The organism is Streptomyces sp. 4F14, from assembly GCF_048159485.1.
Classification (GTDB): Bacteria; Actinomycetota; Actinomycetes; order Streptomycetales; family Streptomycetaceae; genus Streptomyces.
In genome coordinates this window covers 1-57671 of the sequence record NZ_JBLRVY010000003.1, presented here as the reverse complement: position 1 = coordinate 57671, position 57671 = coordinate 1, and the positions used below count along the sequence as shown (strand labels likewise).

Here is a 57671-nt window from a genome sequence, read left to right as displayed (position 1 = left end):
GAGACCGCCGAGGGCACGGAGGTGGAGACCGAACCGGCGCAGCTGAACGCCCTGCTGGCCGACGAGACGGCGAAGGGCAGCGTGCCCGTCGACCCGTCCGCGTTCCGGGTCGACAAGCTGCTCCCGGACGTCGACCTCTCCTGGTCGAAGACCGAGGACGTGCACATCGGCCCGAAGGGCGCGACCGTCCCGCTCGGCAGCCTGCGCCTCGACGTCAGCGCCGCGCTCCCGACGATCGGCGACGACTCCGCGTCGGCCTCCGCGTCCGTCTCGGGCTTCGTACAGGTCGCCCCGCAGGTCGACTTCACGTACGGCGGTGAGGGCGCCGCCGCCTCCCCGCTCTCCGCGTACCTCGGCGTCTCCGGCGACTGGTCCTCGGCCTGGTCCCTGAAGGGCCGCGCCGCCGCCTCCACGACCGCGCGGCGCATCCCCTTCGCCAAGCTGCACGCCGACCCGGTGCTCCAGGTCGGCCCGGTCCCCGTCGTCGTCAACCTGGACCTGACCTGCTACGTCCAGATCACCGGCGACGGCAAGGTCACGGTCGACGTCGAGCAGAGCGTCGAGGGCGACTTCAAGGCGGGCGGGACCTTCGGCCTCGCCCAGGGCTGGACGCCGGTCAACTCCTCGACGGTGACGAGCACTCCGGTCCGTACGTCCATGACGACCGCGGGCTCCGTCAAGGCCGCCCTGGGCGCGGAGGCCAGCGTCGGCCTCTACGGGACCGTGGGCGTCGTCGCCGACCTCGCGCCGTACGTCCGCGGCGAGGGCGAGGGTTCCGTCACCGGCGCGGACGGCGACTTCGAGGCGCGGGGCACCTGGGCGCTGTACGGCGGCATCGACCTGACCGGGACCCTGCGGCTCCAGCTGTCCGTCTTCGGCACCCCGGTGTTCCAGCGCGACATCCCGCTGGGGGCGTTGCACCGGGAGTGGAAGCTCGCCGGCTCACCGGCGTGACGCGACGCGGGCCCCGTGCGGGTGGGGGCCCGCCTACCGCGGCTCCCACCCCTGGCTCCGCAGCACGCCCGCCACGTCCGGCGCCTCGTAGTGCTCCCCCTTGAGCACCTTCCCGTCCGCCCGCCGGGCGACCTTCCCGTCGGGCCCGATCTTGGTCATGTTGGACCGGTGGATCTCGGCGAGCACGGCGTCCAGGTCGATGCCGTGCACGAGCGCCGTCCCGTACGCCACGTAGACGACGTCCGCCAGTTCGTGCGCCAGCCGGTCGAGCGGTCCTTCGACGGCCACCTCGGCGACTTCCGCGGCCTCCTCCGCGAGCAGTTCCCCGCGGTGCGCGGCGAGCGCGGGGGCCACTTCGGCGGGCGTACTGCGGGCGTCGAGCCCGAAGGCTCGGTGGAACTCTCGGACCAGTGCGGCGGGCGACGAACTCATGCACCGACTGTAACGGCGCCCACTGACAGTCCCCTCCCCCACGCTCACCGGCCTGGTCAGCGCCGGTCCCGCCTGGCAGGATCGCGCCATGCCCAAGCTGCTCGCCCGGATCGGCCGACGCCACGCGCTCGAAGGCGCGGCGGCCGGCGTCGTCGTACTCGGACTGCTGCTGTGGTGGCTGCTGCCCCTGGGGGACGACCCGCCGTCCGGGTCGGTCAAGTTCACCACCGGGAACCAGGTCGGCGTGTACTACCAGTACGCCGACCTGCTGAAGGGCGAGCTGTCCAGGGACATGCCGAACCTGAAGGTCCAGCTGCTCCAGAGCAACGGCTCGCAGGAGAACGTCCGGCTCGTGGCCGAGGGCGGCGCACAGTTCGCGATCGCCGCCGCCGACGCCGTGGCGCAGTACGACAACGACCACGCGGACGGGTCGGACAGGCTGCGCGCGGTGGCCCGCCTGTACGACGACTACCTCCAGCTGATCGTGCCGTCCGACTCGGACGTGAAGAGCGTCGCCGACCTCAAGGGCAAGCGGGTCGGCACAGGGCTCCCCAACTCCGGCGTACGGCTCATGGCCGAGCGGGTCCTCGCTGCCGCGGGCGTCGCCCCCGGGGACATCACGTCCATGAACGAAGGCATCGACACCGGACCGCAGGACCTCAAGGACGGCAAGATCGACGCGTTCTTCTGGTCCGGCGGCGTGCCGACCAAGGGGCTCCAGAGGCTGGCGGCCGAGCCGTCCAGGTTCCGCTTCGTGGCGATACCCGCGGCCCTCGTCGCCGAGATGCACAAGAAGGGCGGCCGCGCCGCCTACTACCGGTCGACCAACATGCCCGGGGACGCCTATCCGAAACTCCAGCGCAACGAACCGGTGCCGACGGTCGCCGTCGCCAACCTCCTGATCACCCGCGCGGACACGCCGGAGCGCCTTGTCGAGTGGTTCACCAGGACCGTCATCAAGAGCCGTGACGAGATCGGCCACGACGTCCACTCCGCGCAGCTCGTGGACCTGAGGACGGCCATCTTCACCGACCCGCTCGACCTGCACGACGGCGCCCGCCGCTACTACCGTTCGGTGAAGCCCTAGTTCAGGACGCCGGCGTCCTGGGTACGCGGACCGTCACCGTCAGCCCGTGCGGCTCATGGGGCCCGTACGAGATCGTCGCCCCGCCCGCCGCGAGCAGCGCGCGGGAGATCGACAGCCCGAGCCCCGAGCCCTTGATGTTCTGATGCCGTCCGCTGCGCCAGAAACGGTCCCCTACGCGCGCGAGTTCCTCGTCCGTGAGACCGGGCCCGTCGTCGGTGACGACGACGGTCGCGGCGGTGCCGTCGGCGGTGACGGACACCTCGACCTTCTCACCCAGGGGAGTGAACTTGACGGCGTTGTCGATGACGGCGTCCAGCGCGCTGGACAGGGCGACGGGGTCGGCCCACGCGGTGGTGGCCGGACAGTCCCCGCTCAGCGTCACCCCTTTGGCCTCGGCGGTCGGCGCCCACGCGGCGACGCGTTCGGCGGCGAGCGTGCCGATGTCCGTGATCCGCAGGTCGGCCTCGGAGTGCTCGGCGAGCGCGAGGTCGAGGAGATCGTCGAGGACCTGCGCGAGGCGCTTGCCCTCGTTCTGGACGGAGGCGATCTCCTCGTTGCCCTCGGGGAGTTCGTAGGACAGCAGCTCGATCCGCAGGAGGAGCGCGGCGAGCGGGTTGCGCAGCTGGTGCGAGGCGTCGGCGACGAAAGCCCTCTGCTGCTCCAGGACGTCCTCGACGGTGTCCGCCATCTCGTTGAACGACCGGGCCAGTCTGCGGAGCTCCGGAGGGCCTCCAGAGGCCGCCACGCGGGACTTGAGCCGACCGCTGGCGATCGCGTGGGTGGTCGTGTCGAGGATCCCGACCGGCTTGAGCACCCAGCCCGTCAGCCGCAGCGCGGCGCCGATCGCGAGCAGCAGCGCGGCGACCTCGCCCGCGCCGATGATGAGCCACCCGTGCAGGATCCGTGAGCGCAGCGCCCCGGTGGGCGAGTCGGTGACGACGACCGCGACGACGTCACCGTCCCGGATGACGGGCGACGCCACGACCAGGCGTCCCCGGTCCCAGGGCCACACCTGAGCGGGGTCGTGACTACGCCGGCTGAGGAGCGCCTCCTCGAACGCCTTGCGTACCTCGGAGTCAGCCTTCCCGAGTTTCCTGGTGACCGGCGCGCTGGCCATCGAGTCCTCCGTCCGGAGGAACACTCCGGCACGGATGTCGTAGACGCCGTAGTAGTTCTCAAGCTCCCGCTGCAGCGTCCTGCGCCGTTCGTCAGCGGTGGTCGACACGTCCTCCGTCACCGTCACGAACTGCGCGAGCGCGGCGAACCGCGCCGTGTCGTCGATCCGGTCGACGACCACCTTCTGCTGCTGCGCCCCCGCGAGGCTGACGGCCAGCGGGACGCCGAAGGCGAGCAGGACGGCCGCCATCAGGATGATCAGCAGCGGCAGCAGCCGTGTACGCACGCGCGCCCGCTAGGCGGCCGGCGCGACGAGCCGGTAGCCCACGCCGCGTACGGTCTCGATCAGCGCCGGCATGCGCAGCTTGGCGCGCAGGGAGGCGACGTGGACCTCCAGAGTGCGCCCCGTACCCTCCCAGCTCGTGCGCCACACCTCGCTGATGATCTGCTCGCGCCGGAACACCACACCGGGCCGCTGGGCCAGAAGGGCGAGCAGATCGAACTCCTTTCGGGTGAGCTGTACGACCGACCCGTCGACGGTGACGCGACGGGTCGGCAGCTCGATGTGGACGGGGCCGAGCACCAGGGCGCTGTCGGCGGCCGGGGCGCCCTCGTCGTGGACGGTGCGACGGCTGACGGCGTGGATACGGGCGAGCAGTTCGCCGGTGTCGTAGGGCTTCACGACGTAGTCGTCCGCGCCCAGGTTGAGGCCGTGGATGCGGGAGCGTACGTCGGAGCGGGCGGTGACCATGATGACGGGCGTGGCGGTGCGCTTGCGGATCTTGCCGCACACCTCGTAGCCGTCCTGGTCGGGCAGTCCCAGGTCAAGCAGGACAACGCCGAACCCGGGGCCCTCGGGGACGAGCGCCTGGAGGGCCTCCTCGCCGCTGCGCGCGTGGGTGACGTCGAAACCGTGCCTCCTGAGGACCGCGGACAGGGCCGCGGCGACGTGATTGTCGTCCTCGACGAGCAGCAGTCTCATTCCGGCCTCCCCCAGTTCATTCGGTCGTAGCGTCGAGCCCCTAGGAATGAACCGGAGCCCCGGGTGCCGAAACGCGCCACCACGCGCGCGTGCCCCCACGAAGTCACGCTGATGGACGATGACGCCGTCAAGCGGGTTCCGGTTGCGCACCCCTTCCGTTATCCGGCCGATACGCGCGCCCGCCACCGGGCCACTACACGTGTCCGATTGCTATCGGATCGTGATGCTCAGATTCACCTCAGATGTAATGACGCTGCTCGTCACTGGTTACTACTGTCCTCGAAACCCGAGGAGGACGGAGCCAGAGAACGATGACCGAACCATCGGTGGCCAAGCAGGACGCGGCCTCGACCGACGAGCTGGTCGTCCTGAAGAGCGTGAACAAGCACTTCGGTGCGTTGCACGTGCTCCAGGACATCGATCTGACGATCGCGCGCGGCGAGGTCGTCGTGGTCATCGGGCCCTCAGGGTCCGGGAAGTCCACCCTGTGCCGCACGATCAACCGCCTGGAGACGATCGACGAGGGCACGATCACGATCGACGGGAAGGCGCTGCCCCAGGAGGGCAAGGAGCTGGCCCGGCTGCGTGCCGACGTCGGCATGGTCTTCCAGTCGTTCAACCTGTTCGCGCACAAGACCGTGCTCGAGAACGTGACGCTGGGCCAGGTCAAGGTCCGCAAGGCCGACAAGAAGGCGGCCGAGGAGAAGGCCAGGGCGCTCCTGGACCGCGTCGGAGTGGGCACCCAGGCGGACAAGTACCCCGCGCAGCTCTCGGGCGGCCAGCAGCAGCGTGTGGCCATCGCGCGGGCGCTGGCGATGGACCCGAAGGTGATGCTCTTCGACGAGCCGACCTCCGCGCTGGACCCCGAGATGATCAACGAGGTCCTGGAGGTCATGCAGCAGCTCGCCCGGGACGGCATGACGATGATCGTCGTCACCCACGAGATGGGCTTCGCCCGTTCGGCCGCCAACCGCGTGGTGTTCATGGCGGACGGCCGCATCGTCGAGCAGGCGACCCCCGACCAGTTCTTCAGCAACCCGCGCAGCGACCGCGCGAAGGACTTCCTGTCCAAGATCCTGCACCACTGACGGCCGCATCAGCACCGCCGGACCAGCACTCCTTCCAGCTCACTCCTAAGGACGCCCCATGAAGCTCCGCAAGGTCACCGCCGCCTCGGCCGCCGTCCTCGCCCTCTCCCTCGCCGCGACCGCCTGCGGCAGCGACAAGAAGGACGACGACTCCAGCTCCTCCGCCGGCGGGGGCGGCGACAAGATCAAGATCGGCATCAAGTACGACCAGCCCGGCCTCGGCCTGAAGAAGCCCGACGGCTCCTTCGCGGGCTTCGACGTGGACGTCGCCACCTACGTGGCCAAGGAGCTGGGGTACCAGCCGAACCAGATCCAGTTCGTGGAGACCAAGAGCGCCGACCGCGAGAACGCGCTCGCGCGCGGGGACGTCAAGTTCATCGCGGCGACGTACTCGATCACGGACAAGCGCAAGGCGAAGGTCGACTTCGCCGGGCCGTACCTGCTGGCCCACCAGGACCTGCTGGTCAAGTCCGACTCGGACATCTCCAAGGGCACCGACCTCAACGGCAAGAACCTGTGTTCCGTGACCGGCTCGACCTCGGCGCAGAACGTGCAGAAGACGATCGCCCCGAAGGCCAACCTGAAGCAGCTCAGCAGCTACTCGGAATGCCTCTCCGGCCTCCAGAGCGGCTCCGTGGACGCGCTGACCACCGACGACTCGATCCTCGCCGGTTACGCCTCCCAGGAGCAGTACAAGGGCAAGTTCAAGCTCGCGGGCCTGAAGCTCAGCAACGAGAACTACGGCATCGGCGTCAAGAAGGGCGACACCGCGACCGTCGACAAGATCAACAAGGCGCTGGAGAAGATGGTCAGCGACGGCTCCTGGCAGAAGGCCGTCGACGCCAACTTCGGCCCGGCGGGCTACAAGAACGAGCCGGCCCCGAAGATCGGCACCATCGTCAAGTAGCCGCGGGGCAGTCCCCGAAAGGTTCCCGAGGCGTGCCGTCGTCCGTCGCGATCACGGCGGCGGCATGCCACGCCCTCCTCATCGGCCATCCACCCGGAAGCGCGGGAGATCGTGTTCGACTTTCTTGAAGGTTACGACGTCCTAGGGGCGTTCTGGATGACGGTGAAGCTCACCGCGCTCTCCGCCGTGGGCTCCCTGATCTGGGGCACCCTGCTGGCCGCGATGCGAGTCAGCCCGGTCCCGTTGATGCGCTGGTTCGGCACCGCGTACGTCAACATCGTCCGGAACATCCCCCTGACGGTCATCATCCTGTTCTGCTCACTCGGCCTAGCCGACGTCTTCGGGGTCACCATGGGCTCCGGCGACTTCAAGATCCAGGGCTTCCGGCTGGCCGTGCTCGGCCTGGTCGCGTACACCGCGGCGTTCGTCTGCGAGGCGCTGCGCTCCGGCATCAACACGGTCCCGATGGGCCAGGCGGAGGCCGCCCGCGCCATCGGCCTGAACTTCACGCAGACCCTGTGGCTGGTCGTGCTGCCGCAGGCGTTCCGCGCAGTCATCGGCCCGCTGGCCAACGTCCTGATCGCGCTGACCAAGAACACCACGGTGGCGGCGGCGATCGGCGTCGCCGAGGCCGCCTACCTGATGAAGACGATGATCGAGAACGAGGCGCAGACGCTGCTCATCGGCGTGGTCTTCGCGTTCGGCTTCGTGGTACTGACCCTGCCGACCGGCCTCTTCCTCGGCTGGCTCGGCAAGCGACTGGCGGTGAAGCGATGAGCTCGGTCCTCTACGACACACCCGGCCCCCGCGCGCGGGTGCGCAATACCGTCCTGTCGGTGGTCTTCGCCGCACTGCTCGTCCTGCTCGTGTGGTGGGTGTGGCAGAAGCTGGACGAGAAGGACCTGCTGACGTCCGCCCAGTGGAGTCCGTTCACGGAGTCGGAAGCCTGGACGACGTACCTCCTGCCCGGACTCGGCGACACGCTGAAGGCCGCCGCGCTCGCCATGCTGATCGCCCTCCCGCTGGGTGCGGTCCTCGGCATCGCACGCCTCTCCGACCACACCACTGTGCGCGCGGTGTCCGGGACGATCGTCGAGTTCTTCCGCGCCATCCCGGTGCTGCTGCTGATGCTGTTCGCCTTCCAGTTCTTCTCCGAGTCCACGGACATCACGAGCGAGGACCGGCCCCTGTACGCCGTCGTGACGGGCCTGGTGCTCTACAACGCGGCGGTGCTCGCCGAGATCGTCCGCGCAGGCATCCTGGCCCTTCCCAGGGGCCAGACGGAGGCCGCCTACGCCATCGGTCTGCGCAAGGGCCAGACGATGAGCAGCATCCTGCTCCCGCAGGCCGTCACGGCGATGCTGCCGGCGATCGTCAGCCAGCTCGTCGTCATCGTGAAGGACACCGCGCTGGGCGGTGTGATGATCGGCTTCACCGAGCTGCTCAACTCGCGCGGGACGCTGGCGGCCAACTACGCCAACCCGATCCCGAGCTTCATCGTGGTCGCGATCATGTTCATCGTCCTGAACTTCATCCTCACCAGCTTCGCGAGCTGGCTGGAGAAGCGCCTGCGGCGCAGCAAGCGCAGCACGGGCGCGGTACTGGGCACCAACGACGTCGCGGGTTCTGCCGCCGTCGGCGGTACGTACGGCACGGGCGCGGGCGGAGCCGCCTGACGCTCCCTCACATCCCTTGACCTGTACGGAGGCAGTGGCGTGCGCGCCGCTGCCTCCGTCACTTGACGCAAGCAGCGGCAATGGGTTGCATACGTTCTGTGATCGTGCACCCTGCTCCCACCTCGAATTCACTTACGTCCCTGAGGGCACCGTCGCGGGCAGGAGGCGGCCTTCAGTGGACCCGGTGATCATCGTCGGAGCGGGCCCTGTGGGGCTCACGCTCGCCCTGGCGCTGGCGCGTCAGGAGGTGCCGTCGGTCATCCTGGACGAGGGCCCGGGGAAGGACGAGCCGCGGCTCGCGCGCACGGTCGTCCTGCGCGAGGACACGGCCGCTCTGGTGGAGCGGCTGACCGGCGCCCCGCCGGACGGGCTGCGCTGGACGGGCTGGCGGTCGCTGCGGCGCAAACAGACGATGCGCGAGGTCACGTTCGACGACACGGAACCGGCCCCCCTGCACATCGCCCAGCACGTCCTCACGCGCGCGCTGCGGACGGCGCTCGCGCGCGAGCGGCTGGTGAAGCTCGCCGTGGACAGCAGGCTGGACACGGTCGAGCAGGAGTCCTCCGGCGTCACCGCGCACACGCGCGGGCCGAAGGGCACCTGGTGGCGCGGCAGTTATCTGATCGGCTGCGACGGCCCCCGCTCCACGGTCCGCAAACTCCAGGACATCCGCTTCCCCGGCCGTACGGCGGTCGAGCGACACGCCGTGGCGGCGCTGCGGGCGGAACTTCCCTGGGCGGGTCAGGCGTTGCTCCATCGGATGCCGCCGTGGCGGACGTCCGGACCGTCGGCCGGGGAGGTCACCGCCCGCCCCCTCCCGGACGGCGTCTGGCGCCTGGACTGGCTGCTTCCGCCCGGCAAGGACCTGGTGACGCCCGAGCTGCTGGTGGCACGCGTACGCGAGACACTCACCGGCTGGAACGACGGGGCGACGCCTCCGTACGAGCTGCTCGACACCGGCGTCCACACGGTGCACCACCGTCTCGCGCGGCGCTGGCGCGTGGGGCGTGTGTTCCTCGCCGGGGACGCGGCGCACCTGCTGGGCGCGTTCGGCACGCACGGCCTCGACGAGGGCCTCAGGGACGCCGACAACCTCGCCTGGAAGCTGGCGGCGGCCTGGCACCACGGCCCGCGCGAGGCGCTCCTCGACAGCTACCAGGCGGAGCGCCGGGCGGCCGTCTCCGCGCGCCTGCGCGCCGCCGACCAGACGCTGCCGCTGCTGCGCGGCGGCGGGGGCCTGCGCGCGTACGTCCCCGGCGCCGCCCGGGGCCACGACGCGCTGCTCTCCGACGGCCACCTCGGCCGTGGCCCGCTCGGCGCTCCGGGCGACCACGCGGACTCCCCGCTCGCGCCCCGGCACCTGGCCGCCGAGGTGCCGGTGGACACCGCGCCCGGCGCCCAGGTCGCCGACGTCCGGGTGACCGCCGAGGACGGCTCCTTCGTGCGCCTGCGCGACCGCCTCGGCCGGGGCGCCCTGCTCGCCGTGCTGATCGCGCCGGGCACGGGCGTGTGGGAGCGCAAGCACTGGGTGGGAGCCGGCATCATGCCCCGCCTGGCCGCGGCCGTCACCGCGCTGCCGTACCCGGCGGAGCTGCTGGTCGCCGAGAGCTATCCGGGGGCCGCGCCCCACACGGTGCTGCTGATCCGGCCGGACGGGCATCTGGTGGCCGCGCTGAACGGCGTACGGCCGGCGGATCTGTACGCGGCGGCGGAGACGGCGGTGGGCGGGGCGGCGCGGGAGGAGGCGGAGGCGGGGGTGCAGTGAGGGAGTTTTTGGGGGCTTCTCACGCGCGGGCGCGCTTCAAGACCGGTCCCCGTCCCCGCGCGCGGGAGCACGATTCACGGTCCGATCATCAGACGAAATCACTGCTCACCCCCTCTTTGTCCGCATGGTGACAGCCAGTTGACCGCCCTGCACGGCCATGGTCTACTCCGGATCGTGACCGACACCTGTGTGCACCTGTGGCGGAGGGTCCACATGGACCTCGTCCGCTACGCGGGCTGCGTGTGTCGCTCCTCCTGCTGATTCGCATCCCTTCACGCGCGTACGGCGCGCGCTCCCCGCGAACCTCACCAGGACGGTGTCCGTGTCTGTCGCCCCCTCCCTCCCCACGCCCGCCCGCATCCCCACCCAGGCCGACCTCCTGGACTTCGTACGGCGCACCGCCGCCGACACCGAGCTGATCGCGTCCCTCCCGCTCGACCCCGAGGGCCGTACCTGGATCCGTCTCGAAGGGCCCGCCGGCAGCGAGGCGTGGCTCATCGGCTGGCCGCCGGGCACCGGCACCGGCTGGCACGACCACGCCGACTCGGTGGGCGCCTTCCTCGCCGCCCGGGGCACGCTCAAGGAGAACTCCCTCGCGGCCCGCCTCCCGACCGACGGCTGGAAGACCCTGGAGCTGACGGAGGACGTCGACCGCGAACGCCGCCTGACCGCGGGACAGGGCCGCGCGTTCGGCCGCCACCACATCCACGAGGTCCTCAACGAGTCCTCCGAGCGGCACGCGATCTCCGTCCACGCGTACTACCCGCCACTCCCCCGCATCCGCCGCTACAGCCGCTCCGGACAGACGCTGCGGCTGGAGCAGGTGGAACGTCCCGAGGACTGGCAGTGAGCGCGCACGAGACGGACGACACGGCCGCCGCGAGCCGCACCGGCGCCGTCTCCCCCGGCGAGCAGCCCGTGGGGATAGACACCCTGCTGGAACAGACACGCGCCACATACGCGCGCGTGGAGGCCCAGGAGGCGTACGAGGCCGCCCGCGCGGGAGACGCGCTGCTCGTCGACATCCGGTACGCCGCCCTGCGGGAGCGGGACGGGCTGATCCCCGGCGCCTTGGTCGTCGAGCGCAACGAACTGGAGTGGCGCCTCGACCCGCAGGGCAGCCACCGCGCCCCCGAGGCGACCGGACACGACCTGCGCGTCATCGTGATCTGCAACGAGGGCTACGCCTCCAGCCTCGCCGCCGCCTCGCTGCACCGACTCGGGCTGCACCGGGCGACCGACCTGACCGGCGGGTTCCAGGCGTGGAGGGCGGCGGGGCTGCCGGTGACGGGGTAGGAGGGGGCGAAAGCCGAAGGGGTCGGAGGCCGAAAGGGCGGGACGTCGAGGAGGCGGGAGGCCGAAAAGGCCAGCGCGATTCACGCGACAATATGACCGCCCCCCTCCGCCCCGGTCCCGCTACCGCCCTCAGCCTCCCTACTCCCGGGCCGTGACCACCGTCACCGCCCGCACCCGCAGCGCCACTCGCCCCGGCACCGCGGTCGCCACGAGCGCGAGCAGTCCGGCCACGGCGACGACGGTGACGTACGCGAGCGGAGCGACGGCCGGCGCGGCCCGTCCCGTCATCCCGATGCTGAACGCGGTCAGGACGGCGAGGGCGATGCCGCTGCCGAGCGCGGTCGCGAGGAGCAGGGTCGCCAGGGCCTCGGTGCGCAGCATCCGCAGCACCTGACGGCGCGTCGCTCCGGCGAGCCGCAGCAGCGCGAACTCCCGGATCCGCTCGGAGACCGACATGCCGAGCGTGTTGACGACGGCGATGGCGGTGAAGGCCAGGACGAGCCCCATCGCGAGCAGGTTGACCTCGGCGTTCTCCTGCTGCCTGGCCGCCTGGAGCGAGTCCGCCGCGGCCGGGGAAAGAATCCGGAGACCCGGGAACTCACGGAGGGTAGTCGCGAGTTCTCTGTGTGTACGGCTGGTGCTGACGAGGAGGGAGGCGGACAGGGGATTGTCGACATGGCGGGCGACGAGGTCGTGCGCGAGGGTGAGGTCTCCGAAGCCGAGGCCCCTGGAGTAGACGGCGGCGACGGTGAGCGTGGCGGGCGTTCCGTCGCCGAGGGTCAGCTTCAGGGTGGAGCCGAGTGCCAGACCGAGCTGGTCCGCGGCCAGTTCACTGACGGCGACGGTGTCCGGGGCCAGCCGGTCGAGGGAGCCCGCGGTGACATCGGGATCCCAGGTGCGGGCGAGACCGGCCGGAGTGACGCCCTGCGCCGGGTACTTGTCGAGGCCGACCCGGACGGTGGTGCGGACGACCTCGGTCACGGCGTCACCGGGCCCCCGCAGCCGCTCGGCCACCGGGGCGGGGACGCCGGGTCCCGCCGAGTCGACGACCCAGTCGGCGCGCACCCCCGCACGGGCCTCGGCGCGGGCGGCGTCACCGAGGGTGGGCTGGACGAACAGGACGGTGCAGGTCATACCGACGAGCAGGGTGAGAGGGGTGACGACAGAGGCCGTACGGACGGCGTTGCCGCGCAGGTTGGCGGTGGCGAGCCGGCCGCCGTGACCGGTGAGCCGCAGGGGCCCGGCGAGAAGCAGGGTGGCCGCTCTGACGAGGAGCGGGCCGAGGAGGGCGACGGAGGTGGACAGGACGATGACGGCGAGGAAGGTCACGGGCGTCGCGGCGGGCTCGGTGCGCAGCACGCCGAGTACGGCGACGAGAGTGCCGCCACCCGCGAGCAGCAGCAGACCGGCGAGGAGCCGTCCCCACGCGGGCCGGGTGGGTTCGGCCTTCGCCTCGGTGAGCGCCTCGACGGGCCGGATCCGCACCACCCGCCGGGAGGCGATCCGCGCGGCGGCCCAGGCGCCCACCAGAGTCACGGCGGCGGCGACGAGGGGCGGGAAGACGCTGACGGAGTGCTCCAGCGTGGCGGGTACGGCCCCCAGGGCGACGAACCGTCCGTACAGCCATCCCCCCAGCGGCAGCCCGGCGACCGCGCCCACGGCCCCGGCGACCGCCCCGACGAGCAGCGCCTCCCGGCCGAGCAGCCGGCGGATCTGCCCCGAGGTGGCGGCGATCGCCCGCAGCAGGGCGAGTTCCCGGTGCCGCTGCTGCACCGACAGCCCGAAGGTCCCGACGACCACGAGCACGGCGACCAGCAGCGAGGTCCCGCCCATCGCCCCGCCCATGCTGATCAGCTTGACTCGCGCGGCAGCGGCGTCCAGGAACTCGACGGGACCGCGCGCGTCCCCGGCGGCGACCTGCGCGGTGGTGCCGTCCAGGGCCCGCACGACCGCCCGCTTCAGCTCGCCGGGGTCGGTCCCCTCGACGGGGACGACGCCGAACGCGGTGACCTGCCCGGGGTGCGCGGCCAGCCTGCGGGCCTCGCCGGCGGAGAAGAAGAGGGACGTCTGATGGCGTACGCCGGTCGCCGCCGCGATGCCGCTGATCCGGTAGGCGCGCGGAGCCTGCGTCGACTGCACGGTGAGCCGGTCGCCGACCGCCAGCCGCGCCCGCGCCGCGAGGTCGCTGTCGACGACGAGCTCGTCGGCACCCCGGGGCGCGGCCCCGCCGAGGAGGCGGTACGGCGTCAGCCCGGCGGAGGACCAGGCGTGGCCGTAGGAGGGCCGGCCGGGGTCGTTGCCAGGAGTCGACGGGACGGCGAGGAAGGTGAGTTCGGGGACGACGCGGGCCACGCCGGGGACGGCCTCGATCCGCTGCGCCAGTCCCTCGGGGAGCCAGGCTCGCTCGGCGATGGGTTTGGCCTTGTGCTTGACCTTGGTCTTGCCGTGCTTGTGCTGGACGGTGGTCCGGTGGACGTTCTGGTCACCGGAGACCAGGAGGGGGGTCGCCGTGTACCGCTCGGTGCGGATCGTGCCGCGCAGCCCCGTCTCCAGGAGTGTGCCGCAGGCGGTGACGAGCGCGGACGCGCACAGCAGGGCGAGGAAGGCCCCGAGGAAGCCGGCCCTGCGGGCGCGGACCGTCTTCAGGGCGTAACGCAGCATCATGAGGGAGGGCTCTCTCTTCTGTTGTGCGGGGAGTCGACGGCACCCGCCCACACTCGCCCCCGCACACCCGCCCGCGCACTGCGGCGATCCAGCGTCTTCGCGCGGGGGTTACCCCCACCCCGGGGGCAGGAAGGGCTCCGCCCCTTCACCAGCCCTGGCCGGAGACCGGCCGTTCCATGGGTACCGGCTGTTTCCGGGCAACACACCGGGCCCGGCCCGGACACGATCGGCGCCCCCGCGCGTCCACCCTGCCCGGAGCCGGTCACTCCGATGCCCCCACCTCGACGGTCACCGGCTCCGGGACCACCGTCCCGGCGCCACGTACCGACCGCCGCCCCCACGACTGCGCTCCCGCCCCAGCAGGACAACGCTCCACCGGTGCCCGGGGGCACGCACTCCCGCCGAGGACCTCGGGACCACAGCGTCCTGCCTCCCGTCGCACCTGCGCCATCCCGAAGCCTTCACCGCCGGACCGGCGGAACGAAAAGCCCCAGTCCCAGACCGACGCGTGCACCGGGCGCCGCGTCGCTCAAAGCTCCCCTGTCCTCAAAGCCCCCCGTCCTCAGAACTCCCCGTCCAGGAACTCGGTCTCCTCCCCCTCTTCCTCCAGCGCCTGCCGGACGACCCTGAGGGCCATGCCCTCGGAGTAGCCCTTGCGGGCGAGCATCCCCGCGAGCCGCCGGACCCGTTTGTCCCGGTCGAGCCCTCTGGTGGCGCGCAGCTTGCGGGCGACGAGTTCCCGGGCGGTCGTCTCCTCCTGCTCGGAGTCGAGCTGGGAGACCGCCTCGTCGATCAGTGTGGAGTCGACGCCCTTGGTGCGCAGTTCCCGGGCCAGAGCACGCCGGGCCAGGCCCCGGCCGTGGTGCCGGGACTCCACCCAGGCCCCCGCGAAGGCGCTGTCGTCGATCAGCCCGACCTCCTCGAACCGGGAGAGCACCTCCTCGGCCGCCTCGTCCGGGATCTCCCGCTTGCGCAGGGCGTCCGCGAGCTGTTTACGGGTGCGCGGGGTCCCGGTGAGCAGGCGCAGACAGATCGCCCGCGCCCGCTCGACCGGGTCCCCTGAAGGCTGCTCCTTCTCGGCCCTCGACGAGTCGGAAACGCCTTCCCCCTCGGCGGACCGCCCGGTGGACGGTTCCCCGAAGCCCTTGCGGCGACGGCCACGCGGACCGCCCCCACCGGTCCTGCCGCGCCCCGCGCGCCCGCCGTGTCCCCCGTCGCCGTCCTCGCCGTCACCCCGAAGAGAGCCGTCGAGCAGGTCGGCGTCGGCGTACGAAGCGCTGCTGCGCCGACCGCGGCCCGGGGAGGAGTCGTCCCCGAGCCCGTCGCCGTCGTACGGACCCCGCGCCGACCGGCCGGCACCGCCTCGCCGCCCCTGGCCGGGCTCGGCCTCCCGCGCTCCCGGGCCCCGGAAGGCGTCGGGGTCGAAGGGGTCGGCCCAGTCGGTTCGTCGTGTCACGGAGGATCAGCTCTTGGCGGCCGCGGCCTTGGTCTTGGCGGCCTTGGCGGCGGGAGCGGGGACCGTCTTGGCGGCGTCGTCCGCGCCGCCGGTCGCGGTGGCGGGCACCGCGGCGTCCGCCGCCGGCTCGGCCGCGCCCGCCTCCGGGCGGACTCCGACGCCCAGCTTGTCCTTGATCTTCTTCTCGATCTCGTCGGCGAGGTCGGGGTTGTCCTTCAGGAAGTTACGGGCGTTCTCCTTGCCCTGGCCGAGCTGGTCGCCCTCGTACGTGTACCAGGCGCCGGCCTTGCGGACGAAGCCGTGCTCCACGCCCATGTCGATCAGGCCGCCCTCGCGGCTGATGCCCTGACCGTAGAGGATGTCGAACTCGGCCTGCTTGAAGGGCGGCGCGACCTTGTTCTTGACGACCTTGACGCGGGTGCGGTTGCCGACCGCCTCGGTGCCGTCCTTCAGGGTCTCGATCCGGCGGATGTCCATCCGCACCGAGGCGTAGAACTTCAGCGCGCGGCCACCGGTCGTGGTCTCCGGGGAGCCGAACATCACGCCGATCTTCTCGCGGAGCTGGTTGATGAAGATGGCGGTGGTCTTGGACTGGTTGAGCGCGCTGGTGATCTTCCGCAGCGCCTGGCTCATCAGCCGGGCCTGGAGGCCGACGTGGCTGTCACCCATCTCGCCCTCGATCTCCGCACGCGGCACGAGCGCGGCGACGGAGTCGATGACGATCAGGTCGAGGGCACCGGAGCGGACCAGCATGTCCACGATCTCCAGGGCCTGTTCGCCGTTGTCGGGCTGGGAGAGGATCAGGTTGTCGACGTCGACGCCGAGCTTGCGCGCGTACTCGGGGTCGAGGGCGTGCTCCGCGTCCACGAAGGCCACCTGACCGCCGGCCCGCTGTGCGTTGGCCACGGCGTGCAGGGTCAGGGTCGTCTTGCCGGAGGACTCCGGCCCGTACACCTCCACCACACGACCACGCGGGATACCGCCGACGCCGAGCGCGACGTCCAGCGCGGTCGATCCCGTGGAGATGACCTCGATGGGTTCGTTCGGCCGCTCGCCCATGCGCATGACCGCGCCCTTGCCGAACTGCCGTTCAATCTGTGCGAGCGCGGCGTCCAACGCCTTCTCGCGGTCCGTGCCTGCCATGGGTTCCACCCGGTTTGCTTGAGTCGATCGCTTCACGTCAAAGACGCTAACGCCTGCCACTGACAACGCGCCTCGACGCCGGTCCAGCCTGTGGATAACTAGGCCACTTACACACCCAAACTCGGGCAAAACAACCCCAGAAATCCCCGCCGAAGGCTCCGCCGGAACCCCCATCAGAATGGATGTTCGATTTTCGTGTCAAGCGCACCACACGGCTCTCCGAGCGTACGACCCCGACCCTCCACACCGATGGCCCCACTCCGCACCGGCAGACACACAACCGCCACGACGCCCCCGGAAACAACAGAACCCCCTGCCGGGGGAAAGCCGCCGACGGCGGAAAGAGGGCGGGCCGGGGGGTGTCCGCCCGCAGCGGCCGGCGCCAACACCCTTCACCCCTCAAGAAACAGCACCGCCGGCCCGAAGACGGACACCCCCCGGCTCGGCACCGACCCACTCCCCCGCCAGGCATCCCCCACGGCGGGGCAGCCGAGAAGCCCTACCCCCGTCCACCCCGCACACGCGCCCACACGCCCTGCACCCGCCCCCGTTCCCGGGGCTCCTCCCGCCTAATCCGCCCCTGCACCCGAGGATCGTCGGTCACGTCGTACCGCTTCACGTACGCCCCCAGGAACGCCTGAAGCGTCGCGACCGCGGGAATGGAGATCAGCGCACCCACAGCCCCCAGCAGCGCCGTACCGGCGATGACGGACCCGAAGGCGACGGCGGGATGGATGTCCACGGTCCGGGACGTCAGCTTCGGCTGCAGCACATAGTTCTCGAACTGCTGGTAGACCACGACGAACACCAGCACCCACAGCGCGTACCAGGGATCGACGGTGAACGCGATCAGCATGGGCAGCGCCCCCGCGAGATACGTCCCGAGCGTCGGGATGAACTGCGAGACGACACCGACCCACAGCCCCAGCACGGGCGCGTAGGGGATGCCGAGGACCTGGAGCAGGATGTAGTGCGCGATCCCGGAGATCAGCGCCATCAGCCCGCGCGAGTACAGGTACCCCCCGGTCTTGTCGACGGCGATCTCCCACGCGCGCAGCACCTCGGCCTGCTTGGCGGGCGGCAGCACGGAGCACAGCCCCCGCCGCAGCCGCGGCCCGTCGGCGGCGAAGTAGAACGAGAACAGGGCGATGGTCAGCAGCTGGAAGAGCCCGCCGAGGACCTGCGCGGACACGTCGAGCACCCCGGCGGCACTGTTCTGCGCGTACTTCTTGAGCCACTCGGAGTGCAGCAGCCCTTCCTGGATGTCGACCCGTTTCAGCTCGGTGTGGAACGAGGTGTTGATCCAGTGGATGACGGAGTCCAGGTACTCGGGGAACCCGTCGACCATCTTGACGATCTGCCCGGCGAGCATCGACCCGAGGAGCGTGATGAACCCGGCGACGGCGATCAGCAGCCCGAAGAAGACCAGGAACGTCGCGAGGCCCCGCCGCATCCCGTAGGACGCCATCCAGCTCACCGCGGGTTCGACGGCGAGCGCCAGGAAGAACGCGATGAGGATGTTGATCAGCAGCCCGAGCAGTTCGTGGAACGCCCACGTGCCCAGCTGGAACACGCCGACGAGCGCCAGCGCGAGCACCATCGCGCGCGGCAGCCACCGCGGCATGCGCTCCCCGCGCGCGGGGCCGCTGTCGGCCGGCGGTGCTCCGGACGGCGGCGCCGCCGCGCCGGACGACGATGTCTGCGGGGCGAGCTGCCCGGTCTCCTCAGTCGGTGCCACGCCCCAAGTCTCGCCCACGCCACCGACATTCCGGCACCCGCCCGCGATCTCCGCCGCGGATCACCGCTTCTCGTGCGGAACGTTCATCACCGCGCACACCACCCGCCAGACGTCCTTCGCCTCCCAGCCGTCGGTCAGCGCCTCGTGCACCGTCCGCCCGCCCAGCTCCGTCATCACGTGATCGCGCGCGAAGGTCTCGGAGTACCCCGTACCGAAGTGCTCCGCCATCCGCTCCCAGAAGACCGTCAACCGCATGCCCCCAGTATCCCGCCCCTCGGGTACACCCTGGCCGTACGTCCCCCCGGACGCCGTTCTCCGCCCTACGGTCGGCGACATGCCCGAACCAGGAGCCTCCCCTCTGCCCCAGACGCCCTCGGCGCGCTCCCCGCTCGCGCGCGCGGAGCGCTTCGTCTGGCTCAACGCGCGCGTGCTGGAGCAGCGTCTCTTCGCCCACCACTTCCTGGCCGCCTCCGCCGACCTCGCGGAGACCGCGCTCGACGCCTACCGCACCGCGGACGGCGGGTACGGCCACGCCCTGGAGCCCGATCTGCGCGGGCCCGTGGGCCAGCCCGCGCACGCGGTGTACGCGCTGCGCGTCCTGGACGCGCTGGGGCGCTGCGGCGGACGGCGGGTGGAGCAGCTGTGCCGCCACCTGACGTCGGTCTCGACCGCCGACGGCGCCCTCCCGGCGGTCCTGCCCGCCCAGCGCGGCTACCCGGCCGCGCCGTCCGCGCCGATCGCGGACGCCCCGACCGGCGAGCTGCTGACCACCGGCCCCGTCACGGGCCTCCTGCACCGCAACGACGTGTGGCACGCCTGGCTGTTCCGGGCCACCGACTTCTGCTGGCACGCGCTGGAGTCCCTGCGGACCCCGCATCCGTACGAGGTGCGGGCCGCCGTCACCTTCCTGGACTCCGTCCCCGACCGCGCCCGCGCGCAGGCCGCCGCCGACCGGCTGGGCCGCCTGGTGCGCGACCAGCACCTGGCCGTCCTGTCCCCGGACCGCCCGGAGCACTCCCCCGCGGCCGACGGCCACGCGCCCGCCGAGCACCACTTCCCCCACGACTTCGCCCCCTCCCCGCACTCCCTCGCGCGCGCGTGGTTCACCGACGCCGAGATGGCCCGTTCCCTGGACCTCCTGGCGGCCGACCAGCGGCCCGACGGCGGCTGGCCGACCCGCCGGCCGCCCTGGACCCCCTCAGCGGCCCTGGAGGCCCGCTCGATGGCGACGATCGAGGCCCTGCGCACCCTGAGGTCGTACGGCCGCCCCCTCGCCTGAACCCCGCCTCGCAGCCTCGAATCCCCAGGTCAGCGCGTTTGTCAGTGGCGAGGTGCAGGATGGACGCATGGTCAGTTCCGCACACCGAGCCCTGGACGGCTTCTCCCCCGCGACCCGCGGCTGGTTCACGGGGGCGTTCTCGGCGCCCACCGCGGCCCAGGCGGGCGCGTGGCGGGCCATCCGGGAGGGTTCGGACGTGCTGGTGGTCGCCCCGACGGGCTCGGGCAAGACCCTGGCCGCGTTCCTGGCGGCGCTGGACGGCCTGGCGTCCACGCCCCCGCCGGCGGACCCGAGGAAGCGCTGCCGGGTGCTGTACGTCTCCCCGCTGAAGGCGCTCGCCGTGGACGTGGAGCGCAACCTCCGCAGCCCTCTGACCGGCATCCGCCAGGAATCCGTACGGCTCGGCCTGCCCGAGCCGGAGGTCAAGGTCGGCATCCGCTCGGGCGACACCCCGCCCGCGGAGCGCCGGGCCCTGGCGACCCGCCCCCCGGACATCCTGATCACGACCCCGGAGTCCCTGTTCCTGATGCTGACGTCGGCGGCGCGCGACGCGCTGACGGGCGTGGAGACGGTGATCGTGGACGAGGTCCACGCGGTGGCGGGCACGAAGCGCGGCGCGCATCTGGCGCTGACCCTGGAGCGGCTGGACGCCCTGCTCCCGAGGCCGGCCCGCAGGATCGGCCTGTCGGCGACGGTCCGCCCGGTGGACGAGATCGCCCGTTATCTCGCCCCGCGCGGGAAGGCCGAGATCGTCCAGCCGGGGTCGGCGAAGGAGTTCGACCTCTCGGTGGTCGTCCCGGTGGAGGACCTGGGCGAGCTGGGCAGCTCCCCGGTGGACGACGCCAAGGCAGAGCGCCCCTCCATCTGGCCGCATGTGGAGGAGCGGATCGCGGACCTCGTGCAGGCGCACCGCTCGACGATCGTGTTCGCGAACTCGCGGCGCCTCGCGGAGCGCCTGTGCAACCGGCTGAACGAGATCGCCTACGAGCGGGCGACGGGCGAGCCACTGACTGAGCATCACGCGCCGGCCGAGCTGATGGGCGGTTCGGGCGCGGCCCAGGGCGCCCCGCCGGTCATCGCGCGGGCGCACCACGGCTCGGTCTCCAAGGAGCAGCGCGCGCTGGTCGAGGAGGACCTGAAGGCGGGCCGGCTGCCCGCGGTGGTCGCGACGTCCAGCCTCGAACTGGGCATCGACATGGGTGCGGTGGACCTGGTGGTCCAGGTGGAGTCCCCGCCGTCGGTGGCTTCCGGCCTCCAGCGCGTGGGCCGCGCGGGGCACCAGGTGGGCGCGGTGTCGACGGGCGTGGTCTTCCCGAAGTACCGGGGCGACCTGGTGCAGGCGGCGGTGGTCACCGAGCGCATGCGCGAGGGCGCCATCGAGTCCCTGCGGGTGCCCGCCAACCCGCTGGACGTCCTGGCGCAGCAGGTGGTCGCGATGGTGTCGATGGACACCTGGCAGTTCGACGACCTGCTGGCGGCCGTCCGCCGCGCGGCCCCTTTCGCGTCGCTCCCGGAGTCGGCGTTCACGGCGACCCTGGACATGCTGGCCGGCCGCTACCCGTCGGACGCGTTCGCGGAGCTGCGCCCGCGCGTGGTGTGGGACCGCGTGGCGGGGACGATCACGGGCAGGCCGGGCGCCCAGCGCCTCGCCGTCACCTCGGGCGGCACGATCCCCGACCGCGGCCTGTTCGGCGTCTTCCTGGCGGGCTCCGACCCGAAGAAGGGCGGCGGCCGGGTCGGCGAGCTGGACGAGGAGATGGTCTACGAGTCGCGCGTGGGCGACGTCTTCACGCTCGGTACGAGCTCCTGGCGCATCGAGGACATCACCCGCGACCGCGTCCTGGTCTCCCCCGCCCCCGGCGTGCCGGGCCGGCTGCCGTTCTGGAAGGGCGACCAGCTGGGCCGCCCGCTCGAACTGGGGCGCGCGGTGGGCGCGTTCCTGCGCGAGGTCGGCGCGCTGTCGCGGGAGGACGCCCGGCTGCGCCTGCTCGCGGCGGGCCTGGACGCGTGGGCCGCCGACAACGTCCTGTCGTACCTCGCCGAACAGCGCGAGGCATGCGGCCATGTCCCGGACGACCGGACGATCGTCGTGGAGCGCTTCCGGGACGAGCTGGGCGACTGGCGCGTGGTCGTCCACTCCCCGTTCGGCGCCCAGGTGCACGCCCCGTGGGCGCTCGCCCTGGGGGCCCGGCTCGCCGAGCGGTACGGCATGGACGCGCAGGTGATGCACGCGGACGACGGCATCGTCCTGCGCCTGCCGGACGCCGATCTGATGGGCCTGGACCTCCTCGACCGGGAGCCGTCGAAGGCGGGCACCGAATACGACGCCGACCAGGCGCCCGTGGGCGCGCAGGACGTCGTCTTCGACAAGGGCGAGGTCGACCAGGTCGTCACCGACCAGGTCGGCGGGTCGGCGCTGTTCGCGTCCCGGTTCCGGGAGTGCGCGGCCCGCGCTCTGCTGCTGCCGCGCCGCAACCCCGGCCGGCGCACCCCGCTGTGGCAGCAGCGTCAGCGCGCGGCGCAACTGCTCCAGGTGGCGAGCGAGTTCGGGTCGTTCCCGATCGTCCTGGAAGCGGTCCGCGAGTGCCTCCAGGACGTGTTCGACGTCCCCGGGCTCGTCGAGCTGATGGGCGACCTGGAGTCCCGAAAGGTGCGCCTGGTCGAGGTCACCACCCCGGAGCCGTCCCCCTTCGCGCGCAGTCTGCTGTTCGGTTACGTCGCCCAGTTTCTGTACGAGGGGGACTCGCCCCTCGCCGAGCGTCGCGCGGCCGCGCTGTCCCTGGACTCGCGGCTGCTGGCGGAGCTGCTCGGCCAGGCGGAGCTGCGCGAGCTGCTGGACGCCGAGGTGCTGGCCGAGCTGGAGCGCGAGCTCCAGTGGCTGACCGAGGAGCGGCGCCTGAGGGACGCCGAGGGGGTCGCCGACGCGCTGCGTGTCCTCGGCCCGCTCACCGACGCGGATCTCGCGCGGCGTGGCGCCGACCCGCGCTGGGCGCAGGAGCTGGCCGCAGCGCGCCGCGCGATCCGGGTGCGCGTCGCGGGCGTCGGGCACTGGGCGGCGATCGAGGACGCGGGTCGCCTGCGCGACGCCCTGGGCACGGCCCTGCCGGTCGGTGTCCCGGAGGCGTTCACCGAGCCCGTCAAGGACCCCCTGGGCGACCTCCTGGCCCGCCACGCGCGCACGCACGGCCCGTTCACGTCCGCCGCGGCAGCGGCCCGCTTCGGCCTCGGCACGGCCGTCACGGACGGTGCGCTCCAGCGGCTGGCGGCGAGCGGACGCGTCGTCCAGGGGGAGTTCCATCCGGCGGGCATCGGCCAGGAGTGGTGCGACGCGACGGTCCTGCGCCGTCTGCGCCGCCGCTCCCTCGCGGCGCTGCGCCAGGAGCTGGAGCCGGTCCCGCCGGCCGCGCTCGCCCAGTTCCTGCCCCAGTGGCAGCACGTGGGCGCGAGCCACGCCCTGCGGGGCACCGACGGCCTGGTGCGCGCGGTCGAGCAGCTCCAGGGGGCCTCCGTACCCGCCTCGGCGCTGGAGAAGCTGGTCCTGCCCTCGCGCGTGCGGGACTACTCCCCGGCGATGCTCGACGAACTGACCGCCGCCGGGGAGATCGTCTGGGCGGGCGCGGGCTCGCTCCCCGGCAAGGACGGCTGGATCTCCCTCTACCTGGCGGACGCGGCCCCGCTGCTGCTGCCCCCGCCGCACCCCCTGGAGCCGACGGCCCTGCACGAATCGGTCCTCACGGTCCTGTCCGGCGGCTACGGCCTGTTCTTCCGCCAGATCGCCGACCAGGTCCGCGCGACCACCCACCCGGACGTCACCGACCCGCAGCTCGCGGACGCCCTCTGGGACCTCGCCTGGTCCGGCCGCCTCACCAACGACACGCTCACCCCGATGCGCGCGCTGCTCGGCTCGGGCCGTACGGCGGGCTCGACGGCCCATCGCGCGCGGCGTGCGGTCCCGCGCGGGCGCTACGGCTCCCTGACCGCCGCCGCCCGTCCCGCCTCGCGCGGAGGCCCGCCGACCGTGGCCGGCCGCTGGTCCCTCCTCCCGGCCGCCGAGGGCGATCCGACGGTCCGCGCGCACGCGCTGGCCCGCACCCTCCTCGACCGGCACGGCGTGGTGACGCGCGGCGCGGTCGCCGCCGAGGGCGTCGAGGGCGGCTTCTCCGCGACGTACCGCGTGCTGTCGGCCTTCGAGGACAGCGGCCAGGCCCGCCGGGGGTACGTCGTGGAGGGCCTCGGCGCCGCCCAGTTCGCCATGGACGGCGCCGTCGACCGCCTGCGCGCGGTGGCGAACGCCCGCGACCGCGACGAGTCCCTCCCTCCCCCGGCGACCCCGGCCGACTACGGCTTCCCGGCGAGCGCCACCCGCGGCATCAGGCCGACCCCGGACGACGCCCCGACGCCGGGCCACGAGACGCCGTACGGCCACCCCGCGGACCCGGACCACGCGACGCCGGACCACACCACCCCGTACGCCCCCGGCTTCCCCGACCTCGACTGGAGCACCCCCGCCCCCGCCGACGCCCTCGACTTCGCCTCCCCCGACGCCGGCGCCGGCGCTCCCCAGGGCCCCCGGCGCTCGGCCCCGCCGTACGCGCAAGGGCGCCCTCACCGTCGTACACCGCCCTCCCGAGCCGTCGTCCTGGCGGCGGCCGATCCGGCGAACGCGTACGGTGCCGCTCTGTCGTGGCCCGAGCCGCCCACCGGCGCGGGGCACAAGCCGGGGCGGAAGGCGGGGTCCTTGGTGGTGCTGGTCGGCGGGGAGCTGGCGCTGTACATGGAGCGCGGCGGGAAGACGCTGCTGGCGTGGCCGAGCGCACCGGACGACACGCCGACGGACGACCCCCGGCTGCGCGAGGCGGCGCAGGCGCTCGCCGAGGCCGCCCGCGCGGGCTCGCTGGGGACGGTCACCGTGGAGCGGATCAACGGCGCCCAGGCCCTGACGTCCCCTTTCGGCACCCTCCTGGAAGGAGCGGGTTTCATCGCGACCCCACGCGGCCTGCGCCTGCGCGCATGACGGCACGCCCACCCACCCGACGCGCCCCAGCACTCTCACCCCCGAAACCCGCGAAACCCCCGAAAGCGCCCCCATGCCCGAAGGCGACACCGTCTGGCAGACCGCACAACGCCTCCACACGGCCCTCTCCGGCACCCCTCTGACCCGCTCCGACCTCCGCGTCCCCAAGTACGCGACGGTCGATCTCACGGGCCGGACCGTCCTGGACGTCACCCCGCGCGGCAAGCACCTCCTCACGAGGATCGAGGGCGGCCTCACCCTCCACTCGCACCTGCGCATGGAGGGCGCCTGGAAGGTGTACACCGAGGGCGCGCGCTGGACGGGCGGCCCCGGACACCAGATCAGGGCGGTCCTGGGCACGGCGGACCGCACGGCCGTCGGCTACCGCCTGACCGTGCTGAACCTGATCCGCACCGAGCACGAGGACAGCCTCGTCGGCCACCTCGGCCCCGACCTCCTGGGCCCGGACTGGGACGCCGTCCGCGCCCTGGCGAACCTCCTCGCGGACCCGTCCCGCCCCCTCGGCGAGGCCCTGCTCGACCAGCGCAACCTCGCCGGGATCGGCAACATCTACAAGAGCGAGCTCTGCTTCCTGACCGGCGCCACCCCCTGGCTCCCCGTCGGCGCGCTCCCGCCCGACCGCGCCGCCAGACTCCCGACCCTCGCCCACCGCCTCCTGACGGCCAACCGCGCCCGCCCGGTCCGCACGACGACGGGCCGCCCCGGCCAGGACCTGTTCGTGTACGGCCGCGCGGGCCGCCCCTGCCTGCGCTGCGGCACACCCGTCCGCCTCGCCGACCAGGCCGACCGCCCCACGTACTGGTGCCCGAGCTGCCAGAAGGGCCCGCACAATTGACGGACCGTCAGATTTCCTCGTACGGTCGGCGAATGGCCGTGAAGGCGTACGACCTCACCGGGCGCACCGCGTTCGTCACCGGAGCCGCGAGCGGCATCGGCCGCGCCTGCGCGCTCCTCCTCGCGCAGGCGGGAGCGACCGTGCACGCGGCGGACCGGGACGCGCGCGGCCTGGAGGAGACGGCGACGCTCGCCAAGGACGTACGCACCCACCACCTCGACGTCACCGACCGCGCCCAGCTCCACGCGGCCATCGCCTCCTGCGAGCGCCTGGACGTGCTGGCGGCCGTCGCCGGGATCATGCACAGCAGTACGGTCCTGGAGACCCGCGACGAGGACCTGGACCGGGTGTGGGACGTCAACTTCAAGGGCGTGCTGTACGCCTGCCAGGAGGCCGCCGGCCGGATGATCGGACAGGGCTCGGGCGGCAGCATCGTCACGATGGCGTCCGGCGCCGTCGACACCGGGGGCGCCGGGCTGCTCTGCTACGGCGTCACCAAGGCCGCCGTCGTCCAGCTGACGAAGACGCTCGCGACCGAGGCCGGCCCGCACGGCATCCGCGTCAACGCGGTCGCTCCGGGCTGGATCCGCACGCCGATGACCGATCGCCCGGACGCCACGGCCCAGGCCCGTACGGAGGCGTCCATGGCCCGTCTCGCGCCGCTCAAGCGGGTGGGTGAGGCGGAGGACATCGCTCACGCCGTCCTGTACCTGGCCTCGGACGCGTCGGCGTTCATGACGGGGCAGATCCTCAGGCCCAACGGGGGCGTCGCGATGCCGTGGTGACGCCGGCCGCCCGGCCTGCGGCGTAAATCACCACATCCGATAATCACACCCCACCCTCCTGCCCAACGCCCTCGCCCTCACCCCCCGTCACCACCACGCACACCCCGCCAAGCCTCCCGCCACCGCCCCACAGCAACCGCCCCCACCGCCCCCGCCCGCGGCACACAGTGCACCGGCAGCAGACTCAGCCCCCACCCCCCGGCCACGACAGCCCCCTCCACCACCCCCGCCCCCGGCGCGACCGCGAGCCGCACCGCGCCCCACCACCACACCGCCCCGAGCACCACCCGGGCTATCCACCCCACCACACGGCCCCCTACACGTTCTCGGCCTGGAACATCCAGTGATGCTTCTCCAGATCCGCGGTGATCCCGATGAAAATGTCCTGGCTCACGGGATCCGCGTCACCCGTAACCTCCACACGTTCCCTCATACGAGTGATGACCGCCCCCAGCGCATCGACCAGCGCCCCCACCGCGTCGGTGTCCTTCACCCAGCCCTCGGCCACGCCCCCGATTCCGCTGCCGGCGGCGACCGTGGCCGCCCGCCCGTCCGGCGACACGCCGAGCGCGGAGGCCCGCTCGGCGACCGTGTCGGAGTGCAGCCGCGCGACGTCGACGACCTCGTCGAGCTGGAGGTGGACGGACCGGAAGCGCGGCCCCACGACGTTCCAGTGGACCTGTTTGGCGACCAGCGAGAGGTCGATCAGATCGACGAGGGCCCCTTGCAGGGCGCCTCCGACGGTCCGCAGATCGGCGTCGGACAGCGGGCTCTTCACGACGTACATCCGTCAACCTCCGGTACGGGGAGCGGGCTCTCTCAGGGTTCTCGCACGGGCTCTCTCACGATGCCCGCACCCCGGGTACCCGGCAAACGGAACCGCACACGGGCACGCGAAAGCCCCGGCCGGAACACTCCGGCCGGGGCTTCACACGATCACTTCTCCCGCGACAGCGCGGCGGCCACCACCCTCAGGCGGCGACCACGTCCACCGCCTCGGCGGGCGCCTTGATGGTCACCCGCTCCGGAGGCACACCGGCCACCGAAACGGAACCCAGCATCGGACGCACCGGTGCCGGCACGGGCTGACTGGGGGTGGCCGCAGCGGACTGGGCCAGCTCGGCGAGAGCGAGTTCGTCGCTCACTTCCCGCATGAGTTCGGACATCCGTACGTCCAGCGCGTCGCAGATGGCGGACAGCAGTTCGGAGGATGCCTCCTTCTGCCCCCGCTCCACCTCGGAGAGATAGCCGAGCGATACTCGGGCGGACGAGGAGACTTCGCGCAGAGTACGGCCCTGGCGCTGGCGCTGCCGACGCAGCACGTCACCCAGCAGGCGACGGAGCAGAATCATCGGTGGCTCCCTCCTCGGACCGCGTAGCCGCATCCTTCTCGCCCCACCGTACCGCCTAGCGCTGCGGCCGTGCGGGGAGCGATGTCGTGTTCACTCAGGGCTGCAAACATCAAAACCCCCCGTTCTGTTCCGTATCCTGTGCCCGCTCATTCCCGGTCTGTTCGCCCGTAAGCTCCTGGAGGAGCAGTGCGAGTACGCTCCGTACACTCTCTCTACGAATTTCCGCACGGCTGCCGTTCAACCGCAGGGCCTTCACTTTTCCGCCAGAGGCGGAACCGGAACCAGGGCCGAACGGCCCGTCCACCGCGACGAAGACGGTCCCCACGGGCTGTCCGTCCTGCGGGTCGGGGCCCGCGACGCCGGTCGTCGCGATGCCCCAGTCGGCGCCGAGCGCCTTGCGGACGCCGGCCGCCATCTGGGCCGCGACCTGCGGATCCACCGCACCCCGGGCGGCCAGCAGCTCCGCGTCGACCCCCAGCACCGCGCGCTTCACCTCGGTCGCGTACGCCGTCACCGACCCCCGGAACGCCTTCGACGCTCCCGGGACCGAGGTGAGCTCCGCCGCGACCAGGCCACCGGTCAGCGACTCGGCGACGGCCAGCACCTCACCCCTCACCGTCAGTAGTCGCACCACGTCAGTGGCCGTGGAACTCACGCTTCCGTCTCCTCCAGCGCGGCCTTGCGGGCGGCGATTCCCTCGCGCCGCAGCACAATGGCCTGTCTTACGTAGTCCAGCCCCGTCACGACGGTCAGGACGACCGCCCCAGCCATCACCCAGAACCTCAGAGTGGCCAGCCACCCCGTCAGCGCCAGGACGTACATACCGACGGCCACGCCCTGGGTGAGCGTCTTCATCTTCCCCCCGCGGCTCGCGGGGATCACTCCGTACCGGATGACCCAGAAACGAAGGAGCGTCACTCCGAGTTCCCGGCCGAGGATCACGATCGTCACCCACCACGGCAGATCGCCGAGGGCGGACAGACAGATCAGCGCCGCGCCCATGATCGCCTTGTCGGCGATGGGATCGGCGATCTTCCCGAAGTCGGTCACGAGGTCGTACGTGCGCGCGATGTGCCCGTCGAACAGGTCGGTGATCATCGCGACGGCGAACGCGGCCCACGCGAGCGAGCGCCACGCCGGGTCGTACCCACCGTCGGCGAGCATCAGCGCGACGAATCCGGGTACGAGGATCAGCCGCAGCATCGTCAGCAGATTGGCGACGTTCCAGACACTCGCCTGGTTGACAGCGGCGGCCACGATCTTCGCCCCGCGCGGGGCACGCGCGCCCTCGTGAGAACCGGCGCCCACGACTGGAGAGCCGACACCTACGACGCCCCCGGCACCGTCCGCGCCAGATGCCCCGCCGGCCTCCCGGCCCGCCCGCACGGCCGCGTCACCGGAGCCGCCCTCGCCCCCCGCGGCCCGCGAAGCAGCCCCTCCGGACGGCTCGCCCGAGGCGGCGACCGCGAAGGTCCCCCGCCCACCGGTGCTCCCCGCCGCCCCGGAAGCCACAGCCGGCCCACCGGCCCGCGGAGACACACCGGCCGCCCCGACCCCACCGGAGACCTCGGGCCCTCCGGCGACCCCGGAGGAAACCGGCAGCTCGCCGGAGACCGCGGCCCCCGAGGAGACCCCGCCCTCACCGGCGGCCGAAGACAACGAACCCCCCGTCGCCGCCGCGCCCGGAACCACGCCCCGCGAGGAGCCGCCCGCGGCCGACGCCGGAACACCCGTCATCTGCCTGTCTCCTCACTCCACCCGTTCGAGCGCTCCAGCGGCTCGGCCACGAGGTCGACGCCTTCCGTGCCGACCACCTTCGCCTCGACCATACGACCGACCTCCAGGCCCTCGCCGCTCGTGAGGAGCACCTGACCGTCCGTCTCTGGCGCCTGGTGCGCCGCACGGCCGTAGACACCCTCCACCTCGTCGACCGACTCCACAAGGACCCGGACGCTCTCCCCGACGCGCTCCTCCGCGCGCTGGGAGACGAGTTCCTCGGCGAGCCGGGACACGCGCGCGAGGCGCTCGGCGACGAGGTCCTCGGGGAGCTTGTTCTCGTACGTCGCGGCCTCGGTGCCGTCCTCGTCGGAGTACCCGAAGACGCCGATCGCATCCAGCCGCGCGCCCGTCAGGAACCGCTCCAGCTCGGCGAGGTCGTGCTCGGACTCGCCGGGGAAGCCGACGATGAAGTTGGAGCGCACGCCCGCCTGGGGCGCCTTGCTCCGGATGGTGTCGAGCAGTTCGAGGAACCGGTCGGTGTCCCCGAAGCGCCGCATCGCGCGCAGGACGTCCGGCGCGGAGTGCTGGAAGGAGAGGTCGAAGTACGGCACGACCTTGGGCGTCGAGGTCAGTACGTCGATGAGGCCGGGCCGCATCTCGGCGGGCTGGAGGTAGCTGACCCGCACCCGCTCCAGGCCCTCGACCTCGGCCAGCTCCGGCAGCAGCGACTCCAGCAGGCGGATGTCGCCCAGGTCCTTGCCGTACGACGTGTTGTTCTCGGAGACCAGCATGACCTCCTTGACGCCCTGCTCGGCCAGCCACCGCGTCTCATTGAGGACGTCGGAGGGCCGGCGCGAGATGAAGGAGCCCCGGAAGGACGGGATGGCACAGAAGGAGCACCGCCGGTCGCACCCGGACGCGAGCTTGACGGAGGCCACCGGCGCCCCGTCGAGCCGGCGCCGCAGAGGCGCGCGCGGGCCGGAGGCGGGCGCGAGGCCCTCGGGGAGGTCCACGGGCGCGTGCCCCGGCAGGGCCACTCCGGCGGCCGACTCCTGGCGCTCCGCGGGGCTGATCGGCAGCAGCTTGCGCCGGTCACGCGGGGTGTGCGAGGCGTGGATGCCGCCGTTCAGGATGGTCTGGAGGCGGTCGGAAATATCCGCGTAGTCATCGAACCCGAGCACCCCGTCGGCCTCGGGCAGCGCCTCGGCGAGCTCCTTGCCGTACCGCTCGGCCATGCAGCCCACCGCCACGACGGCCTGCGTTCTGCCATGCCCCTTGAGATCGTTGGCCTCCAGCAGGGCATCCACGGAGTCCTTCTTGGCGGCCTCCACGAACCCACAGGTGTTGACAACGGCAACATCCGCTTCATCAGCAGACTCCACGAGCTGCCAGCCGTCCGCCTCCAAACGGCCTGCGAGCTCCTCCGAGTCCACCTCGTTACGGGCGCAGCCAAGGGTGACGAGTGCGACGGTACGGCGTTCAGGCATGGGCTCAAGACTACTTTGTCCCACCGGCAACCTTGGCGCCCGCTCGGATGGGGGTGGGGGTGGCTGTGGCCTGGGGATGTGGTGCGCCGGCGGGTGTGGGGGTCTGCTGGGGGCTGGGGGCGTTGTCACGCAGTTGGTCACGCAAGGGTGGGGGCTTCTTGGCTGGTTGGGTGGGGCATTGACCTGGCGTGAAGGGGCAACTTGTTCGAGCCTGGCCAGACAGCCGACATCCCTTGAGCGCTCGACTGCGGCCTGTGTGCGCCTCAGCCAACGACAGCCAGCCACGATGTCGGGTGCGATGACTGATCAGGCGCGCGTGTGCCTCGCCGCACCCCCACCAGTCTTAGCCACGCCGTCTCACGATTTATCGAGCAGATTGAGTGCTGCGGCGTAGCCCGCTCGACACATGTTTACCTGCGGGCTTAGCTCAGTACAACCACAACTGATCATCGGCGGCTGCGATCTGCGGCCCACCTAAACGATCAATGCCCTGATCCGCTACCCAGCTGTCAGCAGTTGTCGATGTTGGTCATCCTTAGACGCCCCTCCAGGGCCCGAGGACGGCCCGGAAGAGCGCTCACGTGTTGAGAGGGGGGACAACAGCTCCGCAAGGAGGGGCAGTGGTGGCACAGACCCTTGCGCGGTCCCGGGTGCGGGCCGCAGTCCCCAGCGAGCAGGACGTCCCATCTGGCGAACCTCGTACGGGGCCGATCGGTTGCAAGTAAGATCCAGCAGCAGCCGAAAAGTAGACCGGGGGGAACTTGCGAAAATACGGCACTGAGATTGGGCTGACGCTGGTTGTGTCGCCAATGGTTCTCGGTAGACAGCGGGATCTGGAGAAGGCAGATATCCCCAGAGATCCCCCCTGTCACATCTATGTCGTCAGTCAGCTTCCCCGAATCTCGATTCCCCCGGATAGCGTCACCATCGAAGGTGGCACGATATCCGGAGTGGCCAGAAAGCAGAACGAGGGGACCTTCACCTCGATTGATTTCCGCATGGGGTATGAGCGGCCAGACGGATATGGCCCCATATCTTGGGTTAGCGAGTACCCATACGAGGATTTCTCTCTAGTAGATAAGGAAAGCGGGGAGAGGCTCATCTCAGGGAGCGCCTACGTCCTTCTGGCCCACTTGGGTACTGAGCCGCTGTGGCGCACTCACGAGGTTCTTTATGTTGGTCAGGCATTCGGCAAGGCTGGAGAGAGACAGGCATTCGATAGACTCCGAAAGCATGAAACTCTGCAGCGGATTTACTCTGAACAGCGCCCCGACCGTGAAATCTGGCTCTCGCTCTGCGCGATCACAGACGTTGCGACGATGTCAACCATGCACCCCACCGACAACGGAACTGTCAGCGCCGAAGAAGATAAAGATCACATGATCCGAGTCCACCGGCGAGTCATTGATAATCAGCATTTCAATGGTCACGAGGGGGTAGCCATTGCGGAAGCGGGGCTCATTCGCTACTTCCAGCCAAAATATAACAAGATTTTCAAGGACAACTTCCCCGATCCGGACCATGTGTCACTCTCGGAGTGTATGGATCTGGAGATTAATACACTGATCCTTGAGTTGCATGGAATGAATGTCCAAGCTCTTTATGGATCGCCGAGCGTTGAGGCCAACCACCTACACTTCCCTCAGTATCCCCTGTTCGAAGCGGACGGTCGCGCCTCTCTCCTTGATTTCATGAGTGCATTCAGCAAGGGAAAGGAAAACGACTGAGGTCGGTGGAGCGGCTTTGGGCTGGAGCTGCTTTGGGGCGAGTGATCATGGCCCCGTAAGCTTCCGGCGAGTCGGGCAGTCAGTGGACCTGCCCGTAAAGCACGACGTTGGGGCCATGATCTTAGAGGCTCGCCCCAAAGTGGCTGCCTAAAGCCGTAGAGCCGACCGCCCCAGCCACGACGTACCCCTTCTCTGACCTCATGCACGACGTCCCTGCCAATTGGGCGGGCGGGGGCCGTCGGCTGTGCCGAGCGGGGCGTAGACAGGAGCGCGGGCGCAGACGGCGGCCCGCGCCCGCCCGGAGGAGCGAAGCGACGACGGGTGCTTGATGAGGTAGAGAAACCTGTAACAGGTGATCCTCTGGGGGCGTCTGGGGTGGTTGGCCGTCGTTGGTGATCAGACCCTGCTTCGACTGACCCGTGGTGTAGAACCCTGAGTATGGGCAGTGAGCGACAACAACGGATGAAGGAACTCGGGGCACGCCTCCGGGGCCTTCGCATGGAGGCTGGTCTGACGGGTGCCGTGCTGGCGCAACGGGCCGGGGTAGGTCAGCCGACCGTGTCCAAGGTCGAGACCGGCCGGATGGTCCCCAGCCTCGGCGTTCTGAGCCGCCTGTCTCTCGCCCTCGACCTCGACGAGTCGACCACGCGTGAGGTGCGTGACCTCCTGGCCGTCGTGGAAGCCGCGTCGGACGCCCCCGACGTACCCACCTCCGAAGCCCTCACCGGGACCGTCCTCGACAACGCCGTACGGTCCGCCCGCCTGGTCCGCTCGTTCCAGTGCCTCGTCCTCCCCGCCCTCCTCCAAAGCGCCGGCTACTCCCGCCACGTCTTTGAGAGCGCCCCGAACGCCACCCCCGAAACCGTCGGCCGCGCCGTCGCCGACCGCGTGGAACGGCAAAGCCTCCTGTACGAACCGGGCCGCGATTCGGTGTTCGTGCTGACGGAAGGCGTCCTGCGCACCTGGCCCGGTGACCCCTCGCTGATGCTCGCCCAGTTCGACCGCCTCCTGACCGTCGACAGCCTGAGCACAGCTCGAATCGGCGTCATCCCGTGGCGTCGGGCGGTACCCGTGATGCCCCGCCACGGCTTCACCCTGTGCGACCAAAAGGCCGTGGTCGTCGAAACCTTCCGGGGCGAACAGCTCCTCGACGACCCCGCCGACGTCACCACGTACGAGGAAACCTTCACCCGCTTCGAAGCCGCTGCCGTCTTCGGCATCGAGGCGCGCGAGCTGCTGATCCGCATCATGGCGGAGTTTCGGGAACTGGAGTCCCACACCACTCGTTAGAGGAATAATTCCTCAAGATGCCTGGCCTATTGACCGCGCACGGGAATACTCTGCTCCTCGCGACGTCTAGCCCCCTAGACACGAAGGAGTGTTCCCATGCCCAAAATGTGGCACCGGGCCTTCCCCGGCCTGGCCTGGCAGGTAGCGGAAGCCCGTCACTTCGTAGGCGCCCTGCTCGGGGACGAGAACGAAGCTCTGGTCAACGACGCCGTGATCGTCGTCGGCGAACTGGCGGCGAACGCCGTGCGTCACACCCGGAGCGGCTGGTACCGAGGCTGGTTCATCGTGATCGTTCACTTCGACGACGACCTGATCCGCATCGAGGTGGTGGACCAGGGCGGCGACGAGGAACCGCTTCAGCGCAAGGTCACCGGCCCCGCAGAGGAGACCGGCCGGGGGCTGATGATGGTCGCGGCCTGCGCCAAGGACTGGGGCGTCAAGGGTGGGTCCAACGGGCGCCGTGTCTGGGCTGAGCTGCCCCGGAGCGGTGCGTGAGGAATCGCCGCGTCGCCGTGCTCCCCACTCGCCGCCCGGGGAGAGGTGGGTGAGCCCTCGCGGCGTACCTCGGCGGCTGTCCAAGTTCTACGTGGTCGGCGTTCATTCGGGGCGGCGGCTCCCGCCCATTCCGTCTAGGGCCCTAGACTCCTGGTTACTGCTAGGAGGTGAAGCCGTGCCGGACGAATTGCAACGCATCATGGCCATTGACGACCCCTACCGGCTTCTACGGGAAGTCACGGTCCGCCTGTCCGAGGCACAGCAAGAGGTGACCGAACTCGCCCGCCTCCGCCGACGCGTGGTCCAAGACCTCCACGCACAAGGCATGTCGTACGCCCAGATCGCGGCGGAAGCTGGTCTGAGCCGTGGCCGTATTCACCAGATCCGCCACACCGGCCCGGCACCGGAAGGCGCCTTCCTCGGCCGGGGCACAGTCACGGTCGCGACCCCGCTGCGGCGGGACGACGAACGCGGGCGCACGGTCGTCGCCGTGGACGACGTCAGTTCGGGCAAGAGCCTGGAAGACCTGGCACGGTCGTACGACCTCGGTGTCACCTCCGAGCACGTGCCGGTGAGCGGGCACATCGATCTCAACCGTGACGGCCTGGTCGTCGTCTGCGGGCCCCGCATGTCTCAGGAGATGTGGGACATGTACGCCAAAGATCCCGTGCTGAGCTGGAAGAAGGCGGACGACGGCCCCTGGACGGTCGTCGACGGGCGCACCGGCACTGTGTACCGGTCCGGTCAGGACAGTGATCCGGCCCGTCCGTACGACGTCGGATACCTCGGCAGACTCCCCCGCCCCGACGGCAACGGCTCGGTGCTCGCCATCGCCGGTATCCACACGCAAGGGTCCCTCGGCGTCGTCCACCTGCTCTCCTCCGACCTCAACGCCCTGTGGGGACAGGTCGGCGAACAGCGCTTCTCCACTCTTGTGGGAGTCGAGTACGACCCGGAGACCAGCGAACCGCAGTCCGCCGAACTCCTCACGCCCCTCTACCAGCACGACGAGGAAACGGCTGCGTGAGCGTCGCCCTCGCCTCAGTACCTGCCGAACCGGGCCGGGAGAACGAGGACTTTGCGGCCGTCGCCCCCGAAGCCGCCGTTCTCCTCGACGGTGCCGGCGTGGCCGGGGCGGAAACCGGGTGCACGCATGGCGTCGCCTGGTTCTCCGCGACGCTGGGCGGGATGCTCTTGGGCGCCATCACAGCTCACCCCGATGAGCCGTTGGCCGTATGTCTCGCCGACTCGATTCGCGTGGTCCGGTCGCTGCATGGGAGCGGCTGCGACCTGACCCACCGGGCAAGCCCGACCAGTACGGTCGTCGCCGTCCGGGCCCGTGCGGGAGCTCTGGAACACCTCGTTCTCGGTGACTCGTCCCTGCTCCTCACCGACCCCCAGGGCCGCACGACGGTCGTCACTGACCGCCGCCTGGACGACGTCGGCAAGCGCCTGCGGGGACCGGTCGACTCATTGCCCACCGGATCGCCCGAACACGCCACCGCCCTCGCCGAGCACCGCGACGCGCTGACGAAGTTCCGCAACCGGTCCGACGGCTTCTGGATCGCCGGTGTCGACCCGCGAGCGGCGGAACACGCGCTCACCGGGGCCGTACCGCTGGAGTCGCTGGCATCCGTCTCGCTGCTGAGCGACGGCGCTTCCCGCCTCGCCGACCGTTTCCAACTCGCCACCTGGCACGACACGTTGGCCGTCCTCGACTCCTCCGGGCCCGAAGAGCTGATCCGCCGCGTACGGTCCGCAGAGGCCACCGACCCGCACGGTCGACGCTGGCCACGGGGCAAAGCCCAGGACGACGCAACCGCCCTCCACTGGGTCCTGACCTAGGAATCCGCCCCTCACTGTTTACCCCCCTAGACAGTTGCCGGGTCGCCGGCTTACGGTAGTCGTCAACCCCCCTAGACAGTTGAGGGGGTTCGCCTCCCATGCTGTCTAGGGGGGTGGACAGATCGAAACGGCGCCGGCCACCCGGCACCAACCACAGTGAGGTTCACACAATGCGTGTCATCCCCGTAGACGTCTCCGCCGCAACGATGCTGGTCACCAAGCTGCCCGAGGTGAAGGTCCGGGACCGCCAGACCGGTGAGGTCGCCGTGGACCCGGTCACCAACCACCGCCTCATGACGCTGGAGCTGGTGTTCATCGCGGCGGGCGGCTCGGACATGATCAAGGTCACCGTTCCTGAGCCGGGTATCGGTGAGGGCCTGGTGATGGGCGCCCCGGTCGCCCTGTCCGGCCTCATCGCCCGCCCGTGGGAGAGCGAGTTCGCCGGACGGATGCGTCACGGCATCGCGTACCGGGCCGACGCGGTCATGGTCAACCTTCCGGCTCCGGCAAAGGGCTGATCGCCATGACCAACTCCGCCTGGACGCTGATCCTGTGCCTGCTGGCGCTCTCCGCGACGCTGGTCCTGCACCGCCGCTTCCCCGTCGCCTTCTGGTGGCTCATCGGGTATCCACTGGTCGCCCTGCGTGTGCTAACCACCTACCGGGCCACCATGGACGCGTGCGGCCTGACGGTCCCCGCCTCCGCCATACGCCGGGCCACGGCTCGGCTGGTCGGGAAGGAAGCGGCCCCGGTCCCGCCGCGTCGTACGTTCCCGCTGCTGACCGGGTCCGGCCTGGTGATGCGGTTGCGCATCGCGACCGGGCAGGCGCCCGAGGACTTCATCGCGTCGTCCGACCGGTTGCGGCACGCCTGGGCCGCGCACGCCGTCCACATCCGCCCGGTCAAGCCGGGGTGGATCGAACTGCGGCTGATCGGCTGGGATGTGCTCGCGGACGTACGGCGTCCCCGTCGGCAGCAGCGGGGCGGGCCGCTCTCTCTGCCGATGGCGCTGCGCGACGACGGCCGCTGGCACGTCCGGGACTTCCGCGCCGTGCCGCATGAACTGATCCTCGGCGCCACGCAGTCCGGCAAGTCGGTCTATCTGCGCAACTTGCTGTACGGCCTCGCCCGGCAACCCGTCGTACTCGTCGGGATCGACTGCAAATGGGGTGTAGAGCTGGCACCGTTCTCGCCTCGGCTGTCCGCCCTCGCCGACACCCCTGAGCGGGCGAACGACCTCCTTGACGTGCTGCTGGAGGAGATGGAGGCGCGTTTCCGGCTGATCGGTATCAAGTCGGGGGCGGACGGTGTCCCGCTCACCTCGGACGTGTGGGGGCTCCCGGAGAAGGTGCGGCCGGTGCCGGTCGTGGTCGTCGTCGACGAGGTGGCGGAACTCTTCCTCGCCGCGAACCGGGACGACGAGAAGCGGCGCGACGCGATGGTCACAAAGATCATTCGTATCGCCCAGCTCGGCCGGGCGGCCGGGATCTACCTGGAGGTGTGCGGCCAGCGCTTCGGCTCCGAACTCGGCAAGGGCGCCACCATGCTCCGGGCCCAGCTCACCGGCCGCGTGTGCCACCGCGTGAACGACGAGTCGTCGGCGAACATGGCTCTGGCCGACATCTCCCCGGAAGCGGCCCTCGCCGCCACCTCCATCCCGGCCGAACGCCCCGGCGTCGCCATCCTCGGAGACTCCTCCGGCGGCTGGTCCCGCGCTCGCTCGCCTCACCTCACGCTCGATGAAGTCGCGGCCGTCTGCCGCGCGACTACGGCCCTTGTGCCGGAGCTGCCCCGCCTCGATGCCTTCCGACCGGCTGTCGCCGTCGGCGTCAAGTCCGCCGGGCCGGTCGCTCCCGTCGCCGCTCGCCCGGTGACCGAGTAGCCAACTCCCCTTTCCCCTGGTCGGCGTGACCTTCTCGCGCCAAGTCCCTACCCCCTCCATGCCCAAAACCCCCAGGAGACCTCCGTGTTCTGCGAGCACTGCGGCGACACCGACGGCGCCGAGACCGGCGTGGACCACGACGAACGCGACTGCCCCTGGTACGACGTCGCCGACGACGAGGACGAGTGACGGCCGTGTCCCGCTCGATCCGCTTCGACGCCGTCCTGATCCAAGCCGTCATCGCCGGGGCCCTGTCCTTCGCCCACCTGCACGACCTGGCCGAAGCCGCCGGACAGACCGGGTGGAAGGCGTGGGCCTACCCGGTCTCGGTCGACCTCCTCTTGGTCGCCGCCTGGCGCAGGATGCGTGATCAGCAGCGCGCCCAACTCCCCTCCGGGGGAGCCCGGTTGTGGTTCCTGGTCGCCCTGGGCGCGTCCCTCAGCGCCAACGTCGCCACCGCCGGACTCCTCGACCTGGACGACGTCCCTGCCTCGCTCCGGATCGTCGTGGCCGGATGGCCTGCCGTCGCGTTCTTCGGCGGGACGCTGCTGGCGCACACGCCTCACGGGCAGGACGTTCCGCCGGCCTCCGCCTCGACCACGCCGGACCTCGACGAAGAGCCCGCTGCCCCGGCCGAGATCGACGCGCCCCGCCTCGAAGAACTCCCGGTGCCACCCGTCCCCGTCGCCTCCCTCCCGCCCGCCCTCGTCGACCGCGTCCGCTCCCTGGCCGAAGAACTCCGCACCGCCACCGGCCACCCCGCCGACCCCGACACCGTCCGCGCCCGCCTCGGCCTCCCGCCATCCATGACGCCCGCCGTCGCCGCCCACCTCACCCCGACCGGAGCCTGACCAATGACGTTCCTCAACTTCAACACCCCCGCCGACTACCTCAACGCGGCCCGCGAGATGGCCGACAGCAACCGCCCCACCCTCGCCCGCCTCCTGGCCGAAGCCGCCGCCGAACTCATCACGGACCCCACCGAGGCGGCCCGCATCCTCGCCGAGTTCCCCGCCCCCACCCTGCGGGAGGACCGGTGACCTCCCACCGCCGCTTCCGCGACGTCCGCCGCATCGGCCCCGTGCAGGTCGCCTCGTACCTCACCCGTGGCCGCAACCGCCACCTCGCCGCCTGCACCGCGCCCCGCTGCGACTTCTCCGCCGAGTACGACAGCCGCGCCGCCGCCGAACTCGCCGCCCGCACCCACCGCTGCCAGCCCTGACAGGAGAACACCGCCGTGAACGTCCCCCTCTGGTTCGCCGTCCTCGCCGTCACGGTGCTCGGCGTCCAGCTCGCCCGCCCGCCGTGGTGGCTCGTCGCCCTGCTCCTCCTGGGCGGCTACCTCATCGCGCACAGCGTCCTCGCCCCCGCCGTCGCCACGCTCCTCGACTGAAGAAGGGACCGCCCTCGTGTTCACCCCGAAGTACCCGAAGCCCGGCACCACCCCCGCCGTCCCCACTCCGGTCACCCCGACCCCGCTCCCGTCCGCCCCGGTCTCCAACCGCCCGGCGGTCCAGCTCACCCCCGGCAGCACGCTCGCCCTCGTCGCTGGCGGCGGCGCCCTGGTCCTCGTCGTCGGCGCGGTCCTGGTCTCCATGCTCCTCGCCGTCGCGATCACCGCCGCGTCCGTCGCCGTCTGCGCTGTCGTCGTCCGCTCAATCCTCAAGGAGCACAAGGCGTGACCCACTCCGCCACCCCGGCGGCCCTGGAACCGGCCGTCCTCGCCGACGTGCTGAGGCTGGCCGGTTCCCCCGGCTTCGACCGCGTCAAAGACCAGATCCGCCGAACGGGCGGCTGCTCCGACCCCATCCACCTGCAAGGCACCACCGTCACCCGCGACCGCGCAACCGGCCAAGTCCTGCACCACTACTCGACCGACGCCGAACCCGGCGGACGCCTCCGGATCGCCTGCGGCAACCGCCGCGCCTCCCGCTGCCCCTCCTGCGCCTGGACCTACGCCGGCGACACCTACCACCTCATCCGCGCGGGCCTCGTCGGAGACCCCGCCAAGGGCACCCCGCACACGATCCGCGACCACCCCCGCGTCTTCGCCACCCTCACCGCCCCGTCCTTCGGCCCGGTCCACAACCGGCCCGGCAACAGGCCCTGCCGCTGCGGCCTCCGCCACCCCGAAGACGCCCCCGAACTCGGCACACCCCTCGACCCCGACACGTACGACTACGCGGGCGCGGTCCTGTGGAACAACCACTCCTCCGACCTGTGGCGCTACTTCACGATCTACCTCCGCCGCGAAATCGCCAAGCGCGCGGGCCTCACGCAGAAAGCCGCCCACGCACAAGCCCGCGTCGCCTTCGGCAAGGTCGCCGAGTACCAGAAGCGCGGGGCAGTCCACTTCCATGCCGTGATCCGCTTCGACGGCCCCGACGGACCGCACGCCACTCCCCCGCACTGGGCCACCCTCGCCCTGCTAACCGACGCCATCCATGCCGCCGCTGCCCGCGTCGCGGTCGACGTCGCCCCGACAGGTGACCAACCCGCCCGCACCTTGCACTGGGGCACCCAGCTCGACGTACAGCCCATCGGCGCCTTCGGCAACGGCGAAGAGATCACCGAACAGGCCGTGGCCTCCTACGTCGCCAAGTACGCCACCAAGGCGGCCGAGACCACCGGCACCGTTGACCGCCGCATCGGCAACAAGGAAGCCCTCATCCTCCTGGCCGTCCCCGACCACCCCGCCCGCCTGATCGCCGCCTGCCTCGACCTCCACCCCCTCTACCCCGGCCGCAAGCTCCGCGACTGGGCCCACATGCTCGGCTTCCGCGGCCACTTCTCCACCAAGTCCCGCCGCTACTCCACCACCCTCGGCGCCCTCCGCCAGACCCGCGCCGACTACCGCGCACGGCAGCAACGCGAAGCCCTCGGCCTCCCCGACCCCGAAGAGCCGACGACCCTCACCCTCGCCCACTGGACCTACGCCGGCCACGGCCACACCCCCGGCGAATCCTGGCTCGCCGCCACCATCCACCGAGACATCCAGCTCAACCGCGAAACCGCCCGCGAGGAACGACACACCCGCTTGGAAGGAGCCACCACATGACCACCCCGCCCCCTACCCTGCTGACCGTCCCGGACGTCATGCTGCGGCTCCAGCTCGGCAAGTCGAAGGTCTACGACCTGATCCGCACCAAGCGCCTGGCGTCCTTCACAGAGGGCCGCGCCCGCCGCATCCCCGAAACCGCCGTACAGGACTACATCCGCACACGGCTTGAGGACGCGGCCTGATGGCGACCCGCCGGAGTCGCGGTGACGGCGGCCTGCACTGGGACGACAAGCGCCAACGCTGGATCGCAACGGCCAGCCTGGGCTTCCTCCCGAACGGCAAGCGAAATGTGAAGCGGGCCAGCGGCAAGACCAAGACAGAAGCCAAGAACAAGCTCAAGAAGGTGCTCCGAGACTACGAAGACGGCCTCGCAATCGCGCCCACCGGCTACACGGTCAAGGACGCGGTGACGGACTGGCTCACGTACGGCCACAGCGGCCTGGCCGCCGGAACAGTCAGAACAGACAAGAGCATGTGCGAGAACCACGTCATCCCAGACCTGGGCGCCCGCAAGCTCCGAGACCTCAGCGCCGACGACGTCGACAAGTGGCTGGCGACCAAAGCAGAGGTACTGAGCACCCGCTCCCTCGAAGTGATCCACTCCTGCCTGAACCGCGCGGTCAAGCGGGCCATGGCGCGCGACAAGGTGAAGCGCAACGTCGTCGAACTGTGCTCGGTCCCCACTGGCCGCCCGGGAAGACCGTCGAAGTCCCTCACCCTGGCTCAGGCGGAAGCGGTACTGAAGGCGGCGGAGGACTCCCCGCACTACGCCTACTTCGTCGTCTCGCTCCTGACCGGTGGCCGCACAGAGGAAATGCGCCCGCTCCGCTGGGACCACGTCGATCTGGAAGGCGACCCGAACGCAGACCCCCCGATCCCGCCCTACATCGCGGTATGGCGCTCGGTCCGCAGCTCTGGCGACACCAAGACCAGAAAGTCCCGCCGCACCCTGGCCCTCCCCAGCCGGGCCGTCGACGCCCTGAAGGTCCAGCGCAAGCGCCAGAAACAACAACGGATCAAGGCTGGCGACAAGTGGAAGGAAACCGGCCTGGTCTTCACATCGACTGTCGGCACGGAGCTGTACGCGATCAGCGTCCGCCGAGAGTTCCGCAAGGTCATCGCCCGCGCGGCAGAGCTGCTGCCCAAGATCGAGCCCTACACCTTCGAGCACGAGACCGAACCCGGCGCCTTCTCCTCCGACCACAGCGCCCACCCCCTCGTGCCGGAGAACTGGACAACCCGAGAGACTCGAACATCCTTCGTCTCGATCCTCTCGGACAAGGGCATCCCCCTCGAAGAGATCTCCCGCCTGGTAGGCCACTCCAGCACCACCGTGACGGAAACGGTGTACCGCAAACAGATCCGCCCAGTGATCCAAACGGGTGCCACCGCCATGGACGAGATCTTCGGAACACCCACTCCCGAGCCCTAGTCACGCACTTAGTCACACAGCAACACCAGAGGGCCCTTACCAACCAAGGTAAGGGCCCTCTGACCTGCCATCCAGCACTCAACCCGGCGAGACCCACCCACGAGCTACTTTGTCCCACCGACAACAGACGCCGACGGGGTTGACCAAGATCACCACCCGCCGGACACCCCTCACCCGGCCTGCGGATCACCCTTCGTATAGGTCAGCCGCTCAACCGCCCCCGGCTTGAAGTCGTTGTCGAGTTTCTTGCCGTTCACCCACAGGTCGATCGCCCCCGCGTCCCCGAGGACGAGGTTGATCTTGCTGCTGTCCTGGAACGTCTTGGACTGACCCTTCTTGAGCAGATCATCGAAGAGCAGCCGGCCGTTGTGGTCCTTGGCGGAGATCCAGCTGCGCCCGTTGGTGGCGCTGACCCGGACGGTCACCTTGTCCTGCGGGGCTGCGGCGATCGCGTCGTCCGAGGGCGCGGGCTGGATGTCGGTGGTGGGCTTGTCGTTCTTCGGCTTGACCGGAGTCGGCGAGGCGGACGGCGCGGGCGTCGTCCCGCTGGCGATCTGATCCTTCCCGTCGCTTTCGCCACCCCCCTTGAAGGCGGTGAAACCGACAAAACCGATCACAGCGACGATCGCGGCGACCATCGCGGCCGTCCAGTTCGGCCCCCTGCGCTCCGGGCGGATACGTTCCGCCTCGAAGAGCGGCGCGGCCGGCGTCGGCGCGGGACGCCCGCCGTGCGAGGCGTCGAAACGGGCGATCAGCGGGGCGGGATCGAGCCGGACGGCGCGGGCCAGCGTACGGATGTGCCCGCGCGCGTAGACGTCGCCGCCGCAGGGCGTGAAGTCGTCCGCCTCGATCGCGTGGACGATGGCGATGCGGATCCGGGTGGCGGTACTGACGTCGTCGACGGTCATACCGGCGGCGATCCGCGCCTGCCGGAGCACATGGCCGATGGAGGGGGCTTCCTCGGAGGAAACGTCTTCGAACGGACGCTCGTCTTCAGGGGAGTTGCCGATGGACACGGGGGCGCCTTTCGAGCGTGTAGCCGCCTGTGCTGGAGATTCAGTTTAGGGGGGGTACAAAAGGGTGGGGCAACCGGGCGGTCGGACTTTGTACGCCATCGGTATGGCATCGGTATGACCGGACACGCCGACGGCGAGACGGTGAGGGCCCAGCATGAGGCCCTTACCTGTCCTTCGCTCAACTGGACGTACGACAAAGGGAAACGGTTGCCCGACGATCTCTAACGGGTGAGTCACGAAGATCGCCGTCCACGCACCCCGCCCGCCCCAGCCGTCCACGCACCCCGCCCAGCCGCCCCGAGGCCCCGGCCGCCCCGACGCACCGGCCCTCACCCGGACCGCCCCGCGGCAGCCCCTGACGCCCCCGCCCCGGCCCGCCGACAGCCGCCCTACCCCCCAACCGCCCCGGCCACTGCACAAACCCCGCCCGAAGCCCCCCGAAGCCCTCCCCGAGCCCTCCCCCTCAGCCCCCTCCCCTGATCACGTCCAGCACCCCGTCCAGCTCCTCCGGCTTCACCAGCACATCCCGAGCCTTGGACCCCTCGCTCGGCCCCACGACCCCCCGCGACTCCATGAGGTCCATCAGCCGCCCGGCCTTCGCGAACCCCACCCGCAGCTTGCGCTGCAGCATGGACGTCGACCCGAACTGCGTGGACACGACCAACTCGGCCGCCTGGCACAGCAGATCCAGATCGTCGCCGATCTCCTCGTCGATCTCCTTCTTCTGCTTCGTCCCGGTGGTGACGTCGTCCCGGAAGACCGGCGCCATCTGGTCCTTGCAGTGCTGGACGACGGCCGCGACCTCGGCCTCGGTGACGAACGCCCCCTGCATACGGACCGGCTTGTTCGCGCCCATCGGCAGGAACAGTCCGTCGCCCTTGCCGATCAGCTTCTCCGCGCCGGGCTGGTCGAGGATGACCCGCGAGTCGGCGAGGGAGGACGTCGCGAACGCGAGCCGGGAGGGCACATTGGCTTTGATCAGACCGGTGACGACGTCGACGGACGGCCGCTGCGTCGCGAGCACCAGGTGGATGCCCGCCGCGCGCGCGAGCTGCGTGATACGCACGATCGAGTCCTCGACGTCCCGGGGCGCGACCATCATCAGGTCGGCCAGCTCGTCGACGATGACCAGCAGGTACGGGTACGGCTTCAGCTCCCGCTCACTGCCCTCGGGCGTCTTGAGCTTGCCCTCGCGGATGGCCTGGTTGAAGTCGTCGATGTGCCGGTACCCGAACGCCGCGAGGTCGTCGTAGCGCAGGTCCATCTCCCGGACGACCCACTGCAGCGCCTCGGCCGCGCGCTTGGGGTTGGTGATGATCGGCGTGATCAGGTGCGGGATGCCCTCGTACGCGGTCAGCTCGACCCGTTTGGGGTCGACGAGCACCATCCGGACGTCCTCGGGGGTCGCCCGGCACATGATCGACGTGATCAGACAGTTGATGCACGAGGACTTACCGGACCCGGTGGCCCCGGCGACGAGGATGTGCGGCATCTTCGCCATGTTCGCCATGACGTACCCGCCCTCGACGTCCTTGCCGAGCGCCACCAGCATCGGATGGTCGTCCTCGGCGGCGTCCGCGAGCCGCAGCACGTCCCCGACGTTGACCATCTCCCGGTCGGTGTTCGGGATCTCGATCCCGACGGCCGACTTCCCGGGGATCGGGCTGATGATCCGTACGTCGGGACTGGCGACGGCGTACGCGATGTTCTTGGTCAGCGCGGTGATCCGCTCGACCTTGACGGCGGGCCCCAGCTCGACCTCGTAGCGCGTGACCGTCGGCCCGCGCGTGAAGCCGGTGACGGCGGCATCGACCTTGAACTCGGTGAAGACGTTCGTCAGGGACGCGACGACGGCGTCGTTGGCCTCGCTGCGGGCCTTGCCGGGGCCACCGCGCTCCAGGAGGTCCAGGGAGGGCAGCGAGTACGTGATGTCCCCGGCGAGCTGGAGCTGCTCCGCGCGCGGGGGCAGGTCGCGCATCTCCTCCGGCGGCGCCTTGGTCAGGTCGGGCACTATCCCCGGCGTGAGCTTCTCCTGCTTGGGCCGCGCCGCCGGCACAGGGGTCGGCCGGGTCGGCTCGCGGTCCCCGACGCTGACGCCCTGCGTGAGGTCGGCGACCAGCGGCGAGGGCGGCATGCCGTGCAGGACGGCACCGTCGAGGTCCGCGGCGGCGGCCGCCGCGATGTCCACGGCGTCCATCTGCCGGTCCCCGGAGGGCTGGGGCACCCCGGGACGCCTGGAGCGCCCGCGACGCCGCGAGAGGGCCGCTTCCTCCGCGTCCTCGGGGTCGTACGCCTCGCCCCCGGCCGTCCGTCGGCGCGGGCGCCCGGGCAGCGCCTCGCGCCACTGCTCGTCGTACCGCTCGTCGTCGTCGGCGTACTCGTCGTCTTCTTCCGGGTCGTGCAGCACCCCCAGCTTGACGCCGAGCAGCCGCAGCCGCTGCGGGATCGCGTTGACCGGGGTGGCCGTGACGACGAGCAGCCCGAAGACCGTCAGCAGCACCAGGAGGGGTACGGCGAGGACCTCCGTCATCGCGAAGGTCAGCGGCGTCGCCGCCGCCCACCCGACGAGCCCGCCGGCGTCCCTTATGGCCTGCATCCCGTCACTGCGCGCGGGCGACCCGCACGCGATGTGCACCTGCCCGAGCACACCGATCAGCAGCGCGGACAGCCCGATGACGATCCGGCCGTTGGCCTCGGGCTTCTCCGGATGCCGCACGAACCGTACGGCGATCACCGCGAGCAGGATCGGCACCAGCAGGTCGAGCCGCCCGAAGGCCCCGGTCACCAGGATCTCGACGAGGTCCCCGACGGGCCCCTTCAGATCGGCCCAGGTCCCCGCCGCGACGATCAGCGCCAGCCCGAACAGCAGCAGCGCGACGCCATCCTTGCGATGCGCCGGGTCGAGGTTCTTCGCACCGTTCCCTATCCCCCGGAACACCGCCCCCACGGCATGCGCGAGCCCCAGCCACAGGGCGCGTACGAGGCGGTAGACACCGCCGGTGGGACTGGGCGCCGGCTTGGGCGGCGCGGCCTTCTTCGCCGCGGCCTTCCTGGCGGGCGCCTTCTTCGCCGGGGCTTTCTTCGCTACGGCCTTCTTCGCCGGAGCCTTCGCGGGAGCCGCGGCCTTCTTCGCGGGCTGCTTCTTGGCTGCGGAGGGACGTGAGGCCATGGTGGTGAGCGTACCGGCGCGAGCAACACAGGACACGTGTGCTTACAGCTTCACCCGTTCGTGTCGCCCCCAACGAACCCCGAAACTGACGCCACGACGAAACCGGTACCCCACAAGCCAGTTGTCTCAGGGGCGGCACGGGTGGGCTGGGGGTCCCCCTGCTCGAAGAGCTTGGGGGAGGCACCCCAGCCGCTCCCCACCCGCCCTCTCAGCCCTGCGAGGGCACCGTAGGCGCACCGCCCCCGGTCCCCGGCTCCAACGCGTCCAGCGCCCGCCGCAACCCCGTCAACTTCCGCTCCAGATGCGCCGCGGTGGCAACCGCAGCCGCATCCGCGGAGTCATCGTCGAGCTGCTTCGACAACGCCTCGGCCTGCTCCTCGACCGCCGCGAGCCGCGCGGACAGCTCCGCGAGCAACCCCGGCGCCTCCTTGCTCCCGTCGGCGCTCGGCCGCCCGTTCCCGTCGAGCTGGAGCCGCAACAGAGCCGCCTGCTCCCGGAGCTGACAGTTCTTCATGTAGAGCTCGACGAAGACCGAGACCTTCGCCCGCAGCACCCACGGATCGAACGGCTTGGAGATGTAGTCCACCGCCCCCGCCGCGTACCCCCGGAACGTGTGGTGCGGTCCGTGGTTGATCGCGGTGAGGAAGATGATCGGGATGTCCCTGGTCCGCTCCCGACGCTTGATGTGCGCGGCCGTCTCGAATCCATCCATTCCCGGCATCTGGACGTCCAGCAGAATGACCGCGAAGTCGTCCGTCAGCAGTGCTTTGAGCGCCTCTTCCCCGGACGATGCCCGCACCAGTGTCTGGTCCAGCGCCGAGAGGATCGCCTCCAGCGCCAGCAGATTCTCCGGCCGGTCATCGACCAGGAGGATCTTGGCCTTCTGCACCATGGCCCGCCCTCCTCGCCCCGGCAGTGCACCGGGCGCCGCCCCTGGGGACGACATCCTTTGCGCCGCCCTTCCTTGTGCCGGTCATGGTAGCCGCACCCCGACCGTCGCCACACCCTGTCACCGCGATGTCACAGTGCACGTAGCAGGAACGTGGCGGGGGACCAGAAGGTTCCCCGAACACCGTCCCGCTGCCCAGCGCCGACCACCCTGAGTCAGCGCGTCACGGCACCTCCACACCCTTTCCGTCACCCTTCCCGCATCCACTGCTCCATCACGGACAGCAGATGGTCGGGGTCCACGGGCTTGGTCACGTAGTCGGACGCGCCGGACTCGATGGCCTTCTCCCGGTCGCCCTTCATCGCCTTCGCGGTGAGCGCGATGATCGGCAGCCCGGAGAACTGCGGCATCCTGCGGATCGCGGACGTCGTGGCGTACCCGTCCATCTCCGGCATCATGATGTCCATCAGGACGACCGCCACGTCGTCGTGCTGCTCCAGCACCTCGATGCCCTCGCGCCCGTTCTCGGCGTACAGCACCGACAGCCCGTGCTGTTCGAGGACGCTGGTGAGCGCGAACACGTTGCGGATGTCGTCGTCGACGATGAGCACCTTGTCGCCGCCGAAGCGGATGTTCACGCGCGCGTGGGCCGTCGCCCGCCCGTTCTCCTCGCCACCCGCCGACCGCCGCCGGCGCCGGAAGAGGGCCGCGGCGCCGTTCTGGGTCTCGTGGTACGACCGGACCTCGGCCGGCGTCTCGATCTCCGGCTCGGCCGGTCCCGTCAGCTCCTTGAGGCCGTTCTCGGAGGCGACCAGGTCACCCGCCTCCAGCGCCGGTACGACCTGCTGGTAGCCCTGCGGAGGCAGCTCGCTCGGCCGCAGCGGCAGGTACAGGGTGAACGTCGAGCCGCGTCCCGGCTCGCTCTGGGCGTAGATCTCGCCGCCGAGCAGCTGCGCGATCTCCCGCGAGATCGACAGCCCGAGCCCTGTCCCCCCGTACTTGCGGCTCGTCGTCCCGTCGGCCTGTTTGAACGCCTCGAAGATCACCCGCATCTTGCTCGCCGCGATCCCGATCCCGGTGTCGGTGACGGAGAACGCGATCATCGGGGCGTCCGCGTCGGTCAGCGAACCGGTCTCCAGCAACTGCTGCCGGATCACGACGGGGACGTCCGCACCGGCGGGCCGGATCACCAGCTCCACGGAGCCGGAGTCGGTGAACTTCACCGCGTTGGACAGCAGGTTGCGCAGCACCTGCAACAGGCGCTGCTCGTCGGTGTGGAGGGTGGCGGGCAGCTCCGGGGAGACCCGTACGGACAGGTCGAGGCCCTTCTCGGCGGTCAGCGGCCGGAAGGTGGCCTCCACGTAGTCCACGAGCTGGACGAGGGCGATGCGCGTCGGGGAGACGTCCATCTTGCCGGCCTCGACCTTCGACAGGTCGAGGATGTCGTTGATGAGCTGGAGCAGGTCGGACCCGGCGCCGTGGATGGTCTCGGCGAACTCGACCTGCTTCGGGGAGAGGTTGCCCTCGGCGTTGTCCGCGAGCAGCTTCGCGAGGATGAGCAGCGAGTTGAGCGGGGTGCGCAGCTCGTGCGACATGTTGGCGAGGAACTCGCTCTTGTACCGCATGGACACGGCGAGTTGCTCGGCGCGCTCCTCCAGGACCTGCCGGGCCTCCTCGATCTCGGTGTTCTTGACCTCGATGTCCCGGTTCTGCCGGGCCAGCAGCTCGGCCTTCTCCCCCAGTTCGGCGTTGGACGCCTGGAGCGCCTTCTGCCGCTGCTCCAGCTCGCCGGAGCGCTCCTGGAGCTGTTCGGTCAGCTCCTGCGACTGCTTGAGCAGCCGCTCGGTCTTGGTGTTGACGGAGATCGTGTTGACGCTCGTCGCGATCATCTCGGCGATCTGGTACAGGAAGTCCTTCTGGATCTGCGTGAACTCCCCGAAGGACGCCAGCTCGATCACCCCGAGTACCTTGCCCTCGAACAGCACCGGCAGGACGATCACCTGCGCGGGCGGCGCCTCCCCGAGGCCCGAGGAGATCTTCAGGTAGCCGCTGGGCGCGTTGGACACGAGGATCGTGCGCTTCTCCAGCGCGGCCGTCCCCACGAGCGCCTCACCGGGCCTGAACGACGTCGGCATGGACCCCATGGAGTAGCCGTACGACCCGAGCATGCGCAGCTCGTACTGGTCGGGCCCGGCGTCGGGGGTCGGCATGCCGAGGAAGAACGCGCCGTGCTGGGCGGCGACCAGCGGCGGCAGCTCGCTCATGATCAGCGAGGCGACGTCGACCTGGTCGCGGCGCCCCTGCAGCAGGGCCGACACACGCGCGAGGTTGCCCTTCAGCCAGTCCTGCTCCTTGTTGGCGATCGTGGTGTCGCGCAGGTTGGCGATCATCTTGTTGATGTAGTCCTGGAGTTCCTGGATCTCACCCGAAGCGTCCACGTCGATCTTGAGGCTGAGGTCGCCCCTGGTCACCGCCGTCGCCACCCGGGACATCGCGCGCACCTGCCGGGTGAGGTTCCCGGCCATCTCGTTGACGGACTCGGTGAGGTCGCGCCACGTCCCGTCGACGTCCCGCACGCGCGCCTGTCCGCCGAGCTGCCCCTCGGTGCCCACCTCGCGCGCGACGCGCGTGACCTCCTCGGCGAACGACGACAGCTGGTCGACCATCGTGTTGATGGTCGTCTTCAGTTCGAGGATCTCCCCGCGCGCGTCGATGTCGATCTTCTTGGTGAGGTCGCCGTTGGCGATGGCCGTCGTCACCATGGCGATGTTGCGGACCTGTCCGGTCAGGTTGGACGCCATCTGGTTCACCGACTCGGTGAGGTCCTTCCAGGTCCCCGACACGCCGGGTACGTTCGCCTGCCCGCCCAGGATGCCGTCCGTACCCACCTCGCGGGCCACGCGCGTGACCTGGTCGGCGAACGAACTCAGCGTCCGCACCATGGTGTTGAAGGTGTCCGCGAGCTGCGCGACCTCGCCGCGCGCCTCGATCGTCACCTGCCGGGTCAGGTCGCCGTTGGCGACGGCGGCGGCGACCTGGGAGATGTTGCGCACCTGGATGGTCAGGTTCTTGGCCATCAGGTTGACGTTGCCGCTGAGGTCCTTCCAGATGCCGGTGACCCCGGGTACGTGCGCCTGCCCGCCCAGGATGCCTTCGGTGCCCACCTCGCGCGCGACGCGGGTCACCTGCTCGGCGAACGAGGAGAGCTGGTCGACCATCGTGTTGACGGTCGTCACCAGTTCGAGGATCTCGCCCTTGGCGTCGACGGTGATCTTCTTCGACAGGTCGCCCTTGGCGACGGCGGTGGTGACCTCGGCGATGTTGCGGAGCTGGGTGGTCAGGTTGTTCGCCATGAAGTTGACGGACTGGGTGAGGTCCTTCCAGGTCCCGGAGACGCCCTGCACCTCCGCCTGCCCGCCGAGGATGCCCTCGGTGCCCACCTCGCGCGCGACGCGGGTCACCTGTTCCGCGAACGACGACAGCTGGTCCACCATCGTGTTCAGCGTGTTCTTCAGCTCCAGGATCTCCCCGCGCGCGTCCACGGTGATCTTCTGGGAGAGGTCACCGCGCGCGACCGCCGTGGCGACCTGCGCGATGTTGCGGACCTGGCCGGTCAGGTTGGACGCCATGCCGTTCACGGAGTCCGTGAGGTCCCGCCACACCCCGGCCACCCCGGGGACCTGTGCCTGCCCGCCGAGCCGCCCGTCGGTGCCCACCTCGCGGGCCACCCGGGTCACCTGCTCGGCGAACGAGGACAGCTGGTCGACCATCGTGTTGATGGTGTCCTTCAGCTCCAGGATCTCCCCGCGCGCGTCCACGTCGATCTTCTGCGACAGGTCACCGCGCGCCACCGCTGTCGTCACCTGAGCGATCTGACGCACCTGAGAGGTCAGATTTCCCGCCATGAAGTTGACGGAATCGGTCAGTTCCTTCCACGTCCCGGACACCCCGTCCACCCGCGCCTGACCGCCGAGCCGCCCCTCCGTGCCCACGTCCCGGGCCACCTTGGTGACCTGGTCCGCGAAGAGCGACAGCTGGTCGACCATCCGGTTCACGGTGTTCTTCAGCTGGAGCATCTCGCCGGAGACGTCGACGGTCACCTTCTGCGACAGATCACCGTTGGCCACGGCCGTCGTCACCTGGGCGATGTTCCGGACCTGACCGGTCAGGTTGCGGAACGCCGTGTTGACGGAGTCCGTGAGGTCCTTCCAGGTACCCGCCGCGTCCGACACCTGCGCCTGACCGCCCAGCTCACCCTCGACGCCGATCTCCCGCGCCACCCGGGTCACCTCGGCACCGAACGCCGAGAGCTGGTCCACCATCCCGTTGACGGTGTTCTTCAGCTCCAGCATCTCGCCGGCCACGTCGACGGTCACCTTCTGCGACAGATCACCGTTGGCCACGGCCGTCGTCACATAGGCGATGTCCCGCACCTGCGTGGTGAGGTTGCGGAACACCGTGTTGACCGAGTCGGTCAGATCCTTCCAGGTCCCCGACACACCGGGTACGTTCGCCTGCCCGCCCAGGCGCCCCTCGGAGCCCGTCTCGTTGGCGACGCGCGTGACCTCGTCCGCGAAGGTCCGCAGGGTCTCCGTCATCTGGTTGATCGTGTCCGCGAGCTGCGCGACCTCCCCGCGCGCGAGGACGGTCACCTTGCGCGACAGGTCGCCGTTGGCGACCGCCGTCGTCACCTCCGAGATCCCGCGCACCTGCGCCGTCAGGTTCCCGGCCATCGTGTTCACGGAGTCGGTGAGCTCTTTCCACACCCCGTCCACGCCGCGCACCTGCGCCTGCCCGCCCAGGATGCCTTCGGTGCCCACCTCGCGGGCCACCCGGGTCACCTCGGAGGAGAACGCCGACAGCCGGTCGACCATCGCGTTGACGGTCTCCTTCAGCTCCAGCATCTCGCCGGCCACATGGACGGTCACCTTGCGCGACAGATCACCGTTGGCCACGGCCGTCGTCACGAGCGCGATGTCACGCACCTGTGCGGTCAAACGGTCCGCCATGGTGTTGACCGATTCGGTCAGATCCTTCCACGAACCGGACATTCCCCGAACCTGCGCCTGCCCGCCGAGCTTCCCCTCGGTGCCCACCTCGCTGGCCACGCGCGTGACCTCGTCGGTGAACGTCGACAGCTGGTCGACCAGGTTGTTGACGACCCGTCCGACCTTGAGGAACTCGCCCCGCAGCGGATGCCCGGCCCCCTCCGGCATGTGCGCGCGCAGCTCCATGCGCGGCGACAGATCGCCCTCCGCGACCGCCGACAGCACCCGGCTGACCTCGGACACCGGCCGCGCCAGATCGTCGACCAGGGAGTTCGAGGCGTCGATGGCAGCCGCCCACGACCCCTCGCAGACGCCCGTCTCCAGCCGCTCGGTGAGCTTGCCCTCGCGCCCCACCACGCGCCGTACCCGCGCCAGTTCACCCGTCAGATGCAGGTTCCGGTCGGCGACCTCGTTGTAGACGGCCGCGATCTCCGACATCACACCGTCGCCGGACACCGTGAGCCGCTTGCGGAAGTTGCCGTCCCGCATGGACACCAGGGCTGCCAGAAGACGGTTCAGGGCGGCCGTGTCCACCACGGTCGTCCCTCCCGCGCGTGAGGCACGCGTCCTGTTCAGGGACGTCCCGCCCTTCGCGCGCGTCTTCGTGCCCCGCGTCGCTGCGCCAGACTCCACTTGTCCCTCCCGCACGGGTCGACCTCTTTCCGGTACCGCTGCCCGATGTAATCAGGCCACAGTGAAGGCTGCTGCCCGACGTACACGGAAGACACCCAGTCTGCCCGGACCTTCACAAGAAGCTTGCCCAGTGTTTCACCCTCACCGAACACGGCCATAACACTTCGGCGGCTGCGCACATCGTCCGCACACTCCGGGTACGGGAAACACGGGCGACCGGCATCCGCGCGGCCCCGGAAGGTCAGTAACCTTGCACACGGCTGTCCAGCCGCGCCGGCCCGACCCGGCCTGGGCGGTGGCACGAGCACGAGCGGGCATCGGAGGGGCGGCCGACGTAATGACCACCGGACTGATTCCCGGGGGACAGCCCCCGGACCCCCGGCCGACCGGCACGCGCCCGCCCCAGCCACGCCACCCGGACGACCGGGAAGCACTGTCCGCCGACGACCGGCCGAGGAGTCCTGTGATCACCGCGCGCGCGGCTGCCAGTTTCGAGCCTGCGGGACGGTCGGTCGCGACCGCCCGCGCGTTCGTCCGCGACACCCTCCAGGGGTGGGGCTTCGCCGACATCGTGGACGACGCCGTCGTCCTCACCAGCGAACTCGTCACCAACGCGGTCATCCACGCGGGCACCCACGCCGACGTCCTGTGCCTGCGCAGCGACGACGGCGTACGCATCGAGGTCGCCGACCGCTACCCGGAGCGCGAGATCCCCCTCCAGGGCGCCCTGCCCGCCATGAGCAACCCCGACCGCGAGGGCGGGCGCGGCCTCCAGCTGTGCGCGGCCATCGCGGGGCGCTGGGGCGTCGAGTACACGCCCACCCACAAGAACGTCTGGTTCCAACTGGCCCTCCCCGAACGGGCCGTCGGCACCCGCTCGGCCGGCCCGTCCCTGCCGGTGGGCCTCCTGCCGCTCACCGACGGCCGGGTCCGCGTCGCCGTCGTCCAGATCGACCGCACAGGCTCGATCTCCGCCTGGAACGAGGACGCCGAGGAGCTCTTCGGCTACCCCTCCGACCAGGTCATCGGCAAACCCCTCACCGACCTCGCCGCCTGGCCGCACACCCCGGGCACCGCGACCGGCATCGCCGAGGCGCTCCAGCTCTCCCGCTGGGAGGGCAGCTACGGCATCCGCGGCTCCGACGGCCGTGTCACCCCCGTCTACGCCTCCCACCTGCGCGTCCGCGACACCGGCGGCGAACCCTCCACGGTCTGTCTCCTGGTCCGCGACCACGAGCGCGCGGTCCTCCAGACCCCGGCCCGCGTCCCGGCCGGCGACGCCGCCGCCTCCTCGGACTCCACGAACGCCGACCCGTTCGAGGTGTTCATCGGCTCCCCCGCGCCGGACGACCTCGACGGCCTCCTCCAGCGCACGGTGGAGCGCGCCCGCGACATGCTCGACGCGGACGCCGCCTTCCTGCTCCTCGCCACGGACGACGAGACGGAGCTGGAGGTACGCGCCTCGACCGGCCTGCCCTCCACCCGCCAGCGCTTCGCCCGCGTCCCCGTCGAGGCGGGCCCCGGCCGCTACGGCTCCGCGCGCATGCCCGCCGTCCACGAGGACCTGACGGCCGTCCCCGGCGCCGTACCGCTGCTCAACGGCACCGGGATGCGCGCGGTCGTCACCGTCCCGCTGAAGGTCGAGGGGCGCCTCACCGGCTCCCTGGGCGTCGCCTCCGAGTCGCCGGGCCGCTACTCCAACGAGGAGGCGCTGCGCCTCCAGTTCGCCGCCGACCGGATCGCCCTCGCCGTCGAGTCCGCGCGTCTCGGTGAGCTGGAGCGGCTGCGCCGAGGCTCGCTCAGCTTCCTCGTCGAGGCGTCCGACCTCCTCGCCGGCACCCTGGACCGCGACCAGACCCTCGCCCTGATGGCCCAGATGACGGTGCCGACGCTGGCGACCTGGTGCGCCGTGTACACGATCGCCGACCAGGCGTCGGACCCGTACCTGTCGTACGTCCTGCACGAGGACGAGGAACTCATCGACGGCATCAAGTCCCTGCTGTCGAAGACCGCGCCGCCCGACCCGGTCCCCACCCCCGGCGCGCGCGTGTGGACCGCCCCCGGGCAGGCCGCCCACGAAGCGGCCCTGCGCAGCTCGATGCGCAGCCTCGGCCTCGCGGGCGGCCCCACGCACCCGGTGTCCTCGGGCATCGGCCCCACCCTCGCCACGGCCTCCGCGGTCGGCGGCGAGACCGTCGTCCTCCCCCTGGTCGCCCGCAACCGCGTCATCGGCATGCTGACCCTCGGCAAACCGACCGACGAACACTTCCGCCAGGAGATCCTGGAACTCGCCGAGGACCTCTCCCGCCGAGCCGCCCTGGCCCTCGACAACGCCCGCCTCTACTCGGAGCGCACGGCCATCAGCCAGGCCCTCCAACGCAGCCTCCTGCCCCCGGGCCTGCCCGAGATCGACGGCGTCGAGGTCGACGTCATCTACCGCGCGGCCGGCGAGGGCAACGAGGTCGGCGGCGACTTCTACGACGTCTTCCCCATCAGCGACGGCGCGTACGGCTTCGCCATCGGCGACGTCTGCGGCACCGGCCCCAACGCCGCCGCCGTCACCGGCCTCGCCCGCCACGCCCTGCGCCTGCTCGCCCGCGAGGGCCTCAGCGGCCCGGCGGTACTGGAGCGCCTCAACTCCGCGATCCTCGACGAGGGTTCCCGCAGCCGCTTCCTGACCCTCCTGTACGGCGAGCTGCGGCCCCAGGAGGACGGCAGCGCCGAGCTGAAGGTCGTGTGCGCCGGCCACCCCCTCCCACTGCGCCTGCGCCAGGACGGCACGGTCGAGCCCGCCGCGGAACCCCAGCCGCTCCTGGGCGTCATCGAGGACCTCGACCTGTACGAGCAGACGGTCACCCTCGACCCGGGCGACGTCCTCCTGTGCGTCACCGACGGCGTCACCGAACGCCGCGAGGGCACCCGCATGCTGGGCGACGACGGCCTCGCCGACGTCCTCACCACCTGCACCGGCCTCACCGCGGGCGCGGTCGCCGCCCGCATCATGCGCGCCGTGGAACGCTTCGCGTCGGACGCCCCCTCGGACGACATGGCCATTCTCGCGATGCGGGTGGCGTGACGGCGGCGAGGTCATGAGGGCATGAGAAAACCCCCTGCCCAGAAAGGCAGGGGGTTTATTTCTGAGCCCCCAAACGGAATCGAACCGTTGACCTTCTCCTTACCATGGAGACGCTCTACCGACTGAGCTATAGGGGCCTTGTCGCCTTTTGGGTCATTTCCCTCGCGGCAACAAGAAGATCGTACCCCGAACGAGCAGGTATTCCCAAACCCGTTCAGTACGCCGGCTGCAACAACCCGCCGAGCGCATTGCACGCTGACACTATGCGCTGCATGTCCCGCTTCGTCAGCGCCGCGTCGACCGGCAGCGCCAGCGTCTGATCGGCGGCCCGCTCGGTCTCCGGCAACGACACGCACCGCCGGAACTCCGGCAGCCGGTGCACCGGCGTCTTCACCGGCACCCGGCAGGCAACTCCCTTGCCCCGCAAGGCCCGCGCGAAGGCGTCCCGGTCCGGCCGCCCGTTCCCCGGCACCCTCACCACGTACTGCTGGTACGTGTGCCCGTCCCCACCGTCCGGCGTCCACACCCCCCGCAGCCGCGCATCCAGATAAGCCGCCCGCTCCCGCCGCTGAGCGACCTCGTCGACGGCCCCTCCCCCGTCCCCCTCCTCCAGCACCAGCAGCCCCCGCCGCGCCCCGACGTCCCGCAACCGCCCCATGTCCGCCGGCCGCCCGAAGCGGTGAACGACAACAACAGCCGCCGTACGGGGAGTTACGACCGACTCGACGGCCAGCGCGTCGAGGCAGTAACTCACCGGGTCCACATCCGCGAACACCGGCATCGCACCCACCCGGGCCACCTCTTCGGCGATCTCGGTGTTCCCGAAGGCCGGCACGACGACCTCGTCACCGAGTCCTACGCCCGCAGCCCTGAGCATTGCTCCAGTACCCATGGTGGGATGGTCGACGCGGAACGTGAACTCGAAGTGACGGAAAACAAAAAAGAGGTAGGCCCTGAACCGAAGTTCAGGGCCTACCTCTAAAAGGAGTTCGGCGGCGTCCTACTCTCCCACAGGGTCCCCCCTGCAGTACCATCGGCGCTGTAAGGCTTAGCTTCCGGGTTCGGAATGTAACCGGGCGTTTCCCTCACGCTATAACCACCGAAACACTATGAAACTGTCCAACCGCACCGCATTTGATCATGCGGGGTTGTTCGTGGTTTCAGAACCAACACAGTGGACGCGAGCAACTGAGGACAAGCCCTCGGCCTATTAGTACCAGTCACCTCCACCCCTTACAGGGCTTCCAGATCTGGCCTATCAACCCAGTCGTCTACTGGGAGCCTTACCCTCTCAAGGAGGTGGGAACACTCA

The 57671-nt window shown here is 70.7% G+C and carries 49 protein-coding genes, 1 tRNA gene and 2 rRNA genes (1 of these 52 running past the window's edge); 30 read left to right on the top strand and 22 right to left on the bottom strand.

All coding sequences use genetic code 11. The features are described from left to right. Positions 1-954: the 3' portion of a hypothetical protein gene (locus ACLZOT_RS05000; protein WP_416967477.1), read on the top strand. Its footprint begins 78 nt before the window's first position; 954 of the gene's 1032 nt are visible here — the last part of the coding sequence; the start codon falls outside the window, past its left edge; it ends in the stop codon at positions 952-954. Between the two features lie 33 nt (positions 955-987). Here the strand turns inward: ACLZOT_RS05000 and ACLZOT_RS04995 are convergent, their stop codons facing one another. After that, positions 988-1386: a MazG nucleotide pyrophosphohydrolase domain-containing protein gene (locus ACLZOT_RS04995; protein ID WP_416967476.1), complete on the bottom strand. Its 399-nt coding sequence runs from the start codon at positions 1384-1386 to the stop codon at positions 988-990. 88 nt (positions 1387-1474) lie between these two features. Here ACLZOT_RS04995 and ACLZOT_RS04990 point away from each other — a divergent pair, with 88 nt between their 5' ends. Then, positions 1475-2473 (top strand): TAXI family TRAP transporter solute-binding subunit, encoded by a 999-nt coding sequence (locus ACLZOT_RS04990; protein ID WP_416967475.1) that lies wholly within the window; start codon positions 1475-1477, stop codon positions 2471-2473. A gap of 1 nt (position 2474) precedes the next feature. Here ACLZOT_RS04990 and ACLZOT_RS04985 read toward each other — a convergent pair whose 3' ends face one another. Both ACLZOT_RS04985 and ACLZOT_RS04980 read right to left on the bottom strand, forming a co-directional pair. After that, positions 2475-3875, bottom strand: a complete 1401-nt coding sequence (locus ACLZOT_RS04985; RefSeq protein ID WP_416967474.1) for an ATP-binding protein — start codon at positions 3873-3875, stop codon at positions 2475-2477. 9 nt (positions 3876-3884) lie between these two features. Beyond that, positions 3885-4571 (bottom strand): response regulator transcription factor, encoded by a 687-nt coding sequence (locus ACLZOT_RS04980; RefSeq protein WP_416967473.1) that lies wholly within the window; start codon positions 4569-4571, stop codon positions 3885-3887. A gap of 311 nt (positions 4572-4882) precedes the next feature. Here ACLZOT_RS04980 and ACLZOT_RS04975 point away from each other — a divergent pair, with 311 nt between their 5' ends. The 8 genes from ACLZOT_RS04975 to ACLZOT_RS04940 all read left to right on the top strand — a co-directional run bounded on the left by ACLZOT_RS04975 (position 4883) and on the right by ACLZOT_RS04940 (position 11303). Continuing rightward, complete coding sequence (locus tag ACLZOT_RS04975) at positions 4883-5659, top strand: amino acid ABC transporter ATP-binding protein (RefSeq protein WP_416967472.1); 777 nt, start codon at positions 4883-4885, stop codon at positions 5657-5659. A 58-nt stretch (positions 5660-5717) separates the two neighbouring features. After that, entirely contained in the window at positions 5718-6566 is an 849-nt protein-coding gene (locus ACLZOT_RS04970) for a glutamate ABC transporter substrate-binding protein (RefSeq protein WP_416967471.1), read from the top strand. Between the two features lie 111 nt (positions 6567-6677). Beyond that, entirely contained in the window at positions 6678-7343 is a 666-nt protein-coding gene (locus ACLZOT_RS04965) for an amino acid ABC transporter permease (RefSeq protein WP_416967470.1), read from the top strand. Beyond that, positions 7340-8242 (top strand): amino acid ABC transporter permease, encoded by a 903-nt coding sequence (locus tag ACLZOT_RS04960; RefSeq protein ID WP_416967469.1) that lies wholly within the window; start codon positions 7340-7342, stop codon positions 8240-8242. The genes ACLZOT_RS04965 and ACLZOT_RS04960 overlap by 4 nt, the downstream gene beginning before the upstream one ends. A gap of 175 nt (positions 8243-8417) precedes the next feature. Continuing rightward, positions 8418-10007 (top strand): FAD-dependent monooxygenase, encoded by a 1590-nt coding sequence (locus ACLZOT_RS04955; protein WP_416967468.1) that lies wholly within the window; start codon positions 8418-8420, stop codon positions 10005-10007. A 174-nt stretch (positions 10008-10181) separates the two neighbouring features. Continuing rightward, positions 10182-10268 (top strand): putative leader peptide, encoded by an 87-nt coding sequence (locus tag ACLZOT_RS04950; protein WP_368431555.1) that lies wholly within the window; start codon positions 10182-10184, stop codon positions 10266-10268. A 61-nt stretch (positions 10269-10329) separates the two neighbouring features. Further along, the gene (locus ACLZOT_RS04945) at positions 10330-10857 is read left to right on the top strand and encodes a cysteine dioxygenase (protein WP_416967467.1); all 528 of its coding nucleotides are present in this window, start codon (positions 10330-10332) and stop codon (positions 10855-10857) included. Beyond that, complete coding sequence (locus tag ACLZOT_RS04940; protein WP_416967466.1) at positions 10854-11303, top strand: rhodanese-like domain-containing protein; 450 nt, start codon at positions 10854-10856, stop codon at positions 11301-11303. The genes ACLZOT_RS04945 and ACLZOT_RS04940 overlap by 4 nt, the downstream gene beginning before the upstream one ends. Before the next feature lie 138 nt (positions 11304-11441). On the opposite strand, the gene ACLZOT_RS04935 is transcribed toward ACLZOT_RS04940, so the two are convergent. The 5 genes from ACLZOT_RS04935 to ACLZOT_RS04915 all read right to left on the bottom strand — a co-directional run bounded on the left by ACLZOT_RS04935 (position 11442) and on the right by ACLZOT_RS04915 (position 18559). Then, positions 11442-13967, bottom strand: a complete 2526-nt coding sequence (locus ACLZOT_RS04935) for an FtsX-like permease family protein (RefSeq protein WP_416967465.1) — start codon at positions 13965-13967, stop codon at positions 11442-11444. A gap of 562 nt (positions 13968-14529) precedes the next feature. Continuing rightward, positions 14530-15423: a recombination regulator RecX gene (gene recX, locus ACLZOT_RS04930; RefSeq protein ID WP_416967464.1), complete on the bottom strand. Its 894-nt coding sequence runs from the start codon at positions 15421-15423 to the stop codon at positions 14530-14532. Between the two features lie 6 nt (positions 15424-15429). Next, positions 15430-16566 (bottom strand): recombinase RecA, encoded by a 1137-nt coding sequence (gene recA / locus ACLZOT_RS04925; RefSeq protein WP_416967463.1) that lies wholly within the window; start codon positions 16564-16566, stop codon positions 15430-15432. Between the two features lie 499 nt (positions 16567-17065). Further along, positions 17066-18304, bottom strand: coding sequence for an AI-2E family transporter (locus ACLZOT_RS04920; RefSeq protein ID WP_416967462.1), 1239 nt, complete (start codon positions 18302-18304; stop codon positions 17066-17068). A 60-nt stretch (positions 18305-18364) separates the two neighbouring features. Continuing rightward, positions 18365-18559 (bottom strand): DUF3046 domain-containing protein, encoded by a 195-nt coding sequence (locus ACLZOT_RS04915; protein ID WP_416967461.1) that lies wholly within the window; start codon positions 18557-18559, stop codon positions 18365-18367. A 79-nt stretch (positions 18560-18638) separates the two neighbouring features. On the opposite strand from ACLZOT_RS04915, the gene ACLZOT_RS04910 reads away from it, so the two are divergent. From ACLZOT_RS04910 to ACLZOT_RS04895, 4 genes are all read left to right on the top strand, one after another. Continuing rightward, positions 18639-19583 carry a hypothetical protein gene (locus ACLZOT_RS04910; RefSeq protein ID WP_416967460.1) on the top strand — a complete coding sequence of 315 codons (945 nt, stop codon included), beginning with the start codon at positions 18639-18641 and terminating at the stop codon, positions 19581-19583. A gap of 67 nt (positions 19584-19650) precedes the next feature. Then, on the top strand, positions 19651-24597 hold the full coding sequence (locus tag ACLZOT_RS04905) for an ATP-dependent helicase (protein ID WP_416967459.1): 4947 nt from the start codon (positions 19651-19653) through the stop codon (positions 24595-24597). A gap of 73 nt (positions 24598-24670) precedes the next feature. Then, complete coding sequence (locus tag ACLZOT_RS04900) at positions 24671-25453, top strand: Fpg/Nei family DNA glycosylase (protein WP_416967458.1); 783 nt, start codon at positions 24671-24673, stop codon at positions 25451-25453. A 32-nt stretch (positions 25454-25485) separates the two neighbouring features. Continuing rightward, positions 25486-26238, top strand: coding sequence for an SDR family NAD(P)-dependent oxidoreductase (locus ACLZOT_RS04895; protein WP_416967457.1), 753 nt, complete (start codon positions 25486-25488; stop codon positions 26236-26238). A 77-nt stretch (positions 26239-26315) separates the two neighbouring features. Here the strand turns inward: ACLZOT_RS04895 and ACLZOT_RS04890 are convergent, their stop codons facing one another. The 6 genes from ACLZOT_RS04890 to rimO all read right to left on the bottom strand — a co-directional run bounded on the left by ACLZOT_RS04890 (position 26316) and on the right by rimO (position 30796). Beyond that, the gene (locus ACLZOT_RS04890) at positions 26316-26543 is read right to left on the bottom strand and encodes a hypothetical protein (RefSeq protein ID WP_416967456.1); all 228 of its coding nucleotides are present in this window, start codon (positions 26541-26543) and stop codon (positions 26316-26318) included. A gap of 11 nt (positions 26544-26554) precedes the next feature. Then, positions 26555-27025, bottom strand: coding sequence for a Dps family protein (locus ACLZOT_RS04885; RefSeq protein ID WP_416967455.1), 471 nt, complete (start codon positions 27023-27025; stop codon positions 26555-26557). A 184-nt stretch (positions 27026-27209) separates the two neighbouring features. Beyond that, positions 27210-27590 (bottom strand): helix-turn-helix domain-containing protein, encoded by a 381-nt coding sequence (locus ACLZOT_RS04880; RefSeq protein WP_010360617.1) that lies wholly within the window; start codon positions 27588-27590, stop codon positions 27210-27212. A 109-nt stretch (positions 27591-27699) separates the two neighbouring features. Then, positions 27700-28245, bottom strand: coding sequence for a CinA family protein (locus tag ACLZOT_RS04875; protein WP_416967454.1), 546 nt, complete (start codon positions 28243-28245; stop codon positions 27700-27702). Next, the gene (pgsA, locus tag ACLZOT_RS04870) at positions 28242-28976 is read right to left on the bottom strand and encodes a CDP-diacylglycerol--glycerol-3-phosphate 3-phosphatidyltransferase (RefSeq protein WP_416967852.1); all 735 of its coding nucleotides are present in this window, start codon (positions 28974-28976) and stop codon (positions 28242-28244) included. Before pgsA ends, ACLZOT_RS04875 begins: the two co-directional genes overlap by 4 nt. Before the next feature lie 347 nt (positions 28977-29323). Beyond that, positions 29324-30796, bottom strand: coding sequence for a 30S ribosomal protein S12 methylthiotransferase RimO (rimO, locus tag ACLZOT_RS04865; protein ID WP_416967453.1), 1473 nt, complete (start codon positions 30794-30796; stop codon positions 29324-29326). Positions 30797-31746: 950 nt separating this feature from the next. Between rimO and ACLZOT_RS04860 the strand changes: the two genes are divergently transcribed. The 15 genes from ACLZOT_RS04860 (at position 31747) to ACLZOT_RS04790 (ending at position 42528) form a co-directional block, all read left to right on the top strand. Next, on the top strand, positions 31747-32523 hold the full coding sequence (locus tag ACLZOT_RS04860) for a hypothetical protein (protein ID WP_416967452.1): 777 nt from the start codon (positions 31747-31749) through the stop codon (positions 32521-32523). 498 nt (positions 32524-33021) lie between these two features. Next, complete coding sequence (locus ACLZOT_RS04855; RefSeq protein WP_416967451.1) at positions 33022-33813, top strand: helix-turn-helix domain-containing protein; 792 nt, start codon at positions 33022-33024, stop codon at positions 33811-33813. Between the two features lie 96 nt (positions 33814-33909). Beyond that, on the top strand, positions 33910-34308 hold the full coding sequence (locus ACLZOT_RS04850) for an ATP-binding protein (protein WP_416967450.1): 399 nt from the start codon (positions 33910-33912) through the stop codon (positions 34306-34308). A gap of 175 nt (positions 34309-34483) precedes the next feature. After that, a complete protein-coding gene (locus tag ACLZOT_RS04845; protein WP_416967449.1) occupies positions 34484-35335 on the top strand; it encodes a sigma factor-like helix-turn-helix DNA-binding protein in 852 nt (283 codons plus the stop codon). Then, complete coding sequence (locus tag ACLZOT_RS04840) at positions 35332-36153, top strand: integrase (RefSeq protein ID WP_416967448.1); 822 nt, start codon at positions 35332-35334, stop codon at positions 36151-36153. The genes ACLZOT_RS04845 and ACLZOT_RS04840 overlap by 4 nt, the downstream gene beginning before the upstream one ends. A 170-nt stretch (positions 36154-36323) precedes the next feature. Further along, complete coding sequence (locus ACLZOT_RS04835; RefSeq protein ID WP_355862352.1) at positions 36324-36671, top strand: hypothetical protein; 348 nt, start codon at positions 36324-36326, stop codon at positions 36669-36671. 5 nt (positions 36672-36676) lie between these two features. Next, a complete protein-coding gene (locus ACLZOT_RS04830; RefSeq protein ID WP_416967447.1) occupies positions 36677-38035 on the top strand; it encodes an FtsK/SpoIIIE domain-containing protein in 1359 nt (452 codons plus the stop codon). A 194-nt stretch (positions 38036-38229) separates the two neighbouring features. Further along, positions 38230-38886, top strand: a complete 657-nt coding sequence (locus ACLZOT_RS04825; protein WP_416967446.1) for a DUF2637 domain-containing protein — start codon at positions 38230-38232, stop codon at positions 38884-38886. A gap of 3 nt (positions 38887-38889) precedes the next feature. Further along, complete coding sequence (locus ACLZOT_RS04820) at positions 38890-39075, top strand: hypothetical protein (RefSeq protein WP_416967445.1); 186 nt, start codon at positions 38890-38892, stop codon at positions 39073-39075. Further along, the gene (locus ACLZOT_RS04815; protein WP_416967444.1) at positions 39072-39257 is read left to right on the top strand and encodes a mobile element transfer protein; all 186 of its coding nucleotides are present in this window, start codon (positions 39072-39074) and stop codon (positions 39255-39257) included. The genes ACLZOT_RS04820 and ACLZOT_RS04815 overlap by 4 nt, the downstream gene beginning before the upstream one ends. A gap of 15 nt (positions 39258-39272) precedes the next feature. After that, the gene (locus ACLZOT_RS04810; RefSeq protein ID WP_355862348.1) at positions 39273-39428 is read left to right on the top strand and encodes a hypothetical protein; all 156 of its coding nucleotides are present in this window, start codon (positions 39273-39275) and stop codon (positions 39426-39428) included. Between the two features lie 16 nt (positions 39429-39444). Beyond that, complete coding sequence (locus ACLZOT_RS04805; RefSeq protein WP_416967443.1) at positions 39445-39717, top strand: SpdD protein; 273 nt, start codon at positions 39445-39447, stop codon at positions 39715-39717. Further along, positions 39714-41093, top strand: coding sequence for a replication initiator protein RepSA (gene repSA, locus ACLZOT_RS04800; protein ID WP_416967442.1), 1380 nt, complete (start codon positions 39714-39716; stop codon positions 41091-41093). Before ACLZOT_RS04805 ends, repSA begins: the two co-directional genes overlap by 4 nt. Then, positions 41090-41278 (top strand): helix-turn-helix domain-containing protein, encoded by a 189-nt coding sequence (locus ACLZOT_RS04795; protein WP_416967441.1) that lies wholly within the window; start codon positions 41090-41092, stop codon positions 41276-41278. Before repSA ends, ACLZOT_RS04795 begins: the two co-directional genes overlap by 4 nt. Further along, a complete protein-coding gene (locus tag ACLZOT_RS04790) occupies positions 41278-42528 on the top strand; it encodes a tyrosine-type recombinase/integrase (RefSeq protein ID WP_416967440.1) in 1251 nt (416 codons plus the stop codon). The genes ACLZOT_RS04795 and ACLZOT_RS04790 overlap by 1 nt, the downstream gene beginning before the upstream one ends. Positions 42529-42698: 170 nt before the next feature. Here the strand turns inward: ACLZOT_RS04790 and ACLZOT_RS04785 are convergent, their stop codons facing one another. From ACLZOT_RS04785 to ACLZOT_RS04770, 4 genes are all read right to left on the bottom strand, one after another. Next, positions 42699-43544 (bottom strand): helix-turn-helix domain-containing protein, encoded by an 846-nt coding sequence (locus ACLZOT_RS04785; protein ID WP_416967439.1) that lies wholly within the window; start codon positions 43542-43544, stop codon positions 42699-42701. A gap of 463 nt (positions 43545-44007) precedes the next feature. After that, the gene (locus ACLZOT_RS04780; protein ID WP_416967438.1) at positions 44008-46713 is read right to left on the bottom strand and encodes a DNA translocase FtsK; all 2706 of its coding nucleotides are present in this window, start codon (positions 46711-46713) and stop codon (positions 44008-44010) included. Between the two features lie 208 nt (positions 46714-46921). Continuing rightward, entirely contained in the window at positions 46922-47605 is a 684-nt protein-coding gene (locus ACLZOT_RS04775; RefSeq protein ID WP_416967437.1) for a response regulator, read from the bottom strand. 245 nt (positions 47606-47850) lie between these two features. Continuing rightward, complete coding sequence (locus ACLZOT_RS04770; protein WP_416967436.1) at positions 47851-53283, bottom strand: HAMP domain-containing protein; 5433 nt, start codon at positions 53281-53283, stop codon at positions 47851-47853. Positions 53284-53620: 337 nt separating this feature from the next. On the opposite strand from ACLZOT_RS04770, the gene ACLZOT_RS04765 reads away from it, so the two are divergent. Next, the gene (locus ACLZOT_RS04765; RefSeq protein ID WP_416967435.1) at positions 53621-56359 is read left to right on the top strand and encodes a SpoIIE family protein phosphatase; all 2739 of its coding nucleotides are present in this window, start codon (positions 53621-53623) and stop codon (positions 56357-56359) included. Between the two features lie 64 nt (positions 56360-56423). Here the strand turns inward: ACLZOT_RS04765 and ACLZOT_RS04760 are convergent. The 4 genes from ACLZOT_RS04760 to ACLZOT_RS04745 all read right to left on the bottom strand — a co-directional run. Further along, positions 56424-56496: transfer RNA gene (locus ACLZOT_RS04760), tRNA-Thr, on the bottom strand. Between the two features lie 77 nt (positions 56497-56573). Continuing rightward, positions 56574-57251, bottom strand: coding sequence for a DegT/DnrJ/EryC1/StrS family aminotransferase (locus tag ACLZOT_RS04755; protein WP_416967434.1), 678 nt, complete (start codon positions 57249-57251; stop codon positions 56574-56576). Positions 57252-57346: 95 nt separating this feature from the next. Then, a 5S ribosomal RNA gene (rrf, locus tag ACLZOT_RS04750) occupies positions 57347-57463 on the bottom strand. A gap of 86 nt (positions 57464-57549) precedes the next feature. After that, positions 57550-57671: ribosomal RNA gene (locus tag ACLZOT_RS04745) — 23S ribosomal RNA — on the bottom strand; the annotation flags it as partial.

Coding starts and splice junctions, on each gene's coding strand:
- ACLZOT_RS04855 (WP_416967451.1), top strand. CDS start 33,022: ATGGAGGCTGGTCTGACGGGTGCCGTGCTGGCGCAACGGGCCGGGGTA.
- ACLZOT_RS04765 (WP_416967435.1), top strand. CDS start 53,621: ATGACCACCGGACTGATTCCCGGGGGACAGCCCCCGGACCCCCGGCCG.
- ACLZOT_RS04980 (WP_416967473.1), bottom strand. CDS start 4,571: ATGAGACTGCTGCTCGTCGAGGACGACAATCACGTCGCCGCGGCCCTG.
- ACLZOT_RS04880 (WP_010360617.1), bottom strand. CDS start 27,590: ATGATTCTGCTCCGTCGCCTGCTGGGTGACGTGCTGCGTCGGCAGCGC.
- ACLZOT_RS04775 (WP_416967437.1), bottom strand. CDS start 47,605: ATGGTGCAGAAGGCCAAGATCCTCCTGGTCGATGACCGGCCGGAGAAT.
- ACLZOT_RS04820 (WP_416967445.1), top strand. CDS start 38,890: ATGACGTTCCTCAACTTCAACACCCCCGCCGACTACCTCAACGCGGCC.
- ACLZOT_RS04835 (WP_355862352.1), top strand. CDS start 36,324: ATGCGTGTCATCCCCGTAGACGTCTCCGCCGCAACGATGCTGGTCACC.
- ACLZOT_RS04960 (WP_416967469.1), top strand. CDS start 7,340: ATGAGCTCGGTCCTCTACGACACACCCGGCCCCCGCGCGCGGGTGCGC.
- ACLZOT_RS04975 (WP_416967472.1), top strand. CDS start 4,883: ATGACCGAACCATCGGTGGCCAAGCAGGACGCGGCCTCGACCGACGAG.
- ACLZOT_RS04905 (WP_416967459.1), top strand. CDS start 19,651: ATGGTCAGTTCCGCACACCGAGCCCTGGACGGCTTCTCCCCCGCGACC.
- ACLZOT_RS04970 (WP_416967471.1), top strand. CDS start 5,718: ATGAAGCTCCGCAAGGTCACCGCCGCCTCGGCCGCCGTCCTCGCCCTC.
- ACLZOT_RS04780 (WP_416967438.1), bottom strand. CDS start 46,713: ATGGCCTCACGTCCCTCCGCAGCCAAGAAGCAGCCCGCGAAGAAGGCC.
- ACLZOT_RS04830 (WP_416967447.1), top strand. CDS start 36,677: ATGACCAACTCCGCCTGGACGCTGATCCTGTGCCTGCTGGCGCTCTCC.
- ACLZOT_RS04995 (WP_416967476.1), bottom strand. CDS start 1,386: ATGAGTTCGTCGCCCGCCGCACTGGTCCGAGAGTTCCACCGAGCCTTC.
- ACLZOT_RS04900 (WP_416967458.1), top strand. CDS start 24,671: ATGCCCGAAGGCGACACCGTCTGGCAGACCGCACAACGCCTCCACACG.
- ACLZOT_RS04850 (WP_416967450.1), top strand. CDS start 33,910: ATGCCCAAAATGTGGCACCGGGCCTTCCCCGGCCTGGCCTGGCAGGTA.
- ACLZOT_RS04790 (WP_416967440.1), top strand. CDS start 41,278: ATGGCGACCCGCCGGAGTCGCGGTGACGGCGGCCTGCACTGGGACGAC.
- rimO (WP_416967453.1), bottom strand. CDS start 30,796: ATGCCTGAACGCCGTACCGTCGCACTCGTCACCCTTGGCTGCGCCCGT.
- ACLZOT_RS04915 (WP_416967461.1), bottom strand. CDS start 18,559: ATGCGGTTGACGGTCTTCTGGGAGCGGATGGCGGAGCACTTCGGTACG.
- ACLZOT_RS04755 (WP_416967434.1), bottom strand. CDS start 57,251: ATGGGTACTGGAGCAATGCTCAGGGCTGCGGGCGTAGGACTCGGTGAC.
- ACLZOT_RS04910 (WP_416967460.1), top strand. CDS start 18,639: ATGCCCGAACCAGGAGCCTCCCCTCTGCCCCAGACGCCCTCGGCGCGC.
- ACLZOT_RS04990 (WP_416967475.1), top strand. CDS start 1,475: ATGCCCAAGCTGCTCGCCCGGATCGGCCGACGCCACGCGCTCGAAGGC.
- ACLZOT_RS04885 (WP_416967455.1), bottom strand. CDS start 27,025: ATGTACGTCGTGAAGAGCCCGCTGTCCGACGCCGATCTGCGGACCGTC.
- recA (WP_416967463.1), bottom strand. CDS start 16,566: ATGGCAGGCACGGACCGCGAGAAGGCGTTGGACGCCGCGCTCGCACAG.
- ACLZOT_RS04795 (WP_416967441.1), top strand. CDS start 41,090: ATGACCACCCCGCCCCCTACCCTGCTGACCGTCCCGGACGTCATGCTG.
- ACLZOT_RS04935 (WP_416967465.1), bottom strand. CDS start 13,967: ATGATGCTGCGTTACGCCCTGAAGACGGTCCGCGCCCGCAGGGCCGGC.
- ACLZOT_RS04895 (WP_416967457.1), top strand. CDS start 25,486: ATGGCCGTGAAGGCGTACGACCTCACCGGGCGCACCGCGTTCGTCACC.